Genomic DNA, 57,671 nt, shown 5'->3' on the forward strand with positions numbered 1-57,671 from the left:
CACTAATTACCCCAGTGGTGGTATTGAATAATAAACCCGTTGGTAATGGAGTCGAAATACTATAGCTAGTAACTGTCCCTGTAACGGTAGGGCTTAAACTGGTGATGGTTGTACCAACAGAATACACATTGGGTGTCGTATAGCTTAATGCGCTTGGTGCAGCTGTATTGACCGTTATCCTGACAACAGCTGTAGTGCTACCTGTGACATTGGTAGCCGTAACAGTATAATCTGTTGCCGGGCTAGTGACAGAAGGGTTTCCACTAATTACCCCAGTGGTGGTATTGAATAATAAACCCGTTGGTAATGGAGTCGAAATACTATAGCTAGTAACTGTCCCTGTAACGGTAGGGCTTAAACTAGTGATGGTTGTACCAACAGAATACACGTTGGGAGTTGTATAGCTTAAAGCACTAGGTGCCGCTGCATTAACCGTAAGGTTTACTATGGCAGTAGTACTACCAGTACCATTCGTTGCAGTAACGGTATAATCCGTAGCTGGACTAGTGACTGAGGGAGTACCACTGATGACCCCTGTGGTGGTATTGAATAATAAACCCGTTGGTAATGGAGTCGAAATACTATAGCTAGTAACTGTCCCTGTAACGGTTGGGCTTAAACTGGTGATGGCTGTACCAACAGAATACACAGTAGGAGTAAGGTAACTTAATCCCGTTGGTGCAGCTGCATTAACCGTTATGTTAATTTGATTCGAAGTGGTGCTACCAAATCCATTGGTGGCGGTTACGGTATAATTGGTTGCTGCACTAGTTACTGTAGGTGTACCACTAATTACTCCTGTGGTCGTATTGATGCCTAATCCAGTAGGCAAAGCAGATGCAATTGAATAGGAATTCACACTTCCTGTAACGGTAGGATTTAAAGCTGTAATGGCTGTTCCCACAGTATACACATGAGGTGTAGTGTAACTTAATCCACTAGGTGCAACCGCATTTACGGTAATATTAATCACTGCTGTGGTACTTCCCGTACCATTTGTAGCCGTTATGGTGTAATTGGTGGCAGGGCTTGTGACAGTAGGCGTACCACTAATTACTCCTGTGGTCGTATTGAATGCTAATCCAGTGGGTAGAGCAGTGGATATGCTATAGCTCGTGACAGTTCCAGTAACAGTTGGTGAAACATCCGTAATCGTAGTACCTGTACTATATACTTTGGGTGTTGGGTAACTTAGTGCACTTGGTGCGGCATCATTATCTATAATGGAAACGACTGTTGTATTAGTAACGATAGCCGCATTAACTGCATTGGCAATAACGATATTGAATGTTTCTGTTACCTCTCCCGTTAAGTCGTCTAAAATTGGTACTGTAATTGTCTTGGACGATTCACCTATGGCAAATGTTAAGGTTCCTGATGTATTGGTGTAATCAGTTCCATTGGTAGCTGTACCCCCAGAGGTTGAATAAGTCGCTGTGGTTGCTACCGTTGCTGCAGCACTCAATGTTACTGTTGCCACGGCATTCACACCACCCACGGCTTCGGTAACACTTAATGTAGAAGTGATATTGAGTTTTGGTTGGGAATTTAGGTATGCATTTAATTCGCTAAGCAATTGAGCTACAGAAGCTGAGTTACCAGTAATAATTCCACCAGTCATATTCAATATTTGGCCGTTGAATGTTAGTCCCAAAGCTTTTGTATCGGTAATTGTATAGTTACCTGAATTTACTGCTATAACCTCATTGGTACCAGTGACAGGTAGGAAAATCATAGTTCTAACAGTTGAACCACTTGTTTCACGCCAGTTCATAAAACCTGCTATTGAGTGAAACACGTTGTTTTTGTCATAGAATGTGACAAAACCTGGTAAATCATTGCCCTGAAGTTCAAATACGTTTGTACTTGAGTTTTGAGCAAATGAAAGGCGGGTGATTCCCGTGGTGGAAACAGCAATACCATTTTGAGCTTTGTTATTTCCATTTTGATCACCAATGAATCCTTCATTAAAGGAAACAGATACATAACCCGCTAATGCTGGTGTCGCAGCAGAAAGAGAGAAAATTAAAGTAGCTAAAAAGAGAAGCTTCATGAAGAAGGAACGCTTTTCGGTTGCCTTAAAAGTTGGGTAACATTTTTGCATACAATATAATTTTAAATCACTATTTGGTTCAAGCAAATAATAGGGTTAGAGAATCAACCCATGGCCATGCATGCACGGACTATAGAACGACCAAGAAACTTTTGAGAATAAGAGATTGCGCCAGATGGCTAATTAGACAAAAATGTAGTATCAAATCCTACTTATGACAAGAAGGTATTTGATATGATTTGAGTTTATTTAGAACAAGGAGTAACCTGCTTTTAATCAAAAGAATTCCCGCTTTAGGTTTTCTTCCACGTGAAATTAAGCACTAATTGTTGCCATTTTTAAAATGATACACCTAAATGATGTTCTTTATTTCTAATGCAGGACAAAAAAAATGCGAATGCATTACGTGAGGCTAAGGTTTAGGAATTGCCTGAGGAGTAGCCTCTTTTCCGTGATTTTGAAAAATGTATTTTTTGATTCGCATTGCCAAAAACAAGCAAAGTTCACACTTTGTAAAAATTAGTTTAATTTAAACAAATCATTACAATGTGCTAGTGTATTTTTTAAATTATTGATTGTCAGTATGTTGTAAATAAAATTATTAATTTTTCTATCATTTTTTTTAAAAATAAGTTTACAAACCATGTTTGTATTTGTAGGATATTTCCATCCCCCTTTATTTAACCGCTCATACTATTTTACCCCAAAATAATGGAAATTTAACTTGATAAATTAGAATATTTTCTATATTGCCCGCTGTTCAATTATTATAAACCTATTTATCACCACCATGAAAGTAAACTTCACTCAACAAAAATTGAGGGGATGGTTCTTTTCTTTGTGGCTATTTGCAAGCTGTAGTCCAATGTTATTGGCTCAAAATCAAGTAGTTACTGGAAAAATCAGCTCCAAGCAAGACGGTTCAGGAATCCCTGGAGCCAGTGTCAGCCTAAAAGGTACTTCCCGTGGAAGTAGTTCCAATGAAGCGGGAAATTATTCCATTGAAGTATCAGGTCCCAATGCCGTATTGGTCTTTTCCTCAGTAGGTTACGATCCTTTGGAGATTCGTGTAGGTAACCAGAAAAAAATGGATATTACTTTATCTCCTGCTACTTCCATGTTAAATGAAGTGGTAGTCACGGCCCTGGGTATACGAAGGGAAGAAAAGTCATTGGGATATTCCGTGGCTAAAGTGGATGGTAAAGAAATGAATCGAGTGGCCCAAGAAAACGTATTAAATGCCATGGCAGGTAAAATGGCTGGTGTAACCATCAGTTCTACCGGTGGAACGGGTTCTTCTGTTAGCATGGTTATTCGTGGTGCTAATTCGTTAAGTAATGATAATCAACCTTTATTTGTGATCGATGGTGTTCCCATTGCCAATACCCTAAATAACATTAGTCAAGTTGGAAATGATAATCGAGTTGACTTCGGTAATTCCATTTCAGGATTGAATCCTGAGGATATTGAAAATGTATCCGTATTAAAAGGACCAAGCGCCGCTGCGTTATATGGTTCAAGAGCAGGTAACGGTGTCGTATTAATTACCACCAAGTCTGGTTCGAAGTCAAAGAAAATGACGGTCAACATTACTTCCAATACTGTTTTTGATAATCCTTACAAATATTTGAAATGGCAAACCAAATTTGGCCCTGGTCAATTTTCAGCCATTCCTGTTTCTATTACGGGTAATCCGCTCTCCAATGCTTTTGGTAAATTAATCCAAGAGGAAGTGGGTGCTACCTATGGCGCAGAATTAGACAAAGGTTATTCTGAAGTTCAATGGAATAGCCCTTTGGATGCTAATGGTAAGAAAATAGCGATGCCCCTGATTTCTCATAAAGACAATGTGGCTAAATTTGTTCAAACGGGTATTACTACTACGAATGGTATCTCCATTGCGAATAGTAATGACCAATTCAACTACCGCTTGTCTTACTCCAACATGCAGAATCAGGGTATCATTCCTAATTCTGATTTGTTTAGAAATACCTTGAACCTAAATACTTCTATTAAAGTCAATAAGAAGTTGACCTTAAGTAATAATTTAGATGTTAGTCGTTCCTCATCCAATAACCGTCCAGCGGGTAACCGTGGAACCAATCCTTTGGAATGGGCATATAACGTTTCCCCTCATATTGATATTTTAGAGTTGAAAAATTATTGGATGCCGGGTCAAGAGGGTTTGCAACAAAGAACCCAATATAATTCGGTCTATAATAATCCCTATTTCTTGGCCAATGAGGTAAATAACGGATTTGTACGGGATCGTTTGTTTGGAAACATCCGTTTGGATTATCAAATCACCCCTGAAATCAGTTTGATGGGCCGCTATGCCTTGGATACCTATACCGAGCAGCGTGAAATGAAAATAGCTAATAGTTATACCAATGACCCTAGAGGGGCCTATGGAAATATTAATTTGGCCAATTTTGAAAGCAATGCCGATTTCTTAGCTACCTATAAAAAAGACATCAAAGACTTTAGTTTATCTTTCTCAGTTGGTGGTAATGCGCGTTATCAACGTGGTTCTAATATCACGAATGCCAGTAAAAGTGGAACGGGTCTAATTGTCCCAGGCGCTTTCAATGTTCAAAACATTGCTCCTGCTAATTTGGATTATTACAGCACTTGGTTCCAACGAGCCATTTATAGTGGATATGGTTTAGCCAATATCGGTTATAAAGATATGATCTTCTTGGATGTAACGGCACGTAACGACTGGTCTAGTACTTTGCCAGCGGCTAATCGTTCTTATTTCTACCCTTCAGCTTCCTTGAGCGTATTAATTAATGAAATGGTTAATATGCCTAATCAAGTGGATTTATTTAAATTCCGTGGTGGGGTAGCTCAAGTAGGTAATGATGCTAATCCTTACCAATTATTAGGAACCTTAGGAAATGCGGGGACTTGGGACGGTATCCCTCGTTTAAGTACTCCTGGAACTTTATTGATTTCTGATTTGAAACCTGAGATTGTTACTTCTTATGAGACGGGTTTTGATTTGAGTTTGTACCGAAATCGACTACGCTTCTCGGGTACCTATTATCAGGTGGAAAATAGAAACCAAATCCTTAGTACCAAATTACCTCCATCATCTGGCTATTCCTTGAAAAACGTGAATGCGGGTTTATTAGTCAGCAAAGGGATAGAATTAACCATGGGTTTCACGCCTATTAAATCTTCCAATTGGAATTGGGATGTTAACTTAAACTGGACTCGTAATAGAACCAGAATTGTGGAATTATCCGATGACCTTCCTTACTATACCTTATGGCAAGATGCTAAAGGTGGAGCATGGACTTACGTAGGCGAGGAAATTGGAGATATATATGATGCTCAAATCGTCACCGTAAAAGATAAAGCTTCACCGTATTTTGGTTATCCTATTTTGGATAATACGGGTAAATGGCAATCTGTTGACGCGATCAATACTCGAAATAAGATAGGAAACTTCAATCCAGATTTCATTTTGGGTATGCAGACATCCATTTCTTATAAGCGTCTAAGTTTAAATATGTCTTTTGATTGGCGTAGTGGTGGACAATTCGTTTCTCAAACATACCGTTATGGAGAAGAGAATGGCCGTTCTCAGTTGTTCTTAGATAAATTAATTAATCCCAATGGATTGACTGGAGATGCTCTGAAGAGTTATTTAGTAGCTAACCAAGAAAACTTAATTAAGATTACAGGAAATTATTTCCCATTGGTGGGTGGACCAACACCAGAATATGGCCCTTTTGGATTTAAGTATGGCCCTTATAATTTCCCTCACGGAGGTGTATTTATTCCTGGGGTGATTGCTACAGGTTATGATACCTCTGGAAATCCAACGGGATATAAAGAAAACTTAGGTAATGCAGGAACGACCAACTTGCCATTTGCTGGGTCCACGGCTTGGTCATTTACTCGGGCTTTCTTGTATGATGCCGATTATGTGAAATTGCGCGAAATTTCCTTAGGAATCGATTTGCCACAACAATGGTTGAAGAAAATTGGCGTTCAAAATGCTAATTTCTCGGTGTATAGTCGCAATATCATCCTTTGGACAAAAGCGAAAATTAACATTGATCCTGAAACAGCCTTCCAGCAGGAGGCAGGTGTTCAGGGAGGCGGTACTCAATTCAAACAAGGGATTGAGCGCTACAACGTAACCCCTTGGGTTATACCTGTTGGTTTCAAATTAGGTTTAACTTTTTAATGAAATTTAGACAGCAAAAGATCATGAAAAATACTTCATATAAAATAATGGCATTGGTGCTAGTCCTATCGGGGAGTTTTTACTCTTGCAAGGATTTAACCGTGTTGAATCAAAATCCCAATGGGATTAATCCAGAGACAGCTAATCCTAATTTAGTGATGTCTACCGTGTTAACAGAAACTGGTAAAGCTTTTGTTAATTTGGGTTACCAAGACATAGCTGGCGTGATGCAGCATACGCAAAAGGACGGTTGGTCAGGTGGTCACAATACCTATGAGTGGGGGGGAAGCCAATCTTGGGCTTCTTACTACGACATACTGCGTAATAATCAATATGTATATAATCGTTCGGTTACGTTGAATTTGGAATTACATCAGGGTATTGCTCTCGTGACTAAATCCATGATGTTTGGATTGATCACTGACTTATGGGGAGATGCTCCTTATACGGCTGCACTAAAAGGCGCAACAGGTGGTGCTACGAATACATTTCCAGCTTATGATACTCAAGAAACAATTTACACGGGTATTTTGGCAGATTTAGAAACCGCCAATACTTTATTGTCTAAAGCTTCTTATCCAAGTACTCCTGGAACGGCCGACGTATTTTATCAAGGTAATGCAACTAAGTGGAGAAAGTTAGCCAATTCATTGGCATTACGTTATTACATGCGTATTTCATCCAAGAAACCAGACGTAGCTAAAGCAGGTATCGAGAAAATATTAGCTAATGCTGCTCAGTACCCTATCATTACGGCCATAGCTGACGATGCTGCCATGCCATTTGCGGGAAACAGTGATAGCGATTCATGGCCTTCCAATGCGGTGTATGATGCGAGTGCTTCCAATTATCGAAGGATTAAATTGGCTGCTACCTTTGTCAATAAACTATTGGATTTGAAGGATCCCCGGATTGGTATTTGGGCTAATAAAGTACAGATCCCTTTGGTGGTAGATGCTAACTTACCCAAAGGAACCGATAAAATAGAAGGAGGAAAACGTTATTTAGCTCCCGATAAAGTAGTAGGTAGAGATGTAAATACGCATCCTGAATATGTAGGTTTACCAACGGGAATCATAGGTGGTGCATCCTATAATTTGAGCCCTACAGCCGAGCAAGGAGCCAATAATCCGCACGTTTCTTGGGTCAATGATATTTACCGTCAAGCTAAAGGGCCTTTGTTGAAATCAAGAATGATGTCTGCGGCTGAGGTTCGTTTTATTTTAGCAGAAGCAGCTTTGAAAGGCTGGGCTGTTGGAGGAACTGCCAAAGCTCATTACGAAGCAGGGGTGAAAGCTTCCTTAGATACTTGGGGCGTGGGTAGTACTTATGCCACGTATATCGCTAACCCTGGTGTGGCTTATGATGGAACGTTGAGTCAGATCATCGAACAAAAATGGATTTCTAGTTGGACTGCCGCTCAAGAGGCCTGGTTTGATTACCGTAGAACAGGTTTTCCTGTCTTAACGGCTGGTCCAGCGGCCATTCGTAAAGTGTTGCCAGTTCGTTTTTACTACATGTTGGATGAAAGAAATCTGAACAAAGTAAATACAGAGGCAGCCATGAGTAAATTAGAAACAACGACCTATTCAGAAGCCGATGGAAAGAATAGTCCTTGGTCTAAACCTTGGGTAGTTCAAGGAACAGGAAAACCTTGGTAAACTAAATTTCAACTTTAAATCAGTTTAAGAACATGTATCCAATTATCAAAAAATTAGTGTTAAGTAGTACTGCCATTTGCCTTTTGGCTTTTACTGGATTTGCCCAAAAAGTTAGTCCAGAAACGGCCTTGAAAAGTTATATGGCCAATGGTGATAAGTCCTACCAATGGGAATTAAAGGATTCCGTTTCTTTAGGTACATCCAAGGCTTATCAAGTGCTATTAACTTCTCAAAAGTGGCAAAATATCACTTGGAAACACCAATTGACCATCATTATTCCAGCCAAAGTAAACTATGAAGGAGCTATGCTTTTCATCACGGGTGGGAGTAATAAAGATGAGCAGCCCAATTGGAGCAAAGAAGATAAAATGTGGAATTTTTTATCCATGGTAGCGGCTAAAAATCATGCCATCGTTGCCTTGATTAAACAAGTACCCAACCAACCCTTGTATGGAGGTAAAACAGAAGATGAATTGATTTCGTATACCTTACATCAATACCGAGAAACGGGCGACCATTCTTGGCCCTTGTTATTTCCAATGGTGAAATCAGCGGTTAGGGGAATGGATGCTATTCAGGAGTTTGCTAGCAAAAAGGCGAATATTCAAATTAAGGATTTTGTGATTTCTGGAGCTTCTAAGCGTGGTTGGACGACCTGGTTATCTAGCGCCATTGGCGATACACGTGTGAAGGCGATTGGACCTATGGTGATTGATATGCTGAATATGCCTGCTACCTTAAATTACCAGAAAGACACTTATGGCGAATACAGTGATCAAATTGAGGACTATGTTAAATTAGGCATTCCACAAGGAACAGGTACCCCAGTGGGGAAGGCCATCAATACGATGATCGATCCCTATTCGTATCGAGCCACTATGACAATCCCTAAAATCATATTTATGGGAACCAATGATCCGTATTGGACAGCTGATGCCATCAAACATTATTTTGATCAAATTCCGGGTAAAAATTTGATTCATTACGTACCTAATGCAGGACATGATTTGGCAGGAGGAAAACAGGCGATTGAGGCATTAAGTGCTTTCTTTGCTTTGTCTCTTCAGAACAAAGATTTCCCTGTACCCACTTGGAATGTGGTGAAAGGAAAAGAGGGTTTTGAATTAACGGTTACTGCCAATCCTACTGATTTAGAAGATGCGGCTATTTGGGGGACAACTTCCGCTGACCGTGATTTTAGAAATAATTTATGGTTGACTAGGCGTGTGAAACCTATAGGAAATACGGCAAAATACGTAATTCCCTATGTAAAAAAGGGGTATCAAGCATTTTATATGGATCTGAAGTATAAAGATCCTAATGGAGGAAGCTATACTATTAGTACACGAATATTTACGACCGATACAGATCAAGTATTGTAATTTGATTTCTTGTAAAAACACCCGATAGGCTCTGTCGGGTGTTTTTTTATACCTATTTTTTTAATTCATACACATAATCTAGCGGGAGTTCATTTCCCATTCTAGATTCAGACATTTTACCAAATACTTCGATGGAATAGGGATCTAATAAGGTCCCATTGCTTTCTAGCAAAATGGTCTTTGCCATGGGTTTTAGTTTGGAAAATTGTCTTGGCGAATCAAATTCCACGTTGATGATACCTTTTAAATCAATGGCATAAATTCCTGGCTTATTGGTGGTGAAGAGTACTTCTTCCATCTTAAATGGAGGAGGATTGCTCATTCGATTTTCTTTGTAATAGGTTACATAAAATCCTTCATTCGCCAAAGATTGATGGATTAATGCCAATAGAAAATGCCTGATGGAACCTTGGAAAACATATTTTCTATTCTTCTCCCATTGGGTCTTCTCTTTGTTTGAATTGGGATTTAATGCTTCAAAATAGCCACTGGATTTAAAGTTTAATTGCCTTGGTGCTTTTTCAAAACCCACTAAAAAGCCATGGTAGAGATAGCCGAGTTCTTTATTTTCTATCAAAAGGGGTTCTTTGGAACTGGCTTTTAAGGTTTTTGTACTCGGATCATAGTCAAAATCAATGGCCTCCCGATTTAGGATTTTGACTAAATCACGATCGATATCCCTTCCTAAAAATTCATTTTCAAATTGTCGGATTTGCCTTTCCCAAACACGGTCTCTTTGGCCTTGCACCTTTATTTCTGCTAAATCGGTGATGTTTTCCAACATCTCAAAGTATAGTTTTTTATCATTCTGATGAATTGAAATAGATACAGCAAGTGGCTGGTAACCCACCATGGAAATGAGAAATTGATAATTTCCTGCTGGAACGTTTTTCAATATGAAATTCCCCTTGTCGTCAGCTTGGGTACCCAAAGACGTGCCATTTACATACACATGAGCAAAGGAAACGCCTTCCTTTTTTTGTTTATCTACAATGCTACCTGACAGCGTATAGCTTTGTTGAGCCAAGCCATGTAAAGAGCAAAAGATCAAAAGTAGGGAAATACAATACAGCTTGCTCAATGATTTCATATATTTGGTTATGCCATGACAGCATGATGGTCAAATTTACAAAAGTTTGACATGACAAAACCTATTAGAACAAGATGAAAAAAGGATTCCTGATTTATTGGCTATTCATAGCCCAAATTGCTTGGGCACAAGATTTTAACCGTTTGATTCCAGCTGCCCAAGGGCATCCTCGCCTATTGTTTTTAAAATCCGATGAGGCCATCATTCATCGAAATATTCAACAAGATACACTTTGGGCCAATTTGCACCAACAGATTTTGAAGGAAGCCGATGTATTACTCTTGAAAGAGCCTTTGGTCCGTAAACAGATCGGTCGACGGCTTCTGGGTGTTTCCAGAGAAATGCTACGTAGAACCTTATTTTGGTCCTATGCTTACCGAATGACTCAACAGCCCAAATACGCACAAAGGGCGGAGAAAGAACTCGTACAAATTTGTCAATTTACAGATTGGAACCCGTCACATTTTTTGGATGTGGCTGAAATGACTACAGCGGTTGCCATTGGTTACGATTGGTTATTTGAAGCTTTAAGTCCAGAGTCCAAGAAAATCATTCAAGCAGCGATCCTTTCCAAAGGAATAGAACCCTCATATGATAAGCGATATACCAGTTGGCTACAAGCAAGTCATAATTGGAACCAAGTATGTAATGCAGGGATAAGTTTAGGGATATTAGCCATACAAGAAGATTACCCTGAAAAAGCTCAGGAATTGTTACAAAGAGCACAAAAATCCATTGTTTTACCTATGAAAGACTATGGTCCAGACGGCGCTTACCCAGAGGGTTATGCCTATTGGGGATATGGAACTTCGTTTCAAGTGTTATACAATGATGCCATTGAAAAGGCTTATGGCTCTAGTTTTGGATTAAATGAATCACCTGGGTTTTATGCAAGTGCTAATTACCTGCTTCACATGACGGGTCCATCTGGAAAGAATTTTAATTATTCAGATTCGGGGGATGGAATCGATTTTCACCCGGCTATGTTTTGGTTTGCGGCTAAGACGAAAAATACGAGTCTTTTATTTACGGAGATAAACACATTAAAAAGTGCTAAAAACTTGGTTGCGGACCGACTTTTACCATTGGTCATGGTTTGGGGGAAAGAGGCTTCCTTGGTCAATCAAGCTATTCCAAAGCCATTAAGTTATCTCGGTGGTGGTCCTAATCCTGTAGCGATGATGCGGTCTTCTTGGACAGACCCTAATGCCTTGTATGTAGGCGTCAAAGGCGGCTCTCCCTCAGTGAACCATGGCCACATGGACGTAGGTTCTTTCGTGTTTGATGCACTGGGAGAGCGCTGGGCTATGGATTTTGGTATGCAGAATTACGAGTCCTTAGAATCCAAAGGAGTAGGTATTTGGGGTAAGGAACAAAACGCTCAGCGTTGGGATGTTTTCCGTTATCATAATAGGTCGCACAATACCTTGACGCTCAACAATCAATTGCAAGTGGTAAAAGGGAAAGCAGAGATTCAATGGAAACAAGAGTCCAATAGAAGGACGGAGGTAATTTTGGATTTGAGCTCTTTGTATCCTGAACAAACCCAAGGAGTATCCAGACAAGTAGCTCTGGTAAACAAACGAGTGCTCGAGATTAGTGATCAAGTACAGCTAGGAAAGCAGGATGGGGAATTAGTTTGGACGATGGTTACCGCTGCTGAATTTCATGTAGGCGGAAAAGGTAAGGCTTATTTAACTCAACATGGTAAGCGATTGAATCTGGAATTGAAAGGTGTGAAAGGAGAATGGATAAGCTGGTCTAGCGAGCCCAAGCACGACTATGATGCGCCTAACCCTAATACGCGATTTGTGGGATTTAAATTAGCCACACAGGCCGATAAAAAGCTCCGCTATCAAGTGGTATTAGAACCTGTACACTAGTTTTTCAAACCACTGGGGTAGACTTGATCTAACCAAATGCCCATTTTAAAGAAAACACTGAAGAGGCTTTTACGCATTTCATGTGTTTCATTTGGGTAAAGTTCTAGCTGGGTTTTAACACCTAATTGCTTAAGTTTGGCATACAAGTTTTTAGCTTGTTGCACGTGTACTACTTCGTCATTTTCCCCATGAAAAATGATGGTGGGAACCGCACTAGAAGCGTTCACACGAAGCAAAGGACTGGATTCTTTAGCTAATGGTGCATTGGGGTCAGCCACTCCCAAGAAATTGGTGATGGTTTTGTCTGCTTCAACATTTTTTCCTCGGACCATCGGGTCAGTGAAGTCGGTCGGTCCGACGATATCAATGACCGTTTTAATTTCCTTGTTAATATCAGCCGTATAGGCATACATTAGTGCCAAATAGGCCCCTGCGCTGGCACCTAAAAGACCAAATTCCCCTTTCTTATAACCAAGGCTGTCTGCCTTTGAATTTAAGTACTGTAAAGCATGTTGGATATCGTCGATTTGGACTGGATACCGATTTTGATTGTCTTTAACTAGGCGGTAATTGATGGAAGCCACCGCATAGCCTTTTTTACCTGCTAATAATTGAATCAAGGGTTTAGGTAATTGGTTTTTACTCCCTTTGGTCCAATAGCCCCCATGAATGAATACCAGCATTTTGGTATTGGCATTGACTTGATTAGGTAAAAATATATCCAATAAATTCCTTTCCTCAGGAGCATGACCATAGGCCAAATTCAATACCGACCTATAAGCAGATGAATCCGCCCCAGTTTTCCCAAATGAAGGAAAAGACAGGAATATGAACAGAGGTAAAAGGTAAACACCACAGGCAAAAACAAGGCTTTTTTTCATACAGAGAATCCATTTACCATTGACCAATCATAATTTATAAATTATAATTTACAATTACTTTCCTTCCCCTCATCCATAATTTATACTTTATAATTTATAATTCTCTTACAGGTTTTTCTTCTTCAATTCCGCCACCGCATAATTCGCTGCTCGAGCGGTCAAGGCCATGTAGGTTAAGGAAGGATTCTGCGTGGAATTGGAGGTCATACTGGCTCCATCCGTTACAAAGACATTTTTACAATGATGTAATTGATTCCATTTATTTAATTGAGAGGTTTTAGGGTCATTTCCCATGATTACACCACCCATCTCATGAATATCCAATCCCGGATTCCAGGTCTTTTTCGGATTAGCCTTGATGTTTTTAAAGCCGGCTAACGTCAACATCTCTGTCATTTGATCTTGATAATCTTGTTCCATTTTACGGTCATTATCATCAAAATCTACGTTCAATCGGGCTAAAGGAACTCCCCAGTCGTCTTTTTTACTAGCATCTAATTTGACATAGTTGGAATGTTTCGGGATGGTTTCCCCCATGAAATGAGAACCAACCTGCCAATTTCCATATTTCTGTTGGAATAAATGATCTTTCAATTCCTGACCTATGCCTTCTTGATTGCCAATAATCGGCCGGCGAGCGCTAAAGCCTGCAGCATAACCACGTAAGAAATCGGTTTCTTGTTTAAAAACATTGCGGAAACGAGGAATATAACTGCCATTTGGACGAATACCTTCTGTTTTGCTTTCTAACATGCCTTCATATTCGGCCGACACCCCTGTATGGAAATTGTGGAAGTGGATATAATGCCCCATCAAACCATTGTCGTTGCCAAGTCCATTCGGGAAGCGGTGCGACTTAGAATTCAGGAGAATCAAGTTGGTATTGATGGTCGCCGCATTTAAGAAGATGATTTTGGCATAATAATGGATTTCTTCTTTTGTTTTGCTGTCAATCACTTTGACCCCTGAAGCTTTGCCTGATTTTTCATCGTAGATGACGGAATGAACCACGGAGTTTGGTCTTAGCGTTAAATTTTCTGTGTTTTGTGCCCATGGTAGGGTGGAGGCATTACTAGAGAAATAACCTCCATAAGGACATCCTCTTTGGCATAAATCACGCTGCTGACATTGAGCTCTACCTTGTTTGAAGTGGATAGGTTGAGGATCTGTCAGGTGAGCACATCGACCAATGATCACGGGTCTATTTCCTTTATAGTGCTTCTTCATTTCGGAAGAAAAATGCTTTTCCACGCAAGATTGCTCATGTGGACGCAAGAATTCACCGTCTGGCAATTGCTCTAAACCATCTTTATTTCCACTAACACCCGCAAATATTTCTACATGGCTGTACCAAGGAGCTAAATCTTGGTAAGTGATCGGCCAGTGGTTATCAAATCCATCACGGGCAGGTCCTTCAAAGTCATATTTAGACCAGCGCTGTGTACCACGAGCCCACAGCAAGGATTTTCCACCTACTTGATATCCACGAATCCAGTCGAATGGTTTCTCTTGAATGTAAGGGTGTTCTTTATCTTTAACAAAAAAATGGGATGAATCTTCATTGAATGCATAGCATTTGGTGGCTATGGGATTAGCATCTTTCATTTCTTTGGTCAATGCCCCTAAATGGTCAAATTCCCATGGCTCTTTCAAGGTGGTTGGGTAATCCACAATGTGTTTTACATCCCTACCACGCTCTAATACCAAAGTCTTTAAACCATTGTCGCACAGTTCTTTGGCAGCCCAGCCGCCACTTATTCCAGAACCTACCACGATGGCGTCAAAGGTTCTTTGTTTTTTTGAATCTATATTAAAATTAGACATGTCTTGAGAGTAAATAGCTTATTGAACAGGAACACAGCCATGGTAAAAACCTGGGGCCATGGTATAATTTCTATGTTGGGTTAGGAAGTACTCTGAACTCGTATAAGAGGCCACAGTCAAACCTTTCAGGCGTTTGAAAAATTGATTTTCTTCTGGCAGAGTGGAATTTTGTAAGTTAGTCAATAGGCTAATTTGCTCTTGACTGCTTAACATGGGGAAGGCCTTTTGGTAGTTTTTCATGGCAGCGGAGGCGAGCTTCTGCAATCCATTTTGGAAGGCTTGTTGATCTTCTTTACTCATGCAATCTTTCACCATCCGCTCAATGTACAAATGGGCTCCAATGGTCTTGGCACCAGGGCTATCTGTCTCAGGTATTATGGCATTCACTACCGCGCCTAATAATTCAGTATTAGGTCCTTGTGATGCTGCAAAAGAATGTTGGTTCCATTGGTAGGCCCAGCTAGGTAAAGCGGAGGTACCTAAGACTAAGCTTAGGTTTTTTAAGGCGCTTCTTCTGTTCATATTGTCATAGGTAGAGTAAAGAAAATGGTTTACCGTAATGCTTGATAAACACAAACAAAAATATTCAAATTAAAGTCAATTGTCAACCTGATTTACAGGCTTATTCTGCTGCATTTTTACCTGCAATATAACCGGTAGTCCAGGCAGCTTGGAAATTAAATCCACCTGTGATACCATCGATGTCCATGATTTCACCGGCAAAAAATAATCCAGGTACTCGTTTACTTTCCATGTTTTGAACATGGATTTCGGCGAGGTCTATCCCTCCTGCGGTGACAAATTCCTCCTTAAATGTAGTTTTTCCTTGTACTTGGTAGCGGTCATTTAACAAAGTATTGACCAGTTTATTGATTTGTTTGGGATTTACATCAATCCAACGAGAGCTAAGGATAATCTCATTTTTGGAGAGTAAGAAATTCCAAAGTCGGGCTGGAATAGGAAAAGGACAATGATTGGAAATCATTTTACCGCCATGGAGTTTTCGGGTAAGATCTAGTTTTTCTCGCAATTCTGATTCTTTGGTTTCATCTAACCAATTGATTAAAATGGCGAACTGGTAATTGACTTCGGCCAAGATGCGTGCTCCCCAAGCGGATAATTGTAAAATGGCGGGTCCACTCATCCCCCAATGTGTGATCAGCAAGGGGCCTTTACCTACTAATTTTTGACCTTCGATTCGAACCGTTGCTTTTTCAACTACCAATCCCATAAATTCCTTGATGGGTTCTTCAGGCATATTAAAGGTAAAGAGAGAAGGCATAGGAGGGATGACAGAGTGACCCAATGCTTCCAACCAGTGAAGGCCACTTAATTTGGGTTGACCGCCAGTGGTAATGATGACACGATCTGTATCTATTGTTTTATCCTTTGTCTTTAACATAAAGCCACCCTTTTCTTGAATTTCAATGGATTCTATGCTATGGTGTAAAAGTAATTCGATGTCAAGTTTTTTGGCCTCCCTCAAGAAACAATCGATGATGCTTTGGGAGGTATTGGATAGTGGAAAGACGCAACCATCAGGATAGGTTTTAAGGGCGACCAGCCTTTGCTCAAACCATTCCATCGTGGAAGTGGCATCAAACTGCTCAAAGGCTTTTTTGAGGAATTTCTCTCCTCTAGGATAATGCTCAGCTAATTTTCTGTTGTTGAATTCAGCGTGGCAAACATTGCATCTACCGCCCCCCGATATTTTTACTTTAGCTAAAAAATGTGAGGTTTTTTCGAGGATTTGTACCTGCGCTTCTGGATGGTGTTGCTTCGCGGAAATAGCGGCAAAAAAACCCGCTGCTCCTCCACCAATAATACTGATTCTTAACTCTTTTGACATGATTTATTTACCTAACAAAACTCCAATCCCCAATCCATAATAACTAAACCCTAATAACTAATCCCTAATAAAAACCCCTAATAAAAACCCCTAATAAAAACCCCTAATAAAAACCCCTAATAAAAACCCCTAATATCTATTAAAACTCCAAATGCTTAATCTTATCATTTTTCAGCAACTGACTCGCTATTAAGTGATGTGCTTTTTCTGAACCTTGAACGGTTAGGTTAAAGGTGAAATCTTTACCAGATTTTATTTTCTGAGAATAGAGGATTTTCATTTTAAGTTTTTTAAATAGTGCCTCTACATGCTTGTAATCGAAGGAATCAGTATATTCGAACTTCAACGTATATACACGTACGTGATTAAGTTTGCTGATCAAATTTTGAACCAAAATAAAGGCACTTAAAATTATTATGACGATGGTGGAGGTAATACATGCCAATAATTCAAAACCTGCACCGATGGTCATGCCTAAGGCTGAAACTACCCAAATCGTGGTTGCGGTGGTGATTCCTGTTACTCGATCTTTTTCTCTAAATATGACTCCTGCGCCTAGAAAACCAATTCCCGTTAGGACATTGGCTGCAATTCTATCTTGACTGCCCAATCCGATTTTATAGGATAGTAAAGTGAAAATACAAGAGCCCACACAAACCAAAATCATGGTTCTTAATCCTGCGGATTTGGAACGATATTCCCTCTCTAAACCAATAATTGCTCCTATGAGTATGGAAAGTAGAATTCGTTCTAAGTCGATATACATTCGAATATGAGATTTTGATTTATGAACGGAATTTAAGGCTAAATGTTGAATTAATGTTCATCCTTGATATTCATTAACCATCAATACTTTTGACATGTATGGGGAACTATTAATTTCTTGCTAGCTTTTTTTGTACATGTTTAAATAGAAAATAACTTATCTAGGACACCGTATAGGCCTATTTGTTTCTTAAAATGGCCTTGGTAACCTATTCAAATATTTAATGGAAAGGTTGATTTTTTATAGTATCAAATTGATAAATTTTAAGCAATTTTACAGCATATTCTACTCTCTTAATATTCATTGATTAAACGTTAAACTTATGAGTCAAGATTACGAAAGTCACACTCGGTATTATCATTTACATCATTTTATTATTTTGCCTCTTGCCTTTTTTGTATTTATTTGGACGGTTGAATTAACCTTGGAAGATCCAGTAAATGATTGGCTGTATTTATTGGTCGGAGTCCTATTTATTTTGATTTCATTCATTAATCGAATTTATGCCAATCGAAATCAAGACAGAATTATTCGATTGGAGATGCGATTACGATATTTTCAATTAACCCAAGTACCATTTACCGAAAAGGAAAATTTGCTTAACATCAGACAGATTGTTGCTTTACGTTTTGCCAGTGATGAGGAGTTATTGCCTTTGATAGATAGAGCCATTCTGAACAATTTAAGCTCGAAAGAGATCAAGAAATCCATTCATGATTGGCAAGGAGATTTTTTGCGAGTGTAAATCTTTATTGAAAAACAGCTCAGGGTTTAAACCCTGAGCTGTTTTATTTTAATGGTAATTCACTCCAATGTATCATTTACTTTTTCTGTTCAGAGAGGAAGGTGATTAAGGAGGCAAACTCTTCATAGGAAAGTTCATTCGTTAAGCCATCCGGCATCATCGATGTTTCCATCTCCTTTCTTGATCGGATATCAGCTGTTCGGATGCTGGTGATTTGTCCAGTAATATCTCTCATTACAATTCGATCGGGGGATTCAGCTGTGACAAAACCCATATGCTCTTTTTTATCTTTAGTTGTCACCAATACCGTTATGAAACCTTGCGAGATGGAAGCATTGGGCTTCAAGATGGATTCGGCAATCTGTTCACGGCTCATGATGGCACCAATTTGACCCATGAATGGCCCTTTCAATGTTTCTCCACTTTTTAAACTGTGGCAAACCACGCAGCCTTGTTTACTAAATAAGGCTCTACCGGTAGATGGATTACCTTTGATTTGAGCCATAGCTAACATAACATCTTCAATGGAAGCATTTCCAATTTGACCTTTTTTGTTTCGGATAGAAGCCAAGTCGACCTTCGGTTCATCTTTGGCTAGATTAGTTGCGGCTGTTCCAAGTTCACTAATTTCCATTTGATTTTTTTCATTCAAATCCACGAAATAGGCTTTGTCTTCCTCCGAGGCTTTTTGGAACTCGGCTATAATAAAATTTTTGATGATCGGACTAGACTCCCAATCCATTGTTTTGTAATAAGGTCCATGACCATTAGGCTTGGTGCTCCACCAATATTCTCCTTCGTATGGAGCTTCTTTTTTATAGAGTCGAGCTAGATTAGCCAATAACTGCTTTTTAAACGTTGGATTGTTGGATTTTTTATAAGCAGCTAATAAACCCTGGACAGCTACAGGCTGGTGCATATAACGCAAAGCCCATAAAGCCATGGTTGAATTGGAACCAGAAATAGCTTTGACACAAGCATTTACAGCATTCAATTTCACTAGGGCTTGAACGGCTACGTGTGCAGGAATAATGGCGGAATTGGGTGTTGCATGGGGACCTTCTTGGTCTTTGGGAGGTGCAACAAAAGAAGTAGACACTTTAACAGCCAATAAAGCAGGAATGGCTTCTTGTTTTCCTAATCTTCCTAATGCAATGGCTGCACTTACACGGACTCTTGGAGATGCATCTTGTAATGCTAAAACGATTGGCTGAATTGGGACTAATTTGTTTTTGGTTTTTCTGTCGGCCAAAGCTCTAATTGCCAACTCTTTCACCTCTTTATCAGCAAGTAATTTAAGTAATTGTAAGATGCCTTGCTCGTTAGTGGCTTGAGCAAAAGTAAATATACCTGCCGAACGCACGTACAAGGGAGCTTTTTTATCTGCAGCTAATTTCCAGGCAATGGAAGCCGTTGTTTTTAAATCTCGGTTTAATAATTCTTGTTGTGCATTTAAACGAGCCACGGCACTGTTGGATTGTAAAAGCTTGGCTAATTCATCGTTCGACAATTGGCTAACTTGTGGAAAAGCTTGGTAGGTCCAGCCTTTGGGTACAGCTCGAACCACAAAACCTTTACCTGGGTTGCCCGAATAGCCAGCTCCATCCCAGGCTGCTAGGTACAAACGACCTGAGCCATCTACATCTAAATCAGTGATTTGCTTTAATTTAATGAATGTCTCATCTTTTTGCGTATAACTAGCACCGTCAGGCTTTACTCGATGAATGTACAACATACTATTTCCCCAATCGGCCATCATAGGTACTTGATTGTATTTAGCTGGCCAAGTTGGTTCATCCATGAATAAAGAACCAGTACCAGATCCACCACCTACATCCACTAGGGCAGGAAGAATTTCTTCGGTAAAATGTTTAAATAGTAAAGGGTACCCGTATTCACCAGATTGTATGTGATGGCTAAAACGAATGTTCCAACCAGCACCATCATTGGTATTATCGCGAGTGAAGATGTTCATGTATGGGTCAATGGCCACGTCGTAGATATTTCTAGTTCCATGGGTATAGACTTCCATTTCGGTTCCATCAGGTCTTACGCGAACAATACCACCACCTAACATGGTAATTTTCTTACCACTTCGATCCGTAGCATTGTGAAAACCAAAGTCGCCTGCTGCGATATAAATCCATCCATCGATACCCATTCGGATGCCATTGGTGGCATGGTCTGTACCTCTGCTTTGCAAAAACTTAGGAGAACTGATATGTTGAATTAATGGACTCGATGGACCATCTGCTAGGCCGTCTTTATTTTTATCTTCAAAAACGACCAAATCCATACCCGTAGCTTTCTTGGTTTCTGGGGAAAAGACGGTATGTAGCACATATAATTTGTCTCCTAAGGAGATAATTCCACGCGGATTGTCGACCATGGCAAATTTGCTTTGCTGATCTACACGGCCATCTTGATTGGAGTCTGTTAATTTTAAGATATATCCTTTTCCAGGTGTTTTACCTAGAGAGCCAATTTGATCAATTCCTACAAATACCTCACCTGTGGCTGCAACGGCAATACAGGCAGGACTTGGGCTTATATCCGCTGAAGCAAAATTACTCACTTGAATATCTTGAGTAGGCCAAGCTGAGGCATTGGACAAGGTATCAGCCAGAACAAAAGAATTTGTACTTTTTTCAGAGAAATACGGTTGAAGAAATTGATAGCCCCAAAAAAGTAAAAATGAATAAATCAAACTGAGAGATAATTTTAACATAATGAATAGGTTATTGTATTTTGTTAATATGCTTGGCAAAAATAAGATTTTTCCTCATAAAACATTCAGGTCTTTATGGGGTAAGCTGGGTATTTATTAATCGGTAATCGTGGGTATTTTTTCTTCCACAAACCATATTCAACGTCCTGAAAATCAAGAACGCTTATTACTATATGATGTAGAATAATAATTTTTAGTAAAATTTTTCTTAGTGATATTGATGGAGTGTAGTCTATTCAAAACGAATGATTTAGCTGTGAAAATGTTATTTAAAGGGGATGAGCACTCTTTTTTTGATCGAAGTGTGTCGAAAATATTAGTGAAAATATTAGGCTGATTCAAAAATCAAATTACCTTTGCGTTTACCATTCTACAATAAAGTTTGAGCTGTTCTATAATTCGTATATCTCCGGTAATCTCAATTGAGAATCGATATAAAGGCAACCTGTTGTCTATCTCGGCCTTGGAGTGCATTTTATCTCAGCCACTCTAGTGTCAAACCGAAATAATTGAATTAGAAAATGTTAATCTACATAGTCGCTTTCAAACTCGTTATTTCATTGGTATTGGCCGTTTTTAACTTCCGCGTTAATAAAAATACCATCTATTTAACAGGCTTTTTAGTGACGATTGCCTTATCAGGGCTTTTGCATTATTTTGCATTTATGGGGGATAATGAATCCTTAATGGCGGTATTCAATTACCACATTACACCTACCTATTACCTGTTTGGCCCATTTTTGTTTTTTTATGTTCGAGGTACCTTAACTGACCGCAATAAATTATCTCAAAAGGATTATCTCCACTTCATTCCAGCCTTATTTTCATTCTTATCCATTCTTCCTTTTTATTTCAAAAACTGGGATTATAAATTGGTTGTAGCCCGGAAGATTATTGATAATCCAGAAGTACTTAAAGTATGGAATGAAGGCGTGCTATATCCAAGTTATTTCAATGTGATTGGACGTCCATTGTTTTTTATGATTTATTTGATAGCCACGATTTCCTTATTCCTTCGTTATAATCGTAGTTTGGCCAAATACACACCTGTATCAGCCCAAAAAACCTTGATTAAACGCTGGTTAGTTTGGTTGATTTCCTTATCCACGCTAGCCTGTGTAAGTTATTTTGCAGGAGCGATCATGTTTATTTTTTCTGATGTGGTGAACAAGGAATTAGTGAATTCTTCTCCACTCGGTTATTTGACGGGCATCTTTTTCTTGACTATCCCTTTATTGATTCTAGCATTTCCTCCTATCTTGTATGGTATTCCCATTCACAAAAAAGGGAGGAGAAAGAACTTTGAACATAAAGTGGATGCGAGTGATGTCTATTCTTTTGTAGGGAAGTCGGATGATCCATTCCAACAAGACGCTAAATATATTTTGGATCATATCCATGAGGAAAAATGGTATTTAGATCCTGATTTTAATGTAGATTTTTTGGCTCTAAAACTCGATATACCTAAGCACCATATTTATTATTGCTTCAACTACATCATCAAATCCAAGTTCACTAAATTGCGGGCACAATTGCGCATTTCACACGCAAAGGCCCTTTTAGATGAACAAAAATCCCAAAATTTGAGTCAAGAAGAAATGGAAGCTATCGCTTTGGCTTCAGGATTTGGTACCCTGTATCGTTTCATTAGTGCCTTTCAAGAAGAAGAAGGTACAACTCCGATGGAATACGTGAAGAAATTATAAATTATAAGTTATAATTTATAAATGGATAGAAGTTTTCCATTCATTTTTTTACACAACTTATTTGAATAATTTGAAAAGGTGATTTTCTGTATATTCCCCCAGTTTTATAGCAAAAGGATATAAACAGATGAATTTTCTACTAGTTTGATATCTTCGTTTACCATTAACAATTCACCACAGAAAATTTAAATCTATAACCTACTAAATGGACTGTAGACTTCCATTCATGTTTTAAACACAACCTATTTGAATAATTTGAAGATGTGATTTTCTGTATATTCCCCCAAGTTTTGAAAAATAATCCTCCCAATTTTATAGAAATTTGATAGAAACATATGAATTTTCTACTAGTTTGATACCTTCGTTTACCATTATAATTCATCACTGACCATTTATAATCCATAACTTAAAATTTATAATTTTTTTATGCGCTACCGTCGTTTAGGCAAAACAAATTTAGAAGTATCTATTTTGGGCTTTGGAGCCTCTCCATTAGGGAATGTATTTGAGGAATGTGATGAAAATGAGGGTATTGCTGCCGTTCATTATGCCATTGATCATGGAGTGAATTTGGTGGATGTAGCTCCTTTCTATGGAATTACATTAGCAGAGACTCGATTGGGCAAAGCGTTAAAAGGAAAAAGAAACGAGGTTTATTTGGCTACCAAGGCTGGTCGATATGATTTGCGAGAGTTTGATTTTTCTTACCAAAAAATTCTAAGCAGTATTGATGATTCATTGCGAAGATTGCAAACGGATTATGTGGATTTATATCAATTGCATGATATTGAGTTTGGTTCGCAAGAACAAGTTGTAAATGAAGCAGTACCCGCCATTCAGGCTGTAAAGAAATCTGGTAAAGCCAGATTTGTGGGCATAACGGGTTTGCCCGTTAATTATTTGGCCGCCATAGCCCGTGAAGTAGAAATTGATACGGTCCTCTCTTGGGCTCACTATAATTTGTTGCAGGATGAAATTAACGTAGAGCTAGTTCCGCTTTCCAAAGAATTAGATTTTGGATTAATGAATGCAGCTCCTTTGATGCAACGAATTCTTTCTGATGCGGCATTACCTGTTTGGCATAATGCTTCGGAAGAAGTTAAAGCATTGCAGCCCCGCTTGTTAGCTATTTGTCAAGCATACCATGTCCGCCTCAGCGACGTAGCTTTGCGTTTTGCTATGGATCATCCAGATATTGCTACCACGATAGTTGGCATGTGCGACATGAAAACCATTCAAGAAAATGTGGCTGCGGTAGACTTTGTCATCCCAGATGGTTTATTGCATGAATTAGAGGAAGTTATAGCTCCCTTTAAAAACCGAATGTGGTTTGAGGGAAGACCTGAAAATAATATCGCTAGAAAGCAATAAACCGTTCAAAAAATGAAAGCATTATTTTTAACCGAAGTAGGGCAAACCGAAATCAGGGAAATAGAGAAGCCTATTCCAAAAGTTGGAGAAGTTTTACTTCGAATCGGTATGGTGGGATTTTGTGGAGGCGATTTAAACGGCTTTAAAGGCCTATTTGAATTGCAAGAATATCCCAATGTATTAGGTCATGAGGTCGGTGCGACCATTGAAGAAATGGGAGAGGGTGTTCCTGCTGATTGGCATATTGGCCAGCGAGTTACTATTTATCCTTATTTAAATTGTGGAACCTGTGTTTCTTGTCGGAAAGGTCGTAAAAATGCTTGCCAAGACAATAAAACCATGGGTGTCAGAAGGCCAGGTGCTATGACGCGCTACATCAGCATTCCTTGGCAAGATTTATATCTTTCTACTACATTGTCCTTGAAAGAATTGGCCTTGGTGGAGCCTTTGACGGTGGGTTTTCATGCGGCAGCCAGAGGACGAGTGGATGCTTCAGATACCGTTGCTGTAATTGGATGTGGTATTGTCGGCATGGGAGCATTGGCCTCTGCTGTTCATCGAGGAGCACAAGTGATTGCGGTGGATATCGATGATTCCAAGCTGGCTATTGCTCGAAAAATAGGTGTGCAACATACGATAAATACCAGTCAAGAGGATTTGCATGAAGCATTACAAAAGATAACCCGAGGAGATGGTCCGGATGTGATCATCGAAGCCGTTGGAAGCCATATCACTTATCGTGCTGCCGTAGAAGAAGTGGCTTATACGGGGCGTGTGGTCTGTATTGGCTATGCCAAAAAGCCTGTGGAGTTTAATACAGGCGTATTTGTCAGAAAAGAAATAGAAATTTTAGGCTCCAGGAATTGTACAGATGAGTTTCCAGCAGTGATTGCTTATTTGGAATCTGGTGGTTTTCCAGTTGAGGAAGTGATTAGTCGAGTTGTTCCAATTGAGGACGCTGGTCAGGCACTAGCCGATTGGGCTGAAAATGCCCAAGGTATTGTAAAAATTATGGTGAATTTCGGAGAATAATATGATGCAATCCTGTGTAACCATCGCCTTAGTACCTCAAATCAAGTCGGGCCCATGGATTTTTTGGGAAGACTTGGAAGCGAGTATGGCCCAAGCGTCCAAGCTAGGATTTGATGCCATCGAGCTTTTTACAGCAGATGCCACGAGTATTGACATGGGGCAATTGGAAGAATTATTGTCGAAATATGCGCTAAAACTCGCGGCCGTTGGGAGCGGAGCAGGAAAGGTGATACAGGGTTTAACGCTGACAGATCCAAATCCAGACATTCGTGCGCAAGCCATTCAATTTATACAATCCATGATGGATTTTGGGGCATATTTTGGTGCCGTGACCATCATAGGTTCTATGCAGGGAAATGCTTTGCCAGATCGTAGAGAGGAATCTTTGGCATATTTGAAAGAAGGATTGGAATACCTAGGAAAACATGCTGAACGAATAGGTGTTCCTTTGATCTATGAACCCTTAAACCGATATGAAACCAATTTATTTAACACTCTGGACGCTGCTAGGATATTTTTGCAAGGGCTTTCCACTCAACATATTCGATTGCTAGCAGATTTGTTTCATATGAACATTGAGGAGGTAGATATGGCTCAAAGTATCCGTGAAAATGGCCCATGGATTGGGCATGTGCATTTGGCCGATTCCAATCGTAGACCGATGGGAATGGGACATACTTTGATGAAGGAGATCGCGGATGCTTTGAAACAAGTGGATTACCAAGGTGCCATTTCGGCGGAAGCATTTCCTTGGCCAAATCCTTTGGAAGCAGCCAAGCAGACCATGTTGGCTTATAATCAGTATTTTACCATTTAAAACGAAAACCCATGCAGCGATTTTGTTTGGCATTAGACCTAGTAGATCATCCTGAATTAATTCAGGAATATGAACAATACCATGCGCCGGGAAGTGCTTGGCCAGAAGTCACACAGCACGACATCGATGCGGGGGTTACCAATATTGAAATATTCCGTACAGGAAATCGTATGTTCATGATTTTAGAGACAGATGATGCCTTTACTTTTGAGAAAAAAGCGGCTTTTGATGCGACCAATCCCAAGATTGCAGCATGGGAAGAACTGATGTGGAAGTTTCAACAACCTTTGCCTTGGGCTAAGCTTGGTCAAAAATGGATCTTGATGGATCGCATATTTAAATCATAAAAAAAAGGCCAGAATTTACGCTGGCCTTTTTGATTATTTATGCTGATGATGCTCTGCCGTCATATAATGTTCTTTCAATAAATCCGTACCAAAATCACCTCGGAAATCCCGCCAAACCGTATGGATGTGGTTGGCATTATCTTGCGTATTATCAAATTCAACTAAGAAAGATTTCCCCTGTATGCGGTAATAATGCGCTTTTTTACGTTCTGTATTGCCTGCCCAAGCAAATTTGACTGAATTGAAGTCTTCATTCGCAATATGTTTTAGGCGCATCTCGGCAATTTTGGGAGGCATGGCTGATAAATAGTGCATGATCAATTGATTCAAGCTAGCCTTTTGTTGGCTATTCATATCTTTCACCGAAATACCCTCATCTGGTAATGGACCTACATGAACGGAATTGGTAGTTACCACTTCGTTGAAAGTGGAGAGACTAAATATGGCTTTAGCTTTTTGTTTATCTGACATGGAGTTAATTAATTCTAAAGCCATATCTTCTTCCTCCTTCATTAATCGAGTTCCTTTTCTTTCACCGCTTTCTGCCTCTGCTGGATAAACCCCAAAGAAAAATGGGGCATAAGAGAGCTTATCATTCACCACCGTGAAGTTTAATGCAAGGTGATGTCCTCCAAATTTCCATCCCCAAACTTTGTCTTTGCTCGGGTCTCCATAAAATGCCACAAATTGATTTTCAGGAATACGACTCGGATTTTTGGGTTGAATCTCTTTCAAATAATACTCGAAATCCATGATGTCACGGGTTTTCTTGAAGCCTTTTTCGCTTAAATATACTTGCATGAAATCATAAAGTAATTGTTTCTGATTGGCATCCATGTCCTTCACCACAGTACCATGGCGTGCTACCATGGTAGGAGGCAAGAAGTGCCAGTTGAATCGAGTCACCGCATCAAAGGAATATAACGCTCTACTTTTTTGGGCATCGTTTAGCGACTGGATAAAAGCCATGGCTTTTTGTACCCCTGGGCTGTCGGTCTGGGCTAGACTCAGCAAAGGGAATGCCGCAATGCTGATACAGCTCATGAATAAAATAAATCTTCTTTTCATGTAAATGGTTGTTTGAGGTCTATTGCAAAGTGTGGGTTTATTTTATGGCTACTCTTTTGCCGGATTTTACCGCTTCAAAAATCGCTTCAATGATTTTCATATCTTTCAAACCTTCTTCTCCATCTACGGGAACCTTGGGAGTTTTACCATCATGTATCATAGCTGCGAATTCATCCATTTGTATGGTTTGATGCGTGACATGTGGGTAGCTCAATTCCCCTTTGTTGGTCTTGGCTTTGATAGGTCCATACCCAGTAGAAGGCATCATTTCGGCAAATCCTTTGGTCCCATTGAGGTAAAACTTATCCAAATTATTGAGCGCATAGGTGGAAAGACAAGACGCCACAGCCCCACTTGGGAAGCCCATTTGGAATTGGATGGTTTCATCTACTCCTTCTTTGAATTTCTCTGAATCAGTTTTTGTTTCTTGGGCAGTCACCCAGATTGGTTCTTCACCCACCATGTAGCGAGCTCCGTTAATGGAATAGATACCAATGTCCATCATGGAGCCTCCACCTGCCAACTGTTTGTTCAATCGCCACTGTTTAGGATCTCCTATGATAAAGCCTGATAAACCTTGGAAGAATAAGATTTTGCCAAATTCTCCAGCTTCTCTTTTCTTGATTATTTCTAGGGTATTTGGTTCAAAGTGCATGCGGTAACCTACCAATAATTTTACCCCTGCTTTTTTACAGGCATCAATCATGCGTTGTGCATCCTTCACATTGGTGGCCATGGGTTTTTCGCTGATTACATGTTTCCCTAATTGGGCAACTTTGATCGCAAATTCAGGGTGACGAAGGTTGGGAGTCATGATGTACACCGCATCGATGTCTGGGTTATTTTTGATTTTATCTAATTCGTCATAGGAAAAACGATGACTTTGAGGAACACTGTATTTTTCTCCCCATTGGTCTAATTTGCTGGGTGTACCACTGATTAAAGCCGTTATTTTGGCTCTTTTACAGTTTTGCATGGCTTTGGCCACGATATTGGCATATCCTCCCAAACCTAATAATGCTACTTTTAAGATAGGACCATCTTCTATGGTGTAGTCTTGACTTGATGCTGCTTGAGAAATAAAGGGCATGGCGATCAAAGGGGCCGAGACCATTTGAATAAAATTACGACGTGAACTCATGGGGTGATTAATTTTTAAATAGGTGATATTTAATGCCTTAAAACTAAAGAAATAAAAGATAAAACGAATGCAATTTTATTTTATCCTGTGTTAATACGCTTTCTGCGCAATATGAGCTACTTTTGTTTTAATTAATTACCTAAACCTAGTTTAAAATAATGAAAATCACCTATTTCGTAGGCCTATTCTTGTGCCTTTTCGTGTCATCTATTCACGCTCAAAAAAGCAGCGAATATTTCAAGAAAATTCAAAAGTCATACCTGAATACTCAAGAACCTTTGGTGATGATTGCCGCTCACCGTGGAGCTCATTTGGAAGAACCTGAAAATTCAATGGCAGCCTTGAAAAAAACGATGGAACTAGGTGTTGATATCATGGAATTGGATGTGCGCTTTACCAAAGATCGAAAAATGGTGTTGATGCATGATAAAAAAGTAGACAGAACTACCAATGCCAAAGGATTGGTATCGGATTTTACTTTTGAAGAAATTAGAAAATTGCGATTGAAACATCGTGAGCAAGTGACCAATGAGCAAATCCCCACACTAGAAGAGGCATTTCAATTGGCGAAGGGAAAGATTTTGATTGATTTAGATATCAAAGATGATGCCACCTTAGATTCCATTATTGTATTGGTTAATCGGATGAAGATGGAGAAAAACTGTTTCTTTTTTGTGTATGAACCGGAGGAAGTGGTGATGTTACAAAAGAAGAATAAAAACTTCCAAATCATGATTCGAACAGAAAATGAGGAAGCTGTAAAAAAATTAGTGGCCTCGGGAGCTAAACCTCATGCGGTCCATATCGATCCAAGTCATTATAGCCCCGAAGTGGTGAAAGCCATTAAGCAAATACCTGCTCGTGTTTGGATCAATGCTTTGGGAGCCGTGGATTTTAAAGCAGCCCAACAGCCCCAAGCTTTTGAAGAAGTATTGAAATATGGAGCCAATATGATTCAAACGGATCAACCCGCCAAATTGAAGGAATATTTGAAAAGCCAAGGAAAGTATAGGTAGTTATTAGGTAATAGTTATTAGGGAAAGACACCCATAACTATTACCTTCCCCTACATTCTACATTCTACATTCCTAATTCTGCATTCCCCCTAATCTCTAATAATCTCCTTTCCATGGAAATGCGGCCAGGTTTATCTGATTCAGAAGTAGCTCAACGATTAGATCGATTTGGCTATAATGAATTGCCTGGGCAGGACAAGAAAAATATCTGGGTAATCGTGTTAGAAGTTATTCGAGAACCTATGTTTATTTTACTGATTTTCAGCAGTTTACTATATATGGTATTGGGAGATTACCGCGAAGGAATGATGTTGATGAGCTTTATTTTGGTCATCATTTTCATTACTTTTTACCAATATCAAAAGACGGAAAGGGCTTTGGAGAAACTGAAGAATCTTTCTTCACCCAGAGCCAAAGTTATTCGAAATCAACAAGTAGTCCGAATCCCAGGTAGAGAGGTAGTTCCTTGTGATATTTTGTCTTTATCTGAAGGAGACCGCATACCTGCCGATGCACGTTTGTTGGAAATCAATAATTTGATGATCGATGAATCCATGCTCACGGGGGAGTCTGTAGCCGTGCAAAAAAAGCTGAACACAGCAGAAGATATTGGCATGGTTTTTAGTGGTACCATGATCGTTCAAGGACGAGCTTTGGCAGAAGTTACAGAAACGGGAGTTTATACTCAACTTGGCAAGATTGGAACAAGTTTAAGTAACTTGAGTTCAGGGGAAACACGACTTCAAATAGAAATGAAGAAATTGATTCGCTCTTTACTTTGGATAGGAGTAGGAATTAGTTTAGCTGTATTCTTAGCATTTTATCTTTCAAGAGGAGGATTAGTGAAGTCGATTCTCAATGCATTATCTACTTCCATTGCCATTTTACCTGAAGAGTTTCCCGTTGTATTCACTGTTTTTTTGGCCATTGGAGCTTGGCGTTTATCCAAAATCCAAGTATTAACTCGCAATCCATCTGCGATTGAAACCTTGGGTTCTACTACGGTATTGTGCAGTGATAAAACTGGTACCATTACCCAAAATAGAATGCAGATCATGCAGCTGTTTCTTGATGGTCAATTTGTAAATGAAGCAGATTTTCTTCTAGAAAAAGCTAAGATTCAGTCCTTGATTTATGCAGCTGAACTAGCCTCCCATGCTTCTTCCCTAGATCCTATGGAAGTGGCTATTTTTCAGACCAAACAAAGTTTAGGAGCTGAAGTTTCTTCCATATTACCATTGGTGCGCGAATATCCACTAAGTACGGATTTATTAGCTATGACTCAGGTGTACCAATTAGATCAGGCTATTCAAGTAGGCTATACGAAAGGTGCCCCAGAAGCAATCTTTAACTTATGTCAAATCGATGGAGAGGAACGAGAGAAGCTAGAGGAAGCTTTAGGGAAAATGGCTTCCCAAGCGCTCCGTGTTATTGCTGTTGCTCAAACAGGGATATTAAAGGGAGATTTGCCAGATCAACAAAAAAACTTGACTTGTCAATTTTTGGGACTTATCGGATTACAAGACCCAATTCGACCAGAGGTACCTCAGGCCATACAGGAATGTATGGATGCTGGAATAAAAGTTAACATGATTACGGGAGATTATCCCCAAACAGCCAGTAGTATAGCTAAGCAGATTGGACTGCGGAATGCTGACCAGGTACTTACTGGCGAAGAATTACTGCAATTGAGTGATGAGGAACTGAAACGATGTATTGGAGATTATTCGGTTTTTGCTCGAATAAAACCTGATCAGAAATTACGGATCGTCAATGCATTGAAGCAAAACCATGAAGTAGTTGCCATGACTGGTGACGGAGTCAATGATGCCCCAGCTTTAAAAGCTGCTCATATTGGCATTGCTATGGGAAACAAAGGTACGGATGTGGCGAGAGAAGCCTCCTCTTTGGTTTTATTGGATGATAATTTTGCCTCCATTGTGGCAGCTATCCGATCAGGTAGAAGGATTTTTGATAACCTTCAAAAAGCCATGTCATACATTATTTCTATCCATATTCCCATCATTGGCTTAACCTTGTTGCCCGCCATGTTTGAATTCATGCCATTGCTTTTGTTGCCTTTGCATATCGTGTTTTTAGAAATGATCATAGATCCAATTTGTTCGGTTGCTTTTGAATCTGAGGTAGAGGAAAAATCCATTATGTCTAGGCCTCCTCGGGATGTTCGAGCTACATTTTTTGGGTTTAAACTATTATTTAGGTCAATTGTCCGAGGATTATTATTGCTCAGTACAGTTTTGGTAGTCTTCTGGTTTTCTTGGAAAGAAGGGCATACCGATAATGAAATTAGAGCCATTAGTTTCTCGGCCTTGATTATTGGGAATATCTTTTTTATTTATTCCAGTTTGTCGAATACCCGTAGTTTTATCCATGTTTTCATCGAGCGGAATGCCATGGCTTTGATTGTTTCGATAACGGCTATTGTTGTCCTTTTGCTTATTGTTTATGTTCCATATCTCCAAAGTTTATTCAGCTTTGAATTTCCAGGATTCGCACATTTTAAATTAGTACTCATAACTTCATGCAGTCTATTGGCTACGCTAGAACTGGTTAAATGGGGGAGGGGGAAATTGTAAACGATGCATTATAAATTGTGGAATAGGGGTTAGTTATTAGGGAAAGACACCCATAACTATTATCTACCTCTAAATTCTACATTCCTAATTCTACATTCTTCATCCCTAAATCACCCCTAATTCCTTTCCTACCTTGGTAAAAGCAGCTATGGCTTTATCTAAATGCGAGTTATCATGGGCAGCAGAAAGTTGAACACGAATTCTAGCTTTTCCTTGAGCTACAACTGGGTAAAAGAATCCAACGACATAGATACCCTCTTCCAACATGCGAGCAGCAAATGTCTGAGCAATTTTGGCATCGTACAACATGACAGGTACAATAGGATGGAATCCTGGTTTGATATCAAAACCTGCTGCGGTCATTTTCTCACGGAAATAAGCCGTATTTTCTGCTAATTTATCGCGCAAGGCTGTTGACTCCGTTAATAAATCCAAAACTTCAATGGAGGCCGCTGTAATAGCAGGAGCCAAGGTATTGGAAAATAAATAGGGCCTGGAACGTTGACGTAATAATTCAATAATCTCTTTTCTGCCCGAAGTAAATCCTCCGGAAGCACCACCTAAGGCTTTTCCTAAAGTTCCCGTAATGATATCAATGCGGCCCATGACATTAAAATGCTCATGCGTTCCTCTTCCAGTTTGACCAATAAATCCACTGGCATGACATTCATCAATCATCACCAAGGCTTTGTACTTGTCAGCTAAATCACAAATTTTATCCAAAGGAGCTACAGAACCGTCCATGGAAAAGGCGCCATCACTAACAATAATTCGGTGACGGCATCCTTGTGCGGCAATTAATTGCTTTTCCAGATCTTCCATATCGATATTCTTATAGCGGAAGCGTTGGGCTTTGCATAAGCGTACCCCATCAATGATGGAAGCATGGTTTAATTCATCTGAAATAATAGCATCTTCTGCCGAAAATAAGGGTTCGAAAGCTCCCCCATTGGCATCAAAAGCCGCTGCATATAAAATGGTGTCTTCTGTTCCTAAAAATTCAGAAATCTTTCTTTCCAGTGTTTTATGTATATCCTGGGTGCCACAAATAAACCGAACCGACGATAATCCAAATCCATGAGAATCAATGCCTTTTTTTGCCGCCTCGATGACCCTTGGATGTGAGGATAATCCCAAATAATTGTTGGCACAGAAATTAATGACTTCTTGGCCAGTATTCAATTGAATATCAGCTCCTTGTGGGCTGCTAATGATGCGTTCTATCTTGAATAATCCAGCTTCCTTGATGGATTGTATTTCTTCTTGTAGAGGTCCTTGTAAGGTTTGGTACATAATCGGGGATGTATTATTTTCTGAGGTTATTTATCATGTCTTGGGTTAATTTGCTTAAATCATAATCGGGTTTCCAGCCCCAATCTTGCTGAGCAAACTGATCGTCAATGGAGGCAGGCCATGAATCAGCAATGGCTTGTCTTGGGTCATGTGAAGCATATTTCAGTTGAAAATGAGGAATATGCTTTCGGATTTCTTCAGCTAGCATTTCAGGGGTAAAACTTAATCCTGCAAAATTATAACTGGAGCGAATATGAATTTTATTGGCTGGTGCATCCATCAGTTCGATCGTTCCTCGGATGGCATCTTCCATGTACATCATGGGCAATTCGGTTCCTTCCGATAAAAAAGAAGAATAGGAGCCTTTTTTCAATGCCTCATGAAAGATATGAATGGCATAGTCCGTTGTGCCTCCTCCCGGAGCGGCTTTCCAAGAAATTAAGCCAGGATAGCGTATACTTCTGACATCCAGCTGATACTTTTGGTGGTAGTATTCACACCAGCGTTCGCCCGCTAATTTACTAATTCCATACACCGTATTGGGGTCCATGGTGCAGTACTGTGGAGTTTGTTGTTTGGGGGAATTCGGGCCAAAGACGGCAATGGAACTTGGCCAGTATACTTTGGACGTTTTATATGCTAGTGAAAAGTCCAAGACATTCAACAAGCCGTTCATGTTCAAATCCCAAGCCAACTTAGGGTTTTGCTCCCCAGTGGCTGACAATAATGCGGCCAGTAAATAGACTTGCGTTGGTTGATATTTTTGATAGATGTCTTTGAGCATGTCTTTGTCTAGGACATTGACAAATTCAAAGGGACCAGCATGTAATGTTTCGTAATCAGGACGGCGGATATCGCAGGCCACTACGTTATCGTTGTGATAAGCTTTTCGTAAGGAGTTGACTAGTTCGGTGCCAATCTGGCCATTGGAACCCAAAACCAATATTTTTTCTGACATGTGCTTGTTGATGAGTAGATAAGCAAAGGTAGAAAAAATGTGAGTCCATTGTGTCTAAACTCGAACGGAAAAAACATGGAAAAGGTAAAAGGATGACCTATGTAGCGCGGAGATTAATGATTTACCCTTAAATATTTTAATCTAATTGATTACCATTTAAGGAATTCATGTGGTTCAAGTTTTTATTATCTTCGAATACGATCATTGAGAAGTCTCTTTATATTTTTAAAACCATCTAAATTCATTCAATATCAGTTAGCAAAAATATAAGCCAGACTTATAATTTTGAATGTATGCTATTTTGAGTAGCTTGTTTTTTGTAGATTTGTATCCAATTGGATACAAATTGTTGAATGTACATCATCGAAAAAACCGCTAATTTTGACAAATGGCTTAGAAAATTAAATGATTTAAGAGCCAAAGCAAAAATATTGATTCGCATTCAAAAAATGGAGACTTATGGATATTTTGGAGATTGTGAATCCGTTGGTAACGGAATACGTGAATTGAAAATCGACTATGCAAAGGGTTACCGTGTATATTTTACAGTAGTAGATTGTAAAATTATTTTTCTGCTCATAGGTGGAGATAAATCAACCCAACAGAAAGATATTGAAAAGGCAAAAGATATGTTAAAAAGTTTAAAGAAATAAAAAATGAAAACTACGAAATTTGATGTTGCAGACTATTTAGATAGTAAAGAAACGATCATAGAGTATCTAAATGTAGTTTTGGCTGAAGGAAACGATTCCGATGTCATTACAGCCCTTGGACAAATTGCAAAATCTGTAGGAATGACAAAAATTGCCAATGAAACTGGATTAAGTAGACCGAGCTTATACAAAGCTTTATCTGATGGTTCAAAGCCTCAATTTGAGACTATTATGAAAGTTTTAAGAGCGTTTGGTGGACAACTGCAAATAAATTCAATTTAGGTATTATTGACACCGAACTAATCAATCTGAATTCATTAAACTAACTAGGTGATTTTAGTTGGTATTCATGTTGTTTAGTCATCAAGATTTGAACAAAAAAAGCACCCTCCATTTGGTTTGAAGGGTGTTTTTTTACGTTTTTAATAGGGGTTAAATGAAGAAAAATTCCTCAGCTTCAATAGCTTGACTTATTTTTTTTCTCCTTTTTAGCGTCCTTTTTCTCCTTAGGAGTTTTAGTAGCTTCTTTTTTCTCGGTTTTTTTGGAATTCATTCCCTTGGCCATATCTGTAAAGGTTAGAAAGTTTCATATTTTCTGCAAGGACGGGAAAATATTAAAGAATCCCAAGGTTGACAAGCCTGAACCTATGGACTATTCAGAATATTGGTTAATTTTAAATGAATTCTAAACCTTAATCAATCATCATGTTACATGCTATTTTACTGTTCACTTGGCTCTTTGGTGGACTTTATTCCCCATATTTCGGTTATTCCAACCAGCAAAGCACGCCTAAAAAAGGCTTTCAGGTAAATCGTCCAACTCGTATTGACAAGAATATCAAAGGTGCTTATCATTTAACTGCTGCCAAAGGTAAAGCGATAGGTTCCGATATTAAATTCATGCCCGAGTATCAAGCTTTTGGTTGGTTTACTTCTAAAGACCGAGTAGAATGGGAAGTGGACGTAAAGAAAACCGGTGATTATCAAGTGGACATCATCTATTCTGTGGATAATGCCGAAGCTGGAAAAGAATTTATCTTAATAAGTCCAACATCTCAATTGCTGGGAAAAGTGCTTCCAAGTGGCAACTGGGAAACCTATAAAACCTTAGGAGCGGGAAAAATCCATTTGAATCAAGGTGTTCAAAAAATCGTATTTAAATCCAAGACTCAATTTAAAGCAAGTGGTGCCCTATTGGATTTAAGAGAAATTATTTTGAGGTGATATCTTGTAGAGCAAATTAAAGCTTGCGAATTCACCCCACTATTTTCATGGCAAAATGAACTAGATCTAAGTCAAATGTCGATCCGCTAGTATCTAATTTATTTCCTGCTAAGAAATTTGAATAGTATCTAAATTTACCCAATATTGAGACCTAGGGAAACCATGAAAGGTTTTATTCTATACAATCTATTAACATTCCATCATGAAAAAGTGTATCATCCTCTTTGTCATCCTATTATTCCAAAGTTCTTTTACGCCCAAAGAAATTACCTGGGTAGCTATAGGAGACTCCATCACCTATTTGAATGAACACCCCAATGAAACAGGAAATAGAATCACGAAGGGATATATGACAGGGGTCGTGGAGCGTTTGCCACAGTTTAAGTATGTCAACAAAGGCTATAATGGCTGGACGGCCGTAAAAATTGCTATCGATATTGAAAAGTTGAATATTCCAGTAGCCGATGTATACAGCGTTTTTTTAGGAACCAATGATTGGTGGGGTTCTAAGCCATTGGGGGCATGGGCAGATTATGAAAACAATACGGGTGTGGCTACCGTTCAAGGATCATTTCGGGTAATCATGAATAAGTTAAGAAGCCTAAATCCCCAGGCTAAAATAGTCTTGATTACACCCATGCAGCGAGTGGATTTTGTGTACATCAATAATTTTAAGAATAATGCCTTTGGTTCATATAAAGAGAAAAATGGCCAGCGATTGGAACAGTTTGCGGATGCGATTGTAGCCATAGCTAAGTTTGAAGGCATTCCGGTGGTGGATCTATACCACAAAAAAGGCATGGATCATGCCAAATTAGTACATTTTAAATACCTGAAAGATCCGGCTACAGGAAACTACAAAAAGTTTTCATACCCAGAATATGTGGATGTGCCATTTAATCCAGCTAGCGACGAATATCCATATCCCGTGGAGGCCTCCCAAGTAACGTATGATGGCCTTCATCCTGCTGATAAGGGTTATGAAATGATCACCAAAGAGCTGGTGAAGATATTTAAAAAGTGGTAAGTCTAGGCTAATCTAAAGGGTTAAAAAGCATTTGTCTGATTCCTGACATTCCGCTTTTAATTCATGGAATTGCTGGTCCTTAACAGCTGTTTTTAATAGTTCTCTTTTTTCTAAAGAGAGTTTTCTGATGATTTTACCTTTACAAAATCGACGAAGCTGTACTTCATTTTCTAAGATAATCCCGGGGACCGAGGTGAGCTTTCCTTCCGCATCTTTAGCGGCCATGGTGAAATAACATGAATTGGTATGTCGCACGATGCCATCCGTAGGTTTGAAAGATTCCACGCGCATGCCCACAATCATGGTCGTTTTGCCCACATAAATGATGGAAGCTTTGATGGTGACTAATTCGCCGACTTCTACCACTTGTTTGAACTCAACCCCTTCCACGGCTACCGTAACACAATACTGTCCGCTGTGTTTGGAAGCACAAATAAAGGCAACCTTGTCCATGAGGGAAAGTAAGATCCCACCATGGATTTTTCCACCAAAATTGGCATAGGAAGGTATCATAAGCTCCGTGTAAATGGTTTCTGAATCCATGACACTTTTTTGTAATTGAGTAGGCATGTTTATGACTGCTTTAGGGTAGCTTCTTGAATGATGGAAGAAAGGTGCGTGCGATGTAGCTTGACAACCTCACCAACGATGATGATGGCAGGATTGCTGATTCCTGCATTTTCTACTTTAAATTGAATGTCTCGAGTAGTCCCAATAACCATTTTTTCATCGGGTCGAGTGCCGTTTTGAATGATGGCTACAGGTGTTTTGCTTTTGCCGCATTGTTGAAATATATCCATAATGGCTTCTAATTTGCTCATGGCCATTAATATGATAACAGTAGCAGAGGATTGAGCAGCCCAAAAAATATCTGGTGAAATTTCTCCCTGAGCCGTAGTACCTGTTGTGACCCAAAAACTTTCGTTGATTCCCCGACAAGTCAATGGGATTCTTTGAGAAGCAGGAACAGCCAATGCGCTGGATATTCCCGGTATAATTTCGACTTCCATTCCTGCCGATTCTGCGGCTTCAATCTCTTCTTGTGCTCTACCGAATACAAAGGGGTCGCCACCTTTTAAGCGAACAATCCGCGTATACTGTTGCGAAAGTTCCATGATTCGTAGATTGATTTCTTGTTGTGACAAGGTATGACATCCAAATCTTTTTCCTACAAATTCCAAATGACATGATGGTTTGGCATAGGACAATAAGGCTGGGTTGGCTAATGCATCATAGAGAATCACATCGGCCTCTTGTAGAATTCTTATCGCTTTCAAGGTGATTAATTCAGGGTCGCCGGGACCAGCTCCGACCAGAAATAAACGTTTTGTAGGCATGGTTGGTTTTGGTTTGTTTCTTTATTAAATACAATTTTTAAAGAAGTCTGATAATGCTTTTCAACGATTTCTTTGTAAATCTAAGTAGCTAAGTTTAATTTTTATCTATTTATTGTAATTATTTTGCAAAATACTTAAAAACAAGTTTAAAAATGAATCAATTTTTTATTAAAAACCGAATAATAAACAAAATAAGGTAAAATATTTAACACAAATTACTTGTTTTGTATTTTTTGAAAGACAATATTTGCAACAGATAAAAGCATTTATATACAAACAATTGTCCTTTTTTAGCATTTTAAGGAATTTTTCAAAATGTTCCAAAATGAAATAGTGGCTCAAATACTATTTTGTTTCTCATCAACAATGACACATAATTGTCAAGAATAAATTGGAATAGTTCAATTTTTTCTGGTCAAATTTTATTACCACATTGTAAAATCAAGCATCATGAAAATTATCATCATTGGCAATGGTATGGTTGGCTATAAGTTTTGCGAAAAGCTCATGGCGAAAAATCCACAAGGCATAGAACTCATCGTATTTGGAGAGGAAATAAGGCCTGCTTATGACCGAGTTCACCTCAGTGAGTTTTTCTCTGGAAAGTCTGCTCAGGATTTAGAAATGGCACCAGCTACTTGGTATGAGGAACATGGAATTAAACTTTATACGGGTGATCCCATCATGCAGTTGGATTGTGAAAATAAGACCGTTAGCTCTCATGCAGGAATCACTGAATCCTATGATTACTTAGTTTTTGCAACGGGATCATCGGCCTTTGTTCCGCCTATTCCTGGGGTTGAAAAAGATGGGGTATTCATTTACCGTACCATTGAAGATTTGGAAATGATGCGTGACTGGGCTCCTAAAGCTAAAAAAGGTGCTGTGATTGGAGGAGGGCTTTTGGGTTTAGAAGCCGCCAAGGCCATGATTGATCTGGGTGTGACAGATACCCATGTGATTGAGTTTGCTCCTCGCTTAATGCCGAGGCAAATTGATGAGGCTGGATCTACCTTGTTACAAGCTAAGTTGGAATCGATAGGTTTACATATTTTGACCTCGACGAATACCCTAGAAATTACGGGTTCCGATAAAATCAGCGGTATGCGCTTTCAAAATGAACAAGTTTTGGATGTAGATATGCTCGTGATTTCGGCTGGGATTAAACCTCGGGATGAATTGGCAAAAAGTGCCGGTTTAGCCACTGGGCCTCGAGGGGGTATTTTGGTGGATTCGCACATGCTGACTTCTGACCCACATATTTTGGCCATTGGTGAATGTGCGCTTTATGAAGGAATGATTTATGGTTTAGTAGCTCCAGGCTATGAAATGGCTGAAGTGGCCATCGCTACTTTATTAGGTTCCGACAAGCAGTTTACTGGATTTGATATGAGTACCAAACTGAAATTGATTGGGATTGATGTAGCCAGCTTTGGAGATCCTTTTGCTTCGGATGGAGAGGTAAGGAGTATTGTGTTGGAAGATCGAAATAAGGGAATATATAAACGTGTCAATATCAGTGCTGATGGAAAAACGCTATTAGGTGGTATTTTGATTGGTGATGCAGAACAATACAACATGCTCTTGCAAACCTGTAAAAATCAAGTGGTACTTCCTCCAAATCCAGAAGATATCATCTTAGGTTCTCGAGGTGGGGAATCAGAAGGTGGAGCTGGAGTACTTAGTTTGCCAGATGATGCCATGATCTGTAGTTGTGAGGCAGTAAGCAAAGGTGATATTTGTTCCCATGTCCTCAATGGTGCCGAAAATATAGAAGCCATCAAGAAATGCACCAAAGCAGGTACGGGTTGTGGCGGTTGCGTACCTATGGTCAAAGATATCGTAAATCATACCTTGAAGTCGCAAGGCATCTACGTACGAAATGTCATTTGTGAGCACTTTGATTACTCTCGACAAGAGCTTTTGGATTTAGTCCATTTACACAACTTACGTTCTTATGATGAGGTGCTTTCTGCGCATGGCCATGGTGACGGTTGTGAAGTTTGTAAACCTTTGGTAGCTTCTTTGATAGCGAGTTTATGGAATGAAATGATTTTGGATAAGGGAAATGATACAGCCCAAGATAGCAATGATCGTTTCTTGGCCAATATTCAAAAAGGGGGAACTTATTCTGTTGTGCCGCGTATTCCGGGTGGGGAAATTACCCCTGATAAGCTCATCGTCATTGGGGAAGTAGCTAAGGAATATAATCTCTATACCAAAATTACGGGTGGTCAGCGCATTGATTTGTTTGGTGCCCACTTAACGGATCTACCTGCTATATGGGAAAAACTCATTGAGGCGGGTTTTGAAAGTGGACATGCTTATGGAAAGGCATTGCGCACGGTTAAAAGTTGCGTGGGTAGCACCTGGTGTCGATTTGGCCTACATGATTCTGTCAGCTTTGCCATTCAAATTGAAGAAAGGTATCGGGGAATAAGAGCCCCACATAAAATCAAAGGTGGTGTTTCTGGATGTATACGCGAATGTGCGGAGGCTCAAAGTAAGGACTTTGGTATCATTGCCACTGAAAAAGGATGGAACCTACATGTATGTGGAAACGGGGGTTCTAAGCCTCAGCATGCCCTATTATTAGCTAGTGATATTGATTCAGAAACTTGCATTCGTTACATCGACCGCTTCTTAATGTTTTATATTAAAACAGCTGACCCATTAACCCGCACCGCCACATGGTTAAATAAATTGGAAGGAGGGATCGACTACCTACGCAATGTGGTGGTCAATGACAGCCTAGGATTAGCGGAGGAATTAGAAAGCGAAATGCAAAAGCTGGTAGATAATTATGTCTGTGAGTGGAAAGCCGCCGTAGAAAATCCCGAATTCAGAAAGCGATTCAGTCATTTTGTGAATGCCCCTGAAGAAAAAGACCCCACTGTGGATTTTGAAGTTTTACGTGATCAAAAGAAGGCGAAAGCCTGGAGTTAATAACATAGCCTAAAAGTAAAGAAATGGTAGAGACAATGAATAAAACATGGTTCCTCGCTTGCCAGGTGCAAGATGTTCCAGAAAATGGAGGTGTTTGTGTCAAAGTAAAAGACCAACAAATTGCCTTATTTCATTTTGCCCGTAGAGGGGAGTGGTACGCTACTCAAAATGAATGTCCACATCGTCAACAAATGGCCCTAAGTCGGGGAATGATCGGCTCACAAGGGGAAGAACCCAAGGTGGCTTGTCCATTTCACAAGAAGACTTTTTCCCTTAAAACAGGTGCATGTTTATCGGGCGATGTGGAGGCCATCAAGACCTACTCGGTCATGATCAAAGATGAATCTGTGTACATTTTTTTGGATAGCCATGAAGTATAAATTACTATTTCTTTTTTTCTGGATCAGTAGTCCCATGATGGCGCAATTGTCATTTTCGGGTCAACTAAGAACGCGTTCGGAGTATCGGGACGGCGTTGGAAACTTACGTTTGAAATCGGCAACCCCAGCCTTTTTTACTTCTCAAAGAACAAGACTTACGGCTGCCTATAAAAGCAGTCGGGTACAATTTCAAGCGAGCCTTCAAGATGTACGGGTTTGGGGACAAGATGCTTCAAGCATTTCAGCAAATGATGGTAGTAAGTTGGGTGTACATGAAGCCTGGGCTGAAATCACTTTAATTAATAAGTCGGACAGTACTTTGCCTAAATGGGTGGATCATTTGGCCTTGAAAGTAGGTCGACAAGAGCTGTTGTATGATGATTCTCGATTATTAGGAAATCTGGATTGGTTACAGCAGGCTCGTAGGCATGATGCCATGGTTTTAAAAATGTTGCACCACGGATGGCGTGCTGACTTAGGTTTGGCATTTAATCAAAATACTGATGCCTTTCAGTATGATGGCACTTATTATACGCCAGCGAATGTACTGCCTTATATCAAAGACAGCAAGGGAAATTTAGTGGCGAGTCCATCAGGAATGATCCCAACCGTCAATGCCCAAGGCTATTCTAGTAAATCTGGGGCTTTGGCTGTATTAAATCCACCAAGCACCAATGCTCTGGGGCAAAATTATAAATCCTTGCAATTTTTATATCTGTCGAAAAGCTTCTCCAGTAGCAAGCTGACAGGTTTATTTCTGAGTGATCAATTTGGGGCATATACCTCTGACTCTACCCGAAATGTGGCGGGGAAAGATACAGGTTATGTGTTTGGTAGAAAGTATCATTCATCTTTAAATCATGCTCGCTTTACCTATGGCTTGACTTTAACGTCCATGTTAGAAAAATCAAAAAAAGTGCAGTTGAATGCAGGCTTTTTTTATCAATCAGGACATGACAAAGAGGGATTAACGCTAGACGCTTTTACTTCTACATTGGCAGTAAGCATCCAACATAAAAAATGGGCTTATACGCTGGGTTGGGACTATGTCTCTGGAAATGATGCGTTTTCTAGCTCTAAAGTGAATCATCGTTTTGATCCATTGTATGGTACGCCTCATAAATTTTGGGGATACATGGATTATTTCTATGTAGCCACAGGCTCACCATTGGGAGGTTTATCCAATGTCTATGCCAAAGCAAAATACATCTCCTCCAATAAGCGATTTAGTACAGGATTTGACCTGCATTATTTTGCCTTAGCCAATCAACAAAAACAAGTGGATGGGCGGCCTTTAGATGCCTATTTAGGGATGGAGCTAGACTGGATAAGTACTTATACCTTAAACAAGTCCTGTCAGTTGGACTTGGGATTATGTGCACTTACTGCCAGCGATTCCATGGAATATGCTAAATCACTAAGCCCAGGTTCTAGTAGTAAAAATGCGCATTGGGCCTATTTGCAATTAAATATCCTTTTATAATCCACCTAAATATTAATCTGATGAATACGATCAAACCTCTCGAAAAATTGAATGTTTTTTCATTCAAATGCGTGCAAATGCGTACGTTTCACATCACTTGGATGACCTTTTTTGTTTGTTTCTTTGGCTGGTTTGGATTGGCTCCGCTCATGCCAACCATCAAAGAAACATTGCATTTGAGTAAATCTCAAATCGGCAATATCATCATTGCCTCGGTTTCAGGGACAATCATTGCCCGTTTATTAATAGGTCGTTTATGTGATACCTGGGGTCCAAGAAAAACCTATACAGCTTTACTTTTATTGGGTGCTATACCGGTGATGGGTGTAGGTTTAGCCAATAGTTATGAGACATTCTTATTATTCCGTTTGGCCATAAGTATTGTTGGAGCTTCTTTTGTAATTACACAATTTCATACCTCCATCATGTTTTCACCGGCTATTAAAGGAACAGCCAATGCCGTTGCTGGAGGTTGGGGGAATTTAGGAGGGGGAATAACCAACATGGTAATGCCTTTGATATTTTCAGCCATCGTCGGTTTTGGTTATGTCAAAGCAGATGCATGGAGATATGCGATGATTTTCCCTGGAATCTTGATGTTAATCATGGCATTCATTTATTACCGTTATACCAAAGACACGCCCTCCGGTAATTATGATGAAATAGAAAGAACAGCTGAACAAAAAAGTAAAACAGACTATTCGGTGTTGAAGGATTGGAGAATTTGGGCATTATCTCTGGCATACGCCGTTTGTTTTGGCATGGAAATTACATTTGACAATGTAGCGGCACTTCATTTTGTACAGGAATATGGCCTTAGTCAAAGCACTGCTGGAATCTGTGCAGGTGCCTTTGGCTTCATGAATATTTTTGCCCGTGCTTTAGGAGGAATTTTTGCTGATAAGGTAGGAAAAACCTATGGAATGCGTGGCAAAGGATTATTATTGGCCTCCGTGTTATTGTTGGAAGGCCTTGGCCTAATCATGTTTGCCAATGCAGGTAATTTAACCATGGCTTTATTATCCATGATAGGTTTTGCTCTTTTCTTAAAAATGGCCAATGGCGCTACCTATGCCATCACACCATTTGTAAATGCCAAAAATGTAGGATTAGTGAGTGGTATAGTGGGCGCAGGTGGAAACGTTGGAGGTATGTTGTTTGGCTTTTTATTTAAAAGTGAAAACATCACTTACATGCAAGCATTTGCTTACATCGGATTAATCGTCATCGCTATTTCGGTGATCATTTTCATTACTCGTTTTTCTGAGCCTAAAAAGGCATTAGAACTTAATTTGGCTTAATTAATACCCAAATACCTCATGGATAAGCACTTAAAAGCGGGTTTCTCGGAGCATTTAAGTACCTGCTGTTACTGTGGGGTTGGCTGTGGTGTGTCCATACAAAAAGATCCACTTGGAAGAATTTGGGTGGAAGGAGAACAAGGTCATCCTGTGAACCAAGGGCAACTTTGTAGTAAAGGGATGAATTTACATCATACAGTAAATGATACCTCCGACAGGTTACTTTATCCCGAAGTCCGCTTTGGGAGAAGTCAACCTCGTCAACGTGTCAGCTGGGATGTAGCCTTAGAGCGTACGGCTGCCGTTTTTAGTTCATTAATTGAAAAATATGGACCAGATTCAGTGGCTTTTTATGCCTCTGGCCAATGTCTGACGGAAGAATATTATGTGATCAATAAGCTCATCAAAGGATATATTGGTTCCAATAACATCGACACCAATTCAAGGCTTTGCATGAGCTCAGCGGTGGTGGGATATAAAATGTCTTTGGGAGAAGATTCTGTACCCGTATCCTATGAAGATTTAGATGTAGCTGATGTGATTTTTGTAGCTGGCGCCAATCCTGCATGGTGTCATCCCATTCTATGGCGTAGGGTAGAAGCTGCCAAAGAGCGAAATCCTGATTTGAAGATCATTGTCAGTGATCCGCGCAAAACCCAGACTTGCTCCATAGCCGATGTTCATTTACAGCTAAATCCTGGCACAGATATCGTATTACATCATGCCATCGGTCGAGCACTCATCGAGATGGGCGCTATTGATGTAGCATTTGTATCGAATCACACGGAAGGATTTGCTCATTACCAAGAGTCCGTCATGCAAAGGACATTGGAAGAAGCTGCGGAACTTTGTGGTGTATCAATAAACGACATACTTACAACGGCATCTTACATCAAAGAGGCCAAAGGGTTTATGACCATGTGGACCATGGGATTGAATCAAAGTGCCGTGGGAGTCAGTAAAAACCTCTCCTTGATTAATTTAAATTTAATCACTGGTCAAATCGGTCGACCTGGCGCTGGTCCTTTATCACTCACTGGTCAACCTAACGCTATGGGAGGAAGAGAAGTTGGTGGATTATCCAATTTACTTCCCGCCCATCGAGATTTAATGAATCCAGCGCATCGTGCTGAAGTAGAAGATTTTTGGGCTGTTCCTCGCGGTCGGATTGCTCCCAAACCAGGGCTCAGCGCTACCGAAATGTTTGAGGCATTGGAATCTGGAAAATTAAAGGCTGTTTGGATTATTTGTACCAATCCATTAATCAGTATGCCTGATGTTCGTCGAGTAGAACAGGCCTTCAAGAAAGCCAAATTTGTGGTGGTGCAAGATATCTCTCATCGAGTAGAAACCTTAGCCTATGCAGACGTAGTTTTACCTGCTGCTTCATGGGCAGAGAAAGAAGGTACCATGACCAATGCTGAAAGGAGGGTCAGTTATTTGCCTAAGGTATTGAACGCTCCCGGTGAAGCACTTCCTGATGCTGAAATTATTTGTCGTTTCGCACAAAAAATGGGATTTAAAGGCTTTGATTTTAATCATTCAGCTGACATTTATGCCGAACATGTGCAATTGACCCAAGGGACGAATGTAGATATGAGTGGATTGAGTCACGCGCTTTTGAAGGAAAAAAGAACGCTACAATGGCCTTATATCTCAGGACAAAGTGACCAAGGTACAGCTCGTTTGTTTTCGGACAATCAGTTTTATACTTCTTCTCAAAAAGCCCAAATTCATACTGTTTCGGATGAAAATACATCAGAAAAAGTGTCAAATGAATTTCCCTTGATTCTAACGACGGGTAGAATTCGGGATCAGTGGCATACCATGTCCAAAACAGGAAAAGTGAATAAGTTGAAACAACACATTCATGAATCCTTCCTTGAAATTCATCCGGATGACGCCGCCCAATTAGGAATACAAGATCAGTCGCTAGTAGAAATAAAAAACAATCGGGGGGAAGTGCGCGTCAAAGCCAAACTATCCCCTGACATTAAAAAGGGTGTCGTGTTTTTACCCATGCATTGGGGAAAACTGGGTAATATGGATTTGAACCGGGCCAATAATTTGACCAATAATTTGGTTGATCCTAAGAGCAAAGAACCGGATTTTAAATTTTCAGCGGTATCTGTAAAGGCATATAAAAAAACAAAGCAGAAGATCATTGTGGTAGGTGCAGGTGCGGGTGCTTGTGGCTTTGTGAAGTCGTATCGACAATACAATACCGATGACAGTATTGAAGTATTCAGTAAAGAAAACTTACCTTTTTATAATCGAGTATTACTTCCTGATTATATCAATGGCACGCTTCCTTGGATTAACCTCGTCAAGATGTCGGAGGAAGAAGAATTAGAACATCAATTTACCTTACATCGGGGTGTTTGGATTACCTCTGTGAATCGGGAAGAAAAACGGGTAGTGGATCAATTGGGAAGAAGCCATCACTACGATGTACTTATTTTAGCTACAGGAAGCAGGCCAGCACTTTTGCGGGATATACCTGCTTTGGCCGGAGTATTTACGATGCGTAGTCGCATGGATGCCGACCGCTTTTTGGCCCACATAGACCCGAAACAAGGTCCCGTGTTAATTGTGGGTGGAGGCTTATTAGGGATTGAGCTAGCGGCATCCTTACAAAAAATGCAAGTTAAAGTGACGATAATTCATCGAAACTCCCGATTTATGGACCGACAATTGGACCCTCTGGGAAGTCAATTGCTGCATGAAGAATTAGTGGATCGAGGAATTGGCATACATTATAATGATGAAATAGAACGCTTTTTAGGTGAAGAAAACATAGCAGGTGTCCGTTTGAAAAGTGGATTAACCTTGACATGTCAAGCCATGGTCATCGCCATTGGTACTATACCCAATATAGAATTAGCCAAAGAAGCTGGCATAAAAACCCAAAGGGGGATTTGTGTTGATGCTTATTTACAAACCAATGATCCTTATATTCATGCCATTGGGGAAATTGCCGAATGTGATGGATCCTTGTTTGGTATAACGGCTGCAGCAGAGCAGCAAGCTGAAATTGTGGCCCGATATTTATCTGGGGATATTTCAGCTCAATATTCAGGCTCTTTATTGATGAATATCTTGAAAATGCATGGTACGGATTTTTGTTCCATGGGTATTATTGAATTGCCTCAAAACCCGTCTTTTGAAGAGGTCGTGTTTATCGATAAGGCCAAAAGGTATTATAAAAAATGCATTATCCACAATGATCGATTGGTGGGAGCCATATTGATTGGAGATAAGCGAGAATTTCTAGAATTTAAAAATCTGATTGAAAATAAGATTGAGTTAAGTGAGAAGCGATTGCAGTTACTTCGTGCTGGGGAAGCACCTGAGCCAGTTATAGGTAAATTGATTTGTAGCTGCAATGGCGTAGGCGAGGGGAATTTAGTCAAAAAGATAGATGCCGGCTGTACGGATCACCTACAATTATGTCAGTTGAGTGGTGCGGGTATGGGTTGCGGAAGTTGCCGCCCAGAAGTGAAATCGATTTTAGATCGTACGTTGAAAATGAAACATCATGAAAGAGTTCTTGAATAAACCATCGATCTTTAAAGGTCAAAAGGGTTTAGAATATTTTGATTTTGAAGAGGATTTTGTAGAAGCCGATATGCGGTGCATCCCGATGGTGGTTCGCTTTAAATTAGATCAAGTGAAGATCAAATTGAAGCTGCATGAATGGGCTAAATTTTCGGCCGCTGAGAAATTAGCTTTAGCGCTAGCTCCTACCGAAAGTTTATCGGATAAAATGAGCTATAAGGATAAATTAAGGTCCTTGGTATTTCAATATACTAAAGAGGAATTGAGCGAATTAGATCCCAGTAGATTGATTTTTGATTGGATGGATGTTTTGGTAGTTCCAGCCAGGCTCCAAGAAAAAGCCAAGGAATTTGCTTGGAAAGTTTCCGTACAGCAATGGGCTCAATTGAGTCATTTGCAGCGTTATGCCTTGTTGAAATTGACCAACCCTGGACATGAAAATAAGAATTTCCCAATCGCCATGCGTGAATTTAATATCGTATGAATTATGTAAAAATAAATTTTCTGGGTGGTATTATTTCTCCAGGAGATCTCTTGGAAATACTGGAGTTGCTGGATCACTTGTACATTCGCTATGTCAGTTTTGGATTACGCCAGCAGCTAATCATTCCAGTAGAAGAAGAATTCATTCCCGCTCTGAAAGCTGGATTAGAAAGGAAGGGGATACCCTATGAAGTGAATTCAGAAGTTTATCCCAATATCGTTAGTTCCTATCCGGCTGAAGATATCTTCATTCAAGGTACTTGGCTGAGTGAAGGGGTATATCGCGATATTTTAGATGGAATTGATTTTTCTCCTCAATTGAAAATTAATATTTCGGATTCCAATCAAAGTTTCACACCGCTTTTAACGGGTAATATCAATTGGGTTGCATCGGTCAACGAAGCCCATTTTTGGCATTTATTTATCCGTTTTCCTAAAACCAATGTGGTCTATCCATGGACGGAATTGGTACATACCCAAGACGTAGCTTCATTTTCTAAGTCCTTAGAAAGTCTACTATTGAGTGACTTGCCGGCCTTTTATGATCAAGAAAATGCCAGTGGGGTGGAGCTGATGTCGCGCATGAATTTAAAGCCTTATATTTTACGAAGAGCCCAAGAATCAGCCAAATTGCCGGATTTCAATTTACCTTATTATGAAGGATTAAACCGCTATAATAACCGCTATTGGCTAGGAATCTATCGAAGGGAAGAAAAATTTGCAGTGGCTTTTTTACAAGAAGCTTGCCAATTGTGTTTGGCTACCAAAGTAGGACAAATGGGATCCACTCCCTGGAAATCTTTGATTATAAAAGGAATAGAGGAGGCTGATAAAAGGGCATGGAACCTCTTACTAGAAAAGCATCAAATTAACATGCGACATGCGGCAAATGAGCTCAACTTTCAAGTGGAGGATCATAGCCCTGAGGGATTAGCTTTAAAGCAATTTTTGGTCAAGCACCTAAATGAAGAAGACACTCGGTCCTTTGGACTAAGTATAGGAATTAAAACCAGAAAGAAATCGGAAGTATTTGGTGGCATCGTGGTTAGAAGAAGGCCTGTTTTATGGGGACTTTTTCATGTGTATGATATTCTTTGTGCCAATGATTTTAATCCCAATCAACGAACAGGTTCTTTGTATGGATCAGGACTTCCTAAATTTATTTTGGGTGAACAGTTACGAAGGGCTATTTTGAGTTTTTATAAATTTCGTTCCTCAAAAATGAAGGTGTCTACCGTGCCAGATATTGTGCTGGAAGAAACTAAACTTAGTTTATGTCAATGTCCGGCTTGCCTGACTATTTATAATCCTGCCTATGGAGATGAATCTCAGCAAGTTCCAGCTGGAACTCTTTTTGAAGATTTACCAGCTGATTATGTCTGTGAAATGTGTGAGGCGCCCAAACTCACTTTTGTGAGTATTAGTTGATTTGATCTGGGGAATTGCAATTAAGGAAATACTTAGTGTTATCTTCTGAAACAGGTTTTATGGCTGCTTGAAGTCCGTCTAAAATGGAAATAAGACTCGTTTTTGTCAGCTCATTTTTTTCTACAAGGTTAGCTATTTGTGCCAATCCCTGAGCGGAATAAATGGCACACATGGGTTCTATTTGTGCCCCATTTTGGTATACCCATGCCAAAGATTCAGCATTGTTTTTCTGGAACTCCATCAATTCTTTCAAACAAGAAATTCCCATGTTGGGCATATCGCAGGCTAACACTAAAAGATCTTCCTTGGGGTAGTTAATGTGTGCTGACAGGATACCTTTAATGGGTCCAGCAGCATGTATTTCAGGAAGGTCTAAGATGATATTTTCAGGACTTATGTGCGCAGAATAATGGGATGTTTGTTCTAGATGTAAACCCACAAAGCTCCTGATTCCACATGAATTCAATTTGTTCCAAGCAGATTTAGCCCATATTTCTCCTGATTTGTTTACTAACAGACCTTTGTCAGCGCCCATACGTAGACTTTTACCACCTGCCATGACGAGTCCTATCATCGATCGGAATGTCCCAAGGACTTTTCTGGGCAAATTTTATCTCGTACTAGTTGTTTTAATTCCTTGATTTCAGCAAATCCTCCATGCGTTTTACGGTCAAACAGAAGCTCATCATTGACATGCAGCGCAAATTCGCCAGATATTTCACTGGGTTTTAAGGTTACAGCCCCTAGTTCAGCTTCAAAAGTGCTCAACATTTCTTGAGCCACATAGGCTGCTCGAAGTAACCAATGGCATTTAGGGCAGTAGGAAATAGTTAAGGTGGGTTTCATGGCATGAATAAGGTCTTAAAATGCTTCGTCAAAATTGCAAATCATTCGAATAAATTTACCTAATTTATTGAAAAATTACCCCTTCTTTTGATTTTACGATACCTAAAACCTATGTCATTGATGAAACCTATTGCTATCTTCTTTTCTCTGTTATTGATTGGCTTTACATTTCCTGCCTCATCTCAGGGTCCTAAAGTACTTGTTGTCACGGCTCATCCCGATGATGAAACGGGATTCTCGGTAAGTTTATTTAAAATCACACACGAATTAAAGGGAATAGTGGATATGGCTGTGATGACAGATGGGGGCGGAGGCTTTGCCGATTCCCAATTAGGTGCCATGTATTATGGTTTAAATTTAACCGATTCCTTGGTTGCTAGGACTCATTTACCCCTGATCCGAAAGCAAGAGATATTGGATGCGGCTAAAATCATGGGATTGCGCAATATCTATTTTATGGAGCAGCCAGACGATTGGTATACCCTTGACCCTAAGCCCTATATTTCTGGTAAAAATTGGGATATTCCTTTCGTGGAAAAACGATTGGATTTGATTTTAGCCGAACGCCAATATGATTTTGTATTCACGATGTTGCCACATGCTGGTCAGCATGGACACCATAAAACCGCGGTGTTACTAGCTCTTGGAGCTGTTCAACGATTCAAAGGGCCACATAAGCCCATTATCATTGCTGGCAGTCCTTTGTCAGCTAATGCCAAACCGGTCGACTTTAGCATGCTTGATGGTTTTCCTGAAACGAAGATCAAAGCCAATGCTCCAACGTTTACCTTGAACAGAGCTTTTAGATTCAAAGAAAATGATAAGGTAAGTTATAAAATTGTGGCAGATTGGGTCATTGCAGCCTATAAATCCCAAGGAGCCATTCAAGAAAATGGTATTCATAAGACAGATTTTGAAGTGTATCGCTATTTTGATATCAACGATGCTCATGGTATTCAGTCGGTGCAAGACCTATTTCAACAACTGGCCAATAGTGGTTTTGCGGCACCTCGATAGCATTTCATGGGCAGGAATAGATAAATATACCTTGTTCGACAATTCTCTTGGCTTTTTATTCGTTAGGTATTCACCTGATTGACCTTGGATTTTCTCCCTGGGTTACAGGCTTTTTATCCATTAAAATCAAGCTTTAGACTCGGAATGTGCCGTTTATACTAATTTTTATTTATTCGAAAATTTTATGACTTACTTGGTCGGTATTGTTCCTTTTCCACTAATTCAATCAACCTAACAAATTAAAAGAGCCTAGCATTATGGGAATTTGGAATTATTTATTTGGAGGGAATAAGCCAGAGGAAAAGGCTATTCCTGATGTGTCCTTACAGGAAGAGGCGAATCGGATCGACCAGCGTTTGAATCCTAGTTTAGATGTTCGTAAGCCGCATTTCGATGGTAGATCGGAATCTACTTGGCAGCGAATTTTTGATCGAATTCGGCATGATTATGAAATGGAAGGTTATCAAGATGCTTTGACGACAGCGGATAATAAATACCGCGACGATAATATTTCCATCATCAAATTGGATTTGCAAGCTGATATTCATGAAGCGGAAATTGCTATCAAAGAATATCTAAAAGAAATCGATTTTCACATCAATTCTCGAAGAAAGGCTGACCTCCATGATTTAGTGGAGGAGCTAGAGTCTAGACGTGAAATTTGCATGGATCGATTAAAGACCATGGAAGAAATTAAGTTGGACGTATCGAATGATACAGGCACTTCCACTCGCATTGTGTTAGCTTACAAACGTGGATTTAATAAAGGTTTGGCAGCTCTTTCTATGGCCAATATCATCAACCGTAACATCTAAACCTATGGAAAAGACCTTCATCCCTAAAGACCTTTGGCTTCGTTTTGGTTGCTTTCTTTCGGGGCATAATTACCAAATTTTGTCGGAATGCTCGGAAGCGAGCAAACGCGATCAAAAGAAAATCACTTCGGCATTAGTCATTATCACGCTCATTTGGTCCATAATCGGTTATATATTTTCCAATAAATACCTCAATTTTGGTCCCTGGTTATCCTTGCTAGGTTCCGCTTTCATGGCAGTTTTAATTGTTCAGATAGAACGACAAATCATTCTTTCTGCCAAACTGAATAGCTGGGCCAAATTCTTTCGTGTCTTATTGGGTATCATTGTAGCGGTTATTGGAGCCAGTATCATCGACCAGTATTTATTCGCCAACGACATCCAGAAAATTGCTCAAGCGTCAGTCGAAGCTAAAGCATTAAAAGAAAGTAATATTGCTAAAAATGTCTACCAAACGGCTATTGCTCAATTGGATAGCACCATCATGGTAGAGAAAATCAATTACCAAAAAATACAAACTCAAGTATTGAAATTACCTGCAACGCTTGCAGGTGGAGGAGGAGGAAAACGATATGATTCCGAAGGTAATTTGATTAGTGAACAGCAAAGTAGTCGCATTCCCAATCCTGAGATTTCCAATTTACGGGCCTTTCAAGCTTCCATTGCTTCCAAGATAAGTGTGTTGGAAAATGAGAAAATTCAGAAAGGGCAACAATATGCTGCGGAGGTAAAGAATAAAGCAAAAGAAATTTTAAGTCGTAAACCAGGCTTTTTGGATGAGTTAAATGCTTTGATCAATTACTTAATGGAGTTTGATCCTTATCCCACGGCTTTGATATTTTACTTGATTTGGTTTTTCTTTTTCCTTTTAATTGAATCCTTGGTACTCATCATAAAAAGTAATCATCATGAAAATGATTATGAAAAGGTGGTCGACTATCAACAAAATATTCGTATCCGTCGTTTAATGGCTCTGGAAGATAAGCGCAATGCCGCATTAGGTGCTGATTCCATGATAGGTTCAACATCCCATTTGATTCAGAATTTGCCCAAGTAGGTTTGTTCATTCATAAAAAAAGCCTTCCTGTTTACTGGAAGGCTTTTTTTGTTGCACTGATGAAATTATTTCTTAGGATCTAAGGCTTTATCAATACGAGCAATTAAATCCAATAAGTGAAATTTACTCAATCGGTCAGCTGATCCAGCAGAAGCCGCTTTTAAGCTATCTTTTAAGTTGAGTAATTGACCTCTGGCGATGGATGGTAAATCAGTTTGATTAAGATTAACCATTCGTGTCCTAAATCCAAAAGTTACACCTACGGGAATAGACCTTACTTGTGTCGTTCCAGGATTTAGCAAGGCTGCTACTTTGTCAATGTACAATTTTTGAAGATTTCTTCTGAAAATATCCACGGAAGTTTGGCTTTTTAATTCCGAGAAAATACCTAATCGTAAATCAGTCATTAATTCATCGACCGAATAATTGTTTTTGTTGATGGATGAACCTTCCATCAAACGTACCATGCGGTCGCCCAGTAAGAGATTGCTTAGAGTAGCATCTTGCATGGATTTAATCACCTCAACTCCATTTTCAGGATTGATTTTGGCAAGGATATTTTGATCTAACAACCAAGTTGGAGTAGCAAATAACTGCTTATTTAAGAAAGCAACGGCATCTTTTTGTAAGTTCTTTGGTACTATTTCAAATTGATTACCCACCATATCATAGGTTTTAGGATTGTCATAAATCCCACCCACATTTTTTGTTACATGGCCTAAATACCTTCTGTATTGTCCTGTGACATTGGTGTATAATTCATCTAATTCAGCATAGCTTTCTCCGTTTTCTTTGGTCCAATCAATTAAGTTGGGAAGAATTCTTTGCAAGTTTTTAATGCCATACGTAGAAGCAATCATGGCATTATCACCGATGTCCTCGGTTTGGTAACGTGGATCATAGGGACTGACTTCTGTACCAAACCATAGCCTACGGTTTTTGTAAGCTTCTTTCGTCAATTCATTCAAAATAGCCTTTTCTTCTTTTTCACTTTTTGCTTCATCAAAATAGGAATAACCCCACTTGATGGCCCATTTGTCATAATCTCCAATTTTCGGGAATAAATGCGTTACGCCATCTTCTGGCTGAGCCACATAATTGAAACGGGCATAATCCATGATAGAAGAAGTATGTCCATTTTTTTCTTGGAAGTCTTTATCACGTAATTTTTCTACTGGAGTAGCAGAACTTGCGCCCATGTTATGACGTAAACCTAAGGTATGTCCTACTTCATGAGAGGAAACAAAACGGATTAGTTCACCCATTAAGGCATCGTCAAATGTTTTTTTGCGTGCTTTAGGATCTACGGCTCCGGTTTGAACCATATACCAATTTCTCAATAATGACATGATATTATGGTACCAGCCGATATGACTTTCTAGGATTTCACCCGTTCTAGGATCATGTACGTTGGGACCGTAAGCATTTTGAATATCAGCTGCAAAATAGCGAACGACAGAGAAGCGTGCATCTTCTAGACTCATGCTAGGATCATTTTCTGGCCAATACTCTCCACGAATGGCATTTTTCCAACCGGCATGTTCAAAAGCCGCTTGCCAATCATCAATACCCGCTTTGATGTATTTTTTCCATTTGTCTGGTGTGGCGGGGTCAATGTAGTAAACAATGGGTTTTGCAGGTTCAATCAATTGCCCTTTTTTCTGTTTTTCCGCATCTTCTTTCGACTTAGGTTCAAGGCGCCATCTAACGGCAAATACGTCAGTATCTGCTTTTTGAGATTCTTCTTCAAACACTCCATATTGATTGGCGAAATAACCTACGCGGGCATCAAAACTTCTTTTACGCATGGGTTTTTTCGGCAAGGCAATCATGGAAGTATTTAATTCCAAAGTCAATAAACCAGCATCTAAACCGGCAGGCAAATTGGTTCCAATTCTAGGAACTGGGCTCAACGAAATCAAGGAGGGTACCGTAGAATAGGTTTTTACAGTTCTAATTTCCGTATTGATAGGAAAGCTACTTATCTTCTGAATAAACGACTTATCCTATTGAAACGCCTGAATACTCAGTGTTTGTTTTCTGACTGGATCTAAAGAAAATGTTTGAATATCGGAGTCAAAGGTACTGGTCATGTCGATGACATAGGAAAGCTCCTTTTTACCTGTAGAATCTTTTTTAATGGCTAATATGTCATAAATTCCCACAATAGGATTAGCTGAGGAGTTTTTAACCGCCTGGGCTAAAGGCTTTCCTTCATCGGGCGACATGATGACGTAGCTTATGGAACGAAGCAATAAGTTATTATTATTCCCTTTTTCAAATTGAATCACTTGTCGGTTTACTTCCTCTCCTCCAAAAATTCCTCCACCGGCTGGTGTTTTGGAAAAACGAGTAATGGTCATGATTTCTTGGTCAATGAGGGCTGCTGGAATTTCAAAAAGAAATTTCTGATCCATTTTATGGACATCGAATAATCCTTTTTGCGTGACAGCCGTGCTATCGACTACTTTATTGTAAGGTTTGGGACCTTTTTTATTGGCATCTACTTTAGGCGTTTCGGCAATGGGAGCTGCAGCCACTGGAGTTTTGGGAACTTCTGGTTTTTTATTGCCTTGGGCTAATGCTGCTGGTAATTGACTCATCAGCAGGACTGCCACAGCAAACGATAATTGGATTTTTTTCATGTAATTTTTAGCGTGTTTACAAGGAAATGATCGAACAATACGACAATCCTAATATGGAAGTTATCAGGTAATTTAAACAGGGTCTTTTTACTTACCAAACCGACGGTCATTTTTCCGAGGAATATTTTTCTGCTGTTGATCGATAAGAAAAACAAAAAGCCTCTCTAATGAAAGAGAGGCCTTTAAAACACGGATACGCTTTTATTAAGAAGTATTAATAAAATCCTACAACACCTACATTTAGTCGACCACCTGAAATTGTTTTACCATTTAAAGACGGTGTGACACTGGTGCTATTAATAATAGCTTTTTTAATCACTTGAGAAGCAGATTGGTTGGTACTCGTTGGATAATTTTTTGCCGCATACAGGGCAACAGCCGCCGTTACGTGTGGAGCTGCCATGGATGTGCCACTATAAGCAGCATATCCTACGCCATTAGGTCCTGAGACTGTAGAAATGATATTTGCTCCAGGAGCTCCGAGAGCAACTGATTTAACACCATAACTAGACCATGTAGGCAGTAAACCATCCACATCAATAGCAGATACAGCTATGACATTGGGAGTGGTATAACTAGCTGGATAAGAAGGAGTCAAATCGATGTTGCTTCCAGCATTACCTGCTGCTACAATAAAAAGTATACCACCTCTGTCAGCTCGTTGAATGGCGGACATCAATAATTTAGAGTAGCTACCTCCACCCCAAGAATTATTGCTGGCTACTATATTGATTCTTTTAGTTTTCTTCAAACTGGTTAAATAATCTAATGCTTTGATCGCATTGGCGGTAGATCCTCCAGTAGGTCCCATGAATTTTGTTGGGATGATTTTGACATTCCAATTCACGCCAACTACTCCAATGGAATTGTTGCCTAATCCGCCAATGGTACCTGAAATGTGCGTACCATGTGCATCAATATCATTGCTTGAATTTCCATCATAGACGGAAGCATCATTGTTGGCAAAATCCCAACCACGGACATCGTCAATATATCCGTTTCTATCATTATCCAAACCATCTACGATTTCATTTGGGTTGGACCACATGTTGTTGACTAAGT

Annotated in this window: 44 protein-coding genes and 1 pseudogene (1 of these 45 running past the window's edge); 26 read left to right on the forward strand and 19 right to left on the reverse strand. The window is 39.6% G+C overall.

Translation table 11 applies throughout. From position 1 onward, the window contains the following. Positions 1 to 2,053: beta strand repeat-containing protein (locus U0R11_RS13065; RefSeq protein ID WP_406752202.1), on the reverse strand; the 2,053-nt coding region annotated here is incomplete at its 3' end. A gap of 790 nt (positions 2,054 to 2,843) precedes the next feature. On the opposite strand from U0R11_RS13065, the gene U0R11_RS13070 reads away from it, so the two are divergent. The 3 genes from U0R11_RS13070 to U0R11_RS13080 are packed head-to-tail and all read left to right on the forward strand — an operon-like array spanning position 2,844 to position 9,297. Then, on the forward strand, positions 2,844 to 6,254 hold the full coding sequence (locus U0R11_RS13070) for a SusC/RagA family TonB-linked outer membrane protein (protein ID WP_406752203.1): 3,411 nt from the start codon (positions 2,844 to 2,846) through the stop codon (positions 6,252 to 6,254). Between the two features lie 23 nt (positions 6,255 to 6,277). Beyond that, the gene (locus U0R11_RS13075; RefSeq protein ID WP_406752205.1) at positions 6,278 to 7,915 is read left to right on the forward strand and encodes a SusD/RagB family nutrient-binding outer membrane lipoprotein; all 1,638 of its coding nucleotides are present in this window, start codon (positions 6,278 to 6,280) and stop codon (positions 7,913 to 7,915) included. Positions 7,916 to 7,947: 32 nt separating this feature from the next. Further along, positions 7,948 to 9,297 carry a PhoPQ-activated pathogenicity-related family protein gene (locus U0R11_RS13080; protein ID WP_406752207.1) on the forward strand — a complete coding sequence of 450 codons (1,350 nt, stop codon included), beginning with the start codon at positions 7,948 to 7,950 and terminating at the stop codon, positions 9,295 to 9,297. 52 nt (positions 9,298 to 9,349) lie between these two features. Here U0R11_RS13080 and U0R11_RS13085 read toward each other — a convergent pair whose 3' ends face one another. Next, positions 9,350 to 10,387: a carboxypeptidase-like regulatory domain-containing protein gene (locus tag U0R11_RS13085; protein WP_406752208.1), complete on the reverse strand. Its 1,038-nt coding sequence runs from the start codon at positions 10,385 to 10,387 to the stop codon at positions 9,350 to 9,352. Between the two features lie 74 nt (positions 10,388 to 10,461). On the opposite strand from U0R11_RS13085, the gene U0R11_RS13090 reads away from it, so the two are divergent. Then, positions 10,462 to 12,270, forward strand: coding sequence for a heparinase II/III domain-containing protein (locus tag U0R11_RS13090; RefSeq protein ID WP_406752209.1), 1,809 nt, complete (start codon positions 10,462 to 10,464; stop codon positions 12,268 to 12,270). Here U0R11_RS13090 and U0R11_RS13095 read toward each other — a convergent pair. The 5 genes from U0R11_RS13095 to U0R11_RS13115 form a co-directional block, all read right to left on the reverse strand. Then, complete coding sequence (locus tag U0R11_RS13095; RefSeq protein ID WP_406752211.1) at positions 12,267 to 13,151, reverse strand: alpha/beta hydrolase fold domain-containing protein; 885 nt, start codon at positions 13,149 to 13,151, stop codon at positions 12,267 to 12,269. The two genes, U0R11_RS13090 and U0R11_RS13095, sit on opposite strands and share 4 nt — an antisense overlap. Before the next feature lie 105 nt (positions 13,152 to 13,256). Continuing rightward, positions 13,257 to 14,975 carry a GMC oxidoreductase gene (locus tag U0R11_RS13100; protein ID WP_406752213.1) on the reverse strand — a complete coding sequence of 573 codons (1,719 nt, stop codon included), beginning with the start codon at positions 14,973 to 14,975 and terminating at the stop codon, positions 13,257 to 13,259. A gap of 18 nt (positions 14,976 to 14,993) precedes the next feature. Further along, on the reverse strand, positions 14,994 to 15,497 hold the full coding sequence (locus tag U0R11_RS13105) for a gluconate 2-dehydrogenase subunit 3 family protein (protein ID WP_406752215.1): 504 nt from the start codon (positions 15,495 to 15,497) through the stop codon (positions 14,994 to 14,996). A gap of 100 nt (positions 15,498 to 15,597) precedes the next feature. Beyond that, a complete protein-coding gene (locus tag U0R11_RS13110) occupies positions 15,598 to 16,824 on the reverse strand; it encodes a BaiN/RdsA family NAD(P)/FAD-dependent oxidoreductase (RefSeq protein ID WP_406752216.1) in 1,227 nt (408 codons plus the stop codon). A 139-nt stretch (positions 16,825 to 16,963) separates the two neighbouring features. Then, positions 16,964 to 17,590, reverse strand: coding sequence for an MgtC/SapB family protein (locus tag U0R11_RS13115; protein WP_406752218.1), 627 nt, complete (start codon positions 17,588 to 17,590; stop codon positions 16,964 to 16,966). A 322-nt stretch (positions 17,591 to 17,912) separates the two neighbouring features. Between U0R11_RS13115 and U0R11_RS13120 the strand changes: the two genes are divergently transcribed. Next, positions 17,913 to 18,335 carry a DUF6526 family protein gene (locus tag U0R11_RS13120; RefSeq protein WP_406752220.1) on the forward strand — a complete coding sequence of 141 codons (423 nt, stop codon included), beginning with the start codon at positions 17,913 to 17,915 and terminating at the stop codon, positions 18,333 to 18,335. A gap of 76 nt (positions 18,336 to 18,411) precedes the next feature. Here the strand turns inward: U0R11_RS13120 and U0R11_RS13125 are convergent, their stop codons facing one another. Further along, positions 18,412 to 21,063 (reverse strand): DUF7133 domain-containing protein, encoded by a 2,652-nt coding sequence (locus U0R11_RS13125; protein ID WP_406752222.1) that lies wholly within the window; start codon positions 21,061 to 21,063, stop codon positions 18,412 to 18,414. 521 nt (positions 21,064 to 21,584) lie between these two features. Between U0R11_RS13125 and U0R11_RS13130 the strand changes: the two genes are divergently transcribed. From U0R11_RS13130 to U0R11_RS13150, 5 genes are all read left to right on the forward strand, one after another. Beyond that, positions 21,585 to 22,769, forward strand: a complete 1,185-nt coding sequence (locus U0R11_RS13130; RefSeq protein WP_406752224.1) for an AraC family transcriptional regulator — start codon at positions 21,585 to 21,587, stop codon at positions 22,767 to 22,769. A 426-nt stretch (positions 22,770 to 23,195) separates the two neighbouring features. Continuing rightward, complete coding sequence (locus tag U0R11_RS13135; protein ID WP_406752225.1) at positions 23,196 to 24,140, forward strand: aldo/keto reductase; 945 nt, start codon at positions 23,196 to 23,198, stop codon at positions 24,138 to 24,140. 12 nt (positions 24,141 to 24,152) lie between these two features. Continuing rightward, the gene (locus U0R11_RS13140; protein WP_406752227.1) at positions 24,153 to 25,172 is read left to right on the forward strand and encodes a zinc-binding alcohol dehydrogenase family protein; all 1,020 of its coding nucleotides are present in this window, start codon (positions 24,153 to 24,155) and stop codon (positions 25,170 to 25,172) included. Position 25,173: 1 nt separating this feature from the next. Beyond that, complete coding sequence (locus U0R11_RS13145) at positions 25,174 to 25,989, forward strand: TIM barrel protein (RefSeq protein ID WP_406752229.1); 816 nt, start codon at positions 25,174 to 25,176, stop codon at positions 25,987 to 25,989. A gap of 11 nt (positions 25,990 to 26,000) precedes the next feature. Further along, positions 26,001 to 26,336 carry an L-rhamnose mutarotase gene (locus U0R11_RS13150; RefSeq protein ID WP_406752231.1) on the forward strand — a complete coding sequence of 112 codons (336 nt, stop codon included), beginning with the start codon at positions 26,001 to 26,003 and terminating at the stop codon, positions 26,334 to 26,336. 33 nt (positions 26,337 to 26,369) lie between these two features. On the opposite strand, the gene U0R11_RS13155 is transcribed toward U0R11_RS13150, so the two are convergent. Further along, positions 26,370 to 27,404, reverse strand: a complete 1,035-nt coding sequence (locus tag U0R11_RS13155; protein ID WP_406752232.1) for a DUF3500 domain-containing protein — start codon at positions 27,402 to 27,404, stop codon at positions 26,370 to 26,372. Positions 27,405 to 27,441: 37 nt separating this feature from the next. Further along, positions 27,442 to 28,545, reverse strand: coding sequence for a Gfo/Idh/MocA family protein (locus tag U0R11_RS13160; RefSeq protein ID WP_406752234.1), 1,104 nt, complete (start codon positions 28,543 to 28,545; stop codon positions 27,442 to 27,444). Between the two features lie 158 nt (positions 28,546 to 28,703). Here U0R11_RS13160 and U0R11_RS13165 point away from each other — a divergent pair, with 158 nt between their 5' ends. Together U0R11_RS13165 and U0R11_RS13170 are read left to right on the forward strand one after the other, a co-directional pair. Then, on the forward strand, positions 28,704 to 29,561 hold the full coding sequence (locus U0R11_RS13165; protein WP_406752236.1) for a glycerophosphodiester phosphodiesterase family protein: 858 nt from the start codon (positions 28,704 to 28,706) through the stop codon (positions 29,559 to 29,561). 113 nt (positions 29,562 to 29,674) lie between these two features. Next, positions 29,675 to 32,158 carry a cation-translocating P-type ATPase gene (locus U0R11_RS13170; RefSeq protein ID WP_406752238.1) on the forward strand — a complete coding sequence of 828 codons (2,484 nt, stop codon included), beginning with the start codon at positions 29,675 to 29,677 and terminating at the stop codon, positions 32,156 to 32,158. A gap of 105 nt (positions 32,159 to 32,263) precedes the next feature. Here the strand turns inward: U0R11_RS13170 and kbl are convergent, their stop codons facing one another. Together kbl and U0R11_RS13180 are read right to left on the reverse strand one after the other, a co-directional pair. Further along, on the reverse strand, positions 32,264 to 33,451 hold the full coding sequence (gene kbl, locus U0R11_RS13175) for a glycine C-acetyltransferase (RefSeq protein ID WP_406752240.1): 1,188 nt from the start codon (positions 33,449 to 33,451) through the stop codon (positions 32,264 to 32,266). 13 nt (positions 33,452 to 33,464) lie between these two features. Continuing rightward, positions 33,465 to 34,409: an NAD-dependent epimerase/dehydratase family protein gene (locus U0R11_RS13180; protein WP_406752241.1), complete on the reverse strand. Its 945-nt coding sequence runs from the start codon at positions 34,407 to 34,409 to the stop codon at positions 33,465 to 33,467. A gap of 353 nt (positions 34,410 to 34,762) precedes the next feature. Here U0R11_RS13180 and U0R11_RS13185 point away from each other — a divergent pair, with 353 nt between their 5' ends. The 4 genes from U0R11_RS13185 (at position 34,763) to U0R11_RS13200 (ending at position 37,313) form a co-directional block, all read left to right on the forward strand. Then, positions 34,763 to 35,062, forward strand: a complete 300-nt coding sequence (locus U0R11_RS13185) for a type II toxin-antitoxin system RelE/ParE family toxin (RefSeq protein WP_406752243.1) — start codon at positions 34,763 to 34,765, stop codon at positions 35,060 to 35,062. A 3-nt stretch (positions 35,063 to 35,065) separates the two neighbouring features. Further along, complete coding sequence (locus U0R11_RS13190) at positions 35,066 to 35,344, forward strand: addiction module antidote protein (protein WP_406752245.1); 279 nt, start codon at positions 35,066 to 35,068, stop codon at positions 35,342 to 35,344. A 423-nt stretch (positions 35,345 to 35,767) separates the two neighbouring features. Beyond that, positions 35,768 to 36,286 (forward strand): carbohydrate-binding protein, encoded by a 519-nt coding sequence (locus tag U0R11_RS13195; protein WP_406752246.1) that lies wholly within the window; start codon positions 35,768 to 35,770, stop codon positions 36,284 to 36,286. Between the two features lie 202 nt (positions 36,287 to 36,488). After that, positions 36,489 to 37,313: an SGNH/GDSL hydrolase family protein gene (locus U0R11_RS13200; protein WP_406752247.1), complete on the forward strand. Its 825-nt coding sequence runs from the start codon at positions 36,489 to 36,491 to the stop codon at positions 37,311 to 37,313. Between the two features lie 12 nt (positions 37,314 to 37,325). Here U0R11_RS13200 and U0R11_RS13205 read toward each other — a convergent pair whose 3' ends face one another. Both U0R11_RS13205 and cobA read right to left on the reverse strand, forming a co-directional pair. After that, entirely contained in the window at positions 37,326 to 37,883 is a 558-nt protein-coding gene (locus U0R11_RS13205; RefSeq protein ID WP_406752249.1) for an acyl-CoA thioesterase, read from the reverse strand. A gap of 2 nt (positions 37,884 to 37,885) precedes the next feature. Further along, entirely contained in the window at positions 37,886 to 38,650 is a 765-nt protein-coding gene (gene cobA, locus U0R11_RS13210) for a uroporphyrinogen-III C-methyltransferase (protein WP_406752251.1), read from the reverse strand. 450 nt (positions 38,651 to 39,100) lie between these two features. On the opposite strand from cobA, the gene nirB reads away from it, so the two are divergent. Genes nirB through U0R11_RS13245 form a run of 7 tightly spaced genes read left to right on the forward strand, consistent with a single transcriptional unit; the run spans position 39,101 to position 50,229 of the window. After that, positions 39,101 to 41,596 carry a nitrite reductase large subunit NirB gene (gene nirB / locus U0R11_RS13215; protein ID WP_406752253.1) on the forward strand — a complete coding sequence of 832 codons (2,496 nt, stop codon included), beginning with the start codon at positions 39,101 to 39,103 and terminating at the stop codon, positions 41,594 to 41,596. 23 nt (positions 41,597 to 41,619) lie between these two features. Then, positions 41,620 to 41,976, forward strand: a complete 357-nt coding sequence (gene nirD, locus U0R11_RS13220) for a nitrite reductase small subunit NirD (protein ID WP_406752255.1) — start codon at positions 41,620 to 41,622, stop codon at positions 41,974 to 41,976. After that, entirely contained in the window at positions 41,966 to 43,459 is a 1,494-nt protein-coding gene (locus U0R11_RS13225) for an alginate export family protein (RefSeq protein ID WP_406752256.1), read from the forward strand. The genes nirD and U0R11_RS13225 overlap by 11 nt, the downstream gene beginning before the upstream one ends. Before the next feature lie 20 nt (positions 43,460 to 43,479). Next, on the forward strand, positions 43,480 to 44,760 hold the full coding sequence (locus U0R11_RS13230) for a NarK family nitrate/nitrite MFS transporter (RefSeq protein WP_406752258.1): 1,281 nt from the start codon (positions 43,480 to 43,482) through the stop codon (positions 44,758 to 44,760). Positions 44,761 to 44,778: 18 nt separating this feature from the next. Beyond that, entirely contained in the window at positions 44,779 to 48,318 is a 3,540-nt protein-coding gene (locus tag U0R11_RS13235; protein ID WP_406752260.1) for a molybdopterin-dependent oxidoreductase, read from the forward strand. Beyond that, the gene (locus U0R11_RS13240) at positions 48,299 to 48,802 is read left to right on the forward strand and encodes a nitrate reductase associated protein (protein ID WP_406752262.1); all 504 of its coding nucleotides are present in this window, start codon (positions 48,299 to 48,301) and stop codon (positions 48,800 to 48,802) included. The genes U0R11_RS13235 and U0R11_RS13240 overlap by 20 nt, the downstream gene beginning before the upstream one ends. Then, the gene (locus U0R11_RS13245; protein ID WP_406752264.1) at positions 48,799 to 50,229 is read left to right on the forward strand and encodes a rubredoxin; all 1,431 of its coding nucleotides are present in this window, start codon (positions 48,799 to 48,801) and stop codon (positions 50,227 to 50,229) included. The genes U0R11_RS13240 and U0R11_RS13245 overlap by 4 nt, the downstream gene beginning before the upstream one ends. On the opposite strand, the gene U0R11_RS13250 is transcribed toward U0R11_RS13245, so the two are convergent. Next, complete coding sequence (locus U0R11_RS13250; protein WP_406752265.1) at positions 50,222 to 50,803, reverse strand: molybdenum cofactor guanylyltransferase; 582 nt, start codon at positions 50,801 to 50,803, stop codon at positions 50,222 to 50,224. The genes U0R11_RS13245 and U0R11_RS13250 overlap by 8 nt on opposite strands. After that, positions 50,800 to 51,075: a SelT/SelW/SelH family protein gene (locus U0R11_RS13255; RefSeq protein ID WP_269002421.1), complete on the reverse strand. Its 276-nt coding sequence runs from the start codon at positions 51,073 to 51,075 to the stop codon at positions 50,800 to 50,802. Before U0R11_RS13255 ends, U0R11_RS13250 begins: the two co-directional genes overlap by 4 nt. Positions 51,076 to 51,186: 111 nt before the next feature. Between U0R11_RS13255 and U0R11_RS13260 the strand changes: the two genes are divergently transcribed. The 3 genes from U0R11_RS13260 (at position 51,187) to U0R11_RS13270 (ending at position 53,964) form a co-directional block, all read left to right on the forward strand. Next, a complete protein-coding gene (locus U0R11_RS13260; protein ID WP_406752267.1) occupies positions 51,187 to 52,092 on the forward strand; it encodes a PIG-L family deacetylase in 906 nt (301 codons plus the stop codon). 257 nt (positions 52,093 to 52,349) lie between these two features. Next, positions 52,350 to 52,907 (forward strand): hypothetical protein, encoded by a 558-nt coding sequence (locus U0R11_RS13265; protein WP_406752268.1) that lies wholly within the window; start codon positions 52,350 to 52,352, stop codon positions 52,905 to 52,907. A 4-nt stretch (positions 52,908 to 52,911) separates the two neighbouring features. Beyond that, positions 52,912 to 53,964: a DUF4407 domain-containing protein gene (locus U0R11_RS13270; protein ID WP_406752270.1), complete on the forward strand. Its 1,053-nt coding sequence runs from the start codon at positions 52,912 to 52,914 to the stop codon at positions 53,962 to 53,964. A 65-nt stretch (positions 53,965 to 54,029) separates the two neighbouring features. Here U0R11_RS13270 and U0R11_RS13275 read toward each other — a convergent pair whose 3' ends face one another. The 3 genes and pseudogenes from U0R11_RS13275 to U0R11_RS13285 form a co-directional block, all read right to left on the reverse strand. After that, a complete protein-coding gene (locus tag U0R11_RS13275; RefSeq protein ID WP_406752324.1) occupies positions 54,030 to 55,448 on the reverse strand; it encodes a zinc-dependent metalloprotease in 1,419 nt (472 codons plus the stop codon). A 213-nt stretch (positions 55,449 to 55,661) separates the two neighbouring features. Then, positions 55,662 to 56,609 (reverse strand): annotated as a pseudogene (locus tag U0R11_RS13280) (DUF5117 domain-containing protein); the annotation flags it as partial. 214 nt (positions 56,610 to 56,823) lie between these two features. Beyond that, positions 56,824 to 57,671, reverse strand: partial view of a S8 family peptidase gene (locus U0R11_RS13285; protein WP_406752272.1) — the 3' portion only. The gene runs 553 nt beyond the window's last position; only the last 848 of its 1,401 coding nucleotides appear in the window; its start codon lies off the right edge, out of view; its stop codon occupies positions 56,824 to 56,826.

Origin of the sequence: Aquirufa salirivi (assembly GCF_045310485.1) — a bacterium.
Classification (GTDB): Bacteria; Bacteroidota; Bacteroidia; order Cytophagales; family Spirosomataceae; genus Aquirufa; species Aquirufa salirivi.

Excerpts from the sequence above, each read along its gene's own strand:
- U0R11_RS13070 (WP_406752203.1), top strand. The coding sequence starts at position 2,844 with ATGAAAGTAAACTTCACTCAACAAAAATTGAGGGGATGGTTCTTTTCT.
- U0R11_RS13075 (WP_406752205.1), top strand. The coding sequence starts at position 6,278 with ATGAAAAATACTTCATATAAAATAATGGCATTGGTGCTAGTCCTATCG.
- U0R11_RS13080 (WP_406752207.1), top strand. The coding sequence starts at position 7,948 with ATGTATCCAATTATCAAAAAATTAGTGTTAAGTAGTACTGCCATTTGC.
- U0R11_RS13085 (WP_406752208.1), bottom strand. The coding sequence starts at position 10,387 with ATGAAATCATTGAGCAAGCTGTATTGTATTTCCCTACTTTTGATCTTT.
- U0R11_RS13090 (WP_406752209.1), top strand. The coding sequence starts at position 10,462 with ATGAAAAAAGGATTCCTGATTTATTGGCTATTCATAGCCCAAATTGCT.
- U0R11_RS13095 (WP_406752211.1), bottom strand. The coding sequence starts at position 13,151 with ATGAAAAAAAGCCTTGTTTTTGCCTGTGGTGTTTACCTTTTACCTCTG.
- U0R11_RS13100 (WP_406752213.1), bottom strand. The coding sequence starts at position 14,975 with ATGTCTAATTTTAATATAGATTCAAAAAAACAAAGAACCTTTGACGCC.
- U0R11_RS13105 (WP_406752215.1), bottom strand. The coding sequence starts at position 15,497 with ATGAACAGAAGAAGCGCCTTAAAAAACCTAAGCTTAGTCTTAGGTACC.
- U0R11_RS13110 (WP_406752216.1), bottom strand. The coding sequence starts at position 16,824 with ATGTCAAAAGAGTTAAGAATCAGTATTATTGGTGGAGGAGCAGCGGGT.
- U0R11_RS13115 (WP_406752218.1), bottom strand. The coding sequence starts at position 17,590 with ATGTATATCGACTTAGAACGAATTCTACTTTCCATACTCATAGGAGCA.
- U0R11_RS13120 (WP_406752220.1), top strand. The coding sequence starts at position 17,913 with ATGAGTCAAGATTACGAAAGTCACACTCGGTATTATCATTTACATCAT.
- U0R11_RS13125 (WP_406752222.1), bottom strand. The coding sequence starts at position 21,063 with ATGTTAAAATTATCTCTCAGTTTGATTTATTCATTTTTACTTTTTTGG.
- U0R11_RS13130 (WP_406752224.1), top strand. The coding sequence starts at position 21,585 with ATGTTAATCTACATAGTCGCTTTCAAACTCGTTATTTCATTGGTATTG.
- U0R11_RS13135 (WP_406752225.1), top strand. The coding sequence starts at position 23,196 with ATGCGCTACCGTCGTTTAGGCAAAACAAATTTAGAAGTATCTATTTTG.
- U0R11_RS13140 (WP_406752227.1), top strand. The coding sequence starts at position 24,153 with ATGAAAGCATTATTTTTAACCGAAGTAGGGCAAACCGAAATCAGGGAA.
- U0R11_RS13145 (WP_406752229.1), top strand. The coding sequence starts at position 25,174 with ATGATGCAATCCTGTGTAACCATCGCCTTAGTACCTCAAATCAAGTCG.
- U0R11_RS13150 (WP_406752231.1), top strand. The coding sequence starts at position 26,001 with ATGCAGCGATTTTGTTTGGCATTAGACCTAGTAGATCATCCTGAATTA.
- U0R11_RS13155 (WP_406752232.1), bottom strand. The coding sequence starts at position 27,404 with ATGAAAAGAAGATTTATTTTATTCATGAGCTGTATCAGCATTGCGGCA.
- U0R11_RS13160 (WP_406752234.1), bottom strand. The coding sequence starts at position 28,545 with ATGAGTTCACGTCGTAATTTTATTCAAATGGTCTCGGCCCCTTTGATC.
- U0R11_RS13165 (WP_406752236.1), top strand. The coding sequence starts at position 28,704 with ATGAAAATCACCTATTTCGTAGGCCTATTCTTGTGCCTTTTCGTGTCA.
- U0R11_RS13170 (WP_406752238.1), top strand. The coding sequence starts at position 29,675 with ATGGAAATGCGGCCAGGTTTATCTGATTCAGAAGTAGCTCAACGATTA.
- kbl (WP_406752240.1), bottom strand. The coding sequence starts at position 33,451 with ATGTACCAAACCTTACAAGGACCTCTACAAGAAGAAATACAATCCATC.
- U0R11_RS13180 (WP_406752241.1), bottom strand. The coding sequence starts at position 34,409 with ATGTCAGAAAAAATATTGGTTTTGGGTTCCAATGGCCAGATTGGCACC.
- U0R11_RS13185 (WP_406752243.1), top strand. The coding sequence starts at position 34,763 with ATGTACATCATCGAAAAAACCGCTAATTTTGACAAATGGCTTAGAAAA.
- U0R11_RS13190 (WP_406752245.1), top strand. The coding sequence starts at position 35,066 with ATGAAAACTACGAAATTTGATGTTGCAGACTATTTAGATAGTAAAGAA.
- U0R11_RS13195 (WP_406752246.1), top strand. The coding sequence starts at position 35,768 with ATGTTACATGCTATTTTACTGTTCACTTGGCTCTTTGGTGGACTTTAT.
- U0R11_RS13200 (WP_406752247.1), top strand. The coding sequence starts at position 36,489 with ATGAAAAAGTGTATCATCCTCTTTGTCATCCTATTATTCCAAAGTTCT.
- U0R11_RS13205 (WP_406752249.1), bottom strand. The coding sequence starts at position 37,883 with ATGCCTACTCAATTACAAAAAAGTGTCATGGATTCAGAAACCATTTAC.
- cobA (WP_406752251.1), bottom strand. The coding sequence starts at position 38,650 with ATGCCTACAAAACGTTTATTTCTGGTCGGAGCTGGTCCCGGCGACCCT.
- nirB (WP_406752253.1), top strand. The coding sequence starts at position 39,101 with ATGAAAATTATCATCATTGGCAATGGTATGGTTGGCTATAAGTTTTGC.
- nirD (WP_406752255.1), top strand. The coding sequence starts at position 41,620 with ATGGTAGAGACAATGAATAAAACATGGTTCCTCGCTTGCCAGGTGCAA.
- U0R11_RS13225 (WP_406752256.1), top strand. The coding sequence starts at position 41,966 with ATGAAGTATAAATTACTATTTCTTTTTTTCTGGATCAGTAGTCCCATG.
- U0R11_RS13230 (WP_406752258.1), top strand. The coding sequence starts at position 43,480 with ATGAATACGATCAAACCTCTCGAAAAATTGAATGTTTTTTCATTCAAA.
- U0R11_RS13235 (WP_406752260.1), top strand. The coding sequence starts at position 44,779 with ATGGATAAGCACTTAAAAGCGGGTTTCTCGGAGCATTTAAGTACCTGC.
- U0R11_RS13240 (WP_406752262.1), top strand. The coding sequence starts at position 48,299 with ATGAAAGAGTTCTTGAATAAACCATCGATCTTTAAAGGTCAAAAGGGT.
- U0R11_RS13245 (WP_406752264.1), top strand. The coding sequence starts at position 48,799 with ATGAATTATGTAAAAATAAATTTTCTGGGTGGTATTATTTCTCCAGGA.
- U0R11_RS13250 (WP_406752265.1), bottom strand. The coding sequence starts at position 50,803 with ATGATAGGACTCGTCATGGCAGGTGGTAAAAGTCTACGTATGGGCGCT.
- U0R11_RS13255 (WP_269002421.1), bottom strand. The coding sequence starts at position 51,075 with ATGAAACCCACCTTAACTATTTCCTACTGCCCTAAATGCCATTGGTTA.
- U0R11_RS13260 (WP_406752267.1), top strand. The coding sequence starts at position 51,187 with ATGTCATTGATGAAACCTATTGCTATCTTCTTTTCTCTGTTATTGATT.
- U0R11_RS13265 (WP_406752268.1), top strand. The coding sequence starts at position 52,350 with ATGGGAATTTGGAATTATTTATTTGGAGGGAATAAGCCAGAGGAAAAG.
- U0R11_RS13270 (WP_406752270.1), top strand. The coding sequence starts at position 52,912 with ATGGAAAAGACCTTCATCCCTAAAGACCTTTGGCTTCGTTTTGGTTGC.
- U0R11_RS13275 (WP_406752324.1), bottom strand. The coding sequence starts at position 55,448 with ATGAGTCTAGAAGATGCACGCTTCTCTGTCGTTCGCTATTTTGCAGCT.